We start from the raw sequence: 56,475 nt of genomic DNA on the forward strand, positions 1-56,475 counted from the left end.
TGCCTTCTCGCCGAAGAACTCGCGGGCGTAGGAAACGAAGGAACCGGACGAGGGCCGGTGCAGGACCAGTTCGCCCAGGGCGCGAAGGATCAGGAACGCGAAGAAACCACACACCGCGTAGGCGATGACCAGCGACGGGCCGGCCTCGGCCAGGCGGCCACCGGCGCCCAGGAACAGGCCGGTACCGATAGCACCGCCAATGGCGATCATCTGGATCTGCCGCGGCTTCAGGTTCTTGTGGTAACCCGTGTCCTCAGCGTGCAGGGACGACTCTGTCGCATGGGCATGGCCACCATCAATCAGGTGGTCGGGGACAGCGCTGCGCTCCTGAACAACCTCGTCTTTGGGGTTGATAGGCATGGGTGATCCTTTCGATGGGGTGATGGTGAAGCGTTGTGGGGGAAAGTAGTTGCGGGGCTGCGCAACTAGGCGTTTAGAACACGGACCAGCCCGTGCGGTCCGAAAGGTCGGCCAGGGCGGCGGTGCCGGCCAGCGAATTGCCCTTGGCGTCCAGCCGGGGGCTCCAGACGCAGATGGCACATTCGCCTGGCACAATCACCAGGATCCCGCCGCCCACGCCGCTTTTTCCGGGCAGGCCAACCCGGTAGGCGAACTCCCCGGCGGCGTCATACATGCCGCACGTGAGCATGATGGAGCCGATGCGTTTCGCTTCGCTGGGAGATACCACGGGTCCGTGTGCCCCATGTCCGTCGCGGGCCAGGAAAAGCCCCGCTTTGGCGAGTTCCACGCAGCTCATCATGATGGAGCATTGCCGGACGTAGTTTTCCACCACTGATTCCGCCGGCCGCGCCAGGTTGCCAAAATCCTTGAGGAAGTGTGCCAGGGCCAGGTTGCGGCTGCTGCTGGAGAGCTCGCTGGCAGCAGCGTCTTCGTCAATAAACGGGTGCTCGCTGCCCGCCTCTGCGGTGAGGAACCGCAACAGCCGGGTGGCGGCGTCGGGCGTTTCCTTCATCAGGTGGTCCGTCACCACCAGGGCGCCGGCGTTGATAAAAGGGTTCCGCGGGATGCCATGCTCCACTTCCAGCTGGACCAGGGAGTTGAACGGGGTACCGGACGGCTCCCGGAGCACGCGGGACCACAAGGTTCCCGGCCCGTCCCCCCGGAGGGCCATGGCCAGGGTGAACACCTTGGAGATGCTTTGGATGGAGAACGGAACGCAGGCATCGCCGGAACTGAACAGCTCACCGGACGTGGTGGCAACCGCGATCCCGAACCTGTTGAACGGCACCGCTGCCAGGTGCGGGATACTGGCCGGCACTGAACCGCTCTCCCGCTGCGGCGTGTGGCTGCGGACAATGTCGTCCAGTAACGGGCCCAACGGAGGTGCCTCGAGTGCGGTGGTCATTTCCTGCCTAAAAGTTCTTTGTGTGTGCCGGCCCATTCCTGGATGTGGAGCAGGGCCACCAACGCATCCCGGGGGTTGCCAAAATCCAGGCCGGTCAGGCGGGATGCCTTGCTGATCCGGTAATAGACGGTGTTTTTGTGGAGCTTCATCCTGGCGGCGCACGCTGCCACATCAAGGGCTGCCTCAAAATATGCGTGCAGGGTTTCGGCAAGTTCCCCGCCTTCGCGCAGCAATGCGGAAAGGCTGCGGTGCCGGAACGTTGAGGAGGTGAAATTGTGGACTGCTTCGCGGAAGAGTATCTCGGCTTCAAAGTCGTCCACAGTGGCTACGGACGCGTCCGGAGACGTGCCAACGCAGCCAAGCAGGGCCTCGGTGATACGCGTGGTTGTGTGCAGCGACAGCAGGTCCGGGACCACCGGACCCACGGCGGCGAACGGCCGGAGGCCAAGGTGCTTGCCCGCATCCCGGACGATCGATTCAGCCAGGCTGCGCAGCCCCGGTTCCGCGGCGGTGGACTGCAGGCCAGGGACAATCACCGCGGTGTCGCCCTTGAACTGGCCCACGATCGCGGAGGCTTTGTACGCGGCGGCATGAATGGAGGCCAGGTTGGCCAGCTCGCCGTGTTTCAGCGCCGCGTCGTCGGCCTGCGCCTCGGCATCCGAGATCCCCAACAGGATCAGGGCGGCCGGACGGTCAGCGGGAATCTTCTCACTGTGGGCGCTGGCCGCGGCTTCCGCCGGGCCGGAAAGGATCCGCGCCACCCGGTCTTCGCGCATGTGCACGGACTGCTGGTTGCGGTAGCGGATCAGCTCGGCCGAGGCCCTGGCGGCGGATCCGTTGAGGACATAGTCAACGTCCGTGCCGAACCCCGCCCCGGTTTCCTGCAGCCAGATGTACCCCATGATGCGGTCCCCGGCGAACAGCGTGATGGCCACGCGTTCCCGCAGGCCGTCCTGCGGCCGGGCCGGCACCCGCACCGGCAGCCGGGTCCGGTGCAGTTCCCGGTACGCGCCCAGGTCCTTGAGCAGCAGTTCATATTTCCGCGGACCGCGCCGGGTAAGGATGGAAGCCTTGCGCAGCTCATCGATGTCGTTGGAAACAGTGGAGTAGGCCAGCACCTTGTTGGCGGCGTCTTCGATGAGCACGTGGCTGGAGGTGAGCCGGGCCGTGGTCTGGGCGATCGCAAACAGATCCTCTTCCAGCAGGGTCAGCACTTCGCTCTGGTAGCTGCGGGGCTGGATCCGGTCCTTGGCGATGGACAGCAGGCGGTCCCAGTCAGCCGACGGATCCACCAGGAGCAGGCCTGTGCCCGCATCGCGGAGCAGCTCTTCGGCTTCGATCAGCTCGTCCCGGTTGCCCTTAACGGCAATCACCGGCGGAGGATTCTTCACCAGCCGCCGCAGCGCGGGCAGTGCCGACCGGCCGCGGACACCGATCAGCAGCACAAAGGCCGCGCCGCCGTCGGACGTCTCATCATCGGCGTCCACAATCAGGAACCGTTCAATGGCGGAGCCGGCCGGGACAGGCCTGAGGACCAGGGTGGCGAAACCCACGGGGAGATCCGAGAGGATGTCGTCCACCGTCACCGCTGCCATGGGTTTCCTTCTGCGTCGAACTGGCCGGACGGCTCTGTCCGGACACCTCATGCTACCGAGGCGGGCGCCCCCAAAATATGGGCGGGAGCCCAAAAGCGGTGGCAGCTTTTCGGTCTACGGACCAAGCTCGCAGGGTTCCCTGGGCGTCGGGTGCCTCGCACCGGGCCACAGCCAGCCAGGATCCGCCCGTGCCGGACATCGGCGCCGGGCTCAGACCGCCTCCTCCGCCGAGAGCTGGGAGGAAACAATCTCCCGGTACGTCTCCGAGGTCGCCAGCAGCTCACTGTGCGTTCCGCGCCCCACGATCGTGCCGTCGTCGAGCACTAGAATTTGGTCCGCGTCCACAATGCTGGAGACCCGCTGGGCGATGATCACCAGCGTGGCGCCGGCGGTGTTCCGGTGCAGCGCCTGCCGCAGCCGGGCGTCCGTGCCGGTGTCCAGCGAGGAAAACGAGTCATCAAAAATGAACAGCTCGGGCCGTTTCACCAGCGCCCGCGCAATGGCCAGCCGCTGCCGCTGCCCGCCGGAAACGTTGGTGCCGCCCTGGCTGATGGGCGCATCCAGCCCGCCCTCCATCCGTTCCACAAAGTCCCGCGCCTGCGCCGTTTCCAGCGCCGCCCAGCACTCCTCCTCGCTGGCGTCCGGCTTGCCGTACTGCAGGTTGCTGCGCACCGTGCCGCTGAACAGGTAGGGCCGCTGCGGCACCAGGCCGATGTGCCCCCACAACTGGTCCGGATGCAGTTCACGCACATCCACGCCGTCCATCCGCACGGACCCGGACGTGGCGTCAAAGAGCCGGGGCATCAGGTTCACCAGCGTGGTCTTCCCGGCCCCGGTGCTGCCGATGATCGCCGTGGTCTGCCCCGCCCGCGCGGTGAAGCTGATCCCGGACAGGACCGGCTGCTCGGCACCCGGGTAGGAGAAGCCGACGTCGGCCATTTCCAGTTCCGCGCCCCGCACACCATCCTGCCGTTCCCGGCGGTCCATGGGCCGGGCGGGCGGCCGGACGCTGGACGCGGTGCCCAGCACCTCGCCGATCCGGTCCGCGGACACCGCCGCCCGCGGAATCATCACGGCCATAAACGTGGCCATCATGACGGACATCAGGATCTGCATCAGGTAGCTCAGGAAGGCGATGAGGGTGCCCACCTGCATGGACCCGTCCTGGATCCGGAAGGACCCGAACCAGATCACCGCCACACTCGAGACGTTCAGCACCAGCATCACCACCGGGAATGCGAGCGCCATCAGCCGGCCGGCCCGCAACGCCGTGTCCGTCACGTCCTCGTTGGCGCGGGCAAACCGGGCCGTTTCAATGTCCTCCCGGACAAAGGAACGCACCACCCGGATGCCTGTGAGCTGCTCGCGGAGCACCCGGTTCACGGTGTCGATCCGCTTCTGCATCTGCCGGAACAGCGGCACCATCCGCACGGTGATCAGGCCCACGGCGATCAGCAGCACCGGGACACTGACGGCAATCAGCCAGGACAGCTGCACGTCCTGCCGGACCGCCATGACCACCCCGCCGATACTCAGCATGGGCGCCGTCACCAGCATGGTGGCGCTCATCAGCACCAGCTGCTGGACCTGCTGGACGTCGTTGGTGGACCGGGTGATCAGGCTGGCAGCCCCGAATCTGGTGACTTCCTGCTCGGAGAATTCCCCTACCCTGGTGAAGATGGCACCGCGGAGGTCACGGCCCACCCCCATGGCCGCTTTGGCCGCGAAGTACACGGCGACTATAGAGCAGGCAATCTGCGCCAGCGTGATCACCAGCATGACCGCGCCCAGTCCCAGGATGAACCCGGTATCGCCCTTCGCCACACCCTCATCGATGATGTCCGCGTTCAGGGTGGGCAGGTACAGCGACGCAATGGACTGCGCCAGCTGGAAAACGACGACGGCGGCCAGCAGCCTGCGGTGCGGCCGCAGGTATTCAACAAGCAGTTTCCACAGCATCCAACGGTCCTCAAAAAGACTCAGGCTCGCAATGAACCGAAGGTCAGTTTACGACCGCAGGCTGGGTGTTGAGGTGGCATGCGGGAGGAAAATTCGACCAGGTTCTTTCGCATGGTCCTTGCTGATGGACGTATCCACTGACCGGGTGGCGGCCAGCAGGCCGTGCAGAGCCGCAGCATCCGCGATGACGTTCTCCGGCGCATCCCCCGCCACAAACTCCAGCATGATCTCCAGGTCCCTGTTGGCTGACCTGAGGATGTCCACCGCGCCCTGCCACAGGTTGCTTCGCGCAACCAGCGAAAGCCGCTCGGTGGCGGGCCACCAGGAGAAAGCGTGAACCCCAACCACGTGGTCCAGGACCAGCCGGAGGGATGCCAGGGCCGCCTGGTCCGTCAGGCCGACCGCGGGCTGCCAGTAGGTACCCACGCCGGGCCGGTCCACGCGGTGGAGAAGGTCCAAGGTGGTTTCCGGGGAATCCGTCAGGGTGCCGCCGTGGTATTCGAAGGCCAGGCTGACGCCCCGCGCCGCAGCGAGCGCGGCGACACGACGGGTATCCTCGACGACGCCGTCCCACTGTGCAGCTGAGGCATCAGCAGAGCCTGCGTCCCCGGCCCAGATCCGGATCCTGGGTGCGCCGAGTTCCGTGGCGAGGGCCAGAACGTCCGCAAAATTGCCGAACGACCCGGCCCGGTAGTAGGACCCCAGGGACATAACGCGCAGCCCTGCGGCCAGCGTTGCACTGCGCGCACCGGCTGCCGAGCCGGCGTCGTGGACGTGGACATCCGATCCCCATTCAATCCCGGCCAGCCCGGCAGCGGCGGCGGTACGGGCCACGGCATCAATATCCACCGCGCGGAGGGTCACGGAACAGAGTCCCGGGCGCAGTAACGCCTCTGCCATGGTTCGTTCCTCCTGTTGAGCGGGCTGCTTGACTCCCCACCGTATGTTGGGTGTAGTTCATTGTGAACAATACGCACAGAAATAAACACAGAGGGATGTGCACGTGCTGACTGATGACAGGCAGAACCAGATCCTGCGTGAGCTGGCGCTCCGGGGGTCAATCAACGCGGCCGAGTTTGCGCGGCGGATGGGGATCTCCGGGATGACAGTGCGGCGGGATCTGGCGTTACTCGACGCCCAGGGCCTGCTGCAGCGGGTCCACGGCGGGGCTGTTGCCTTGGCCGGACCGGCCCGGAGCCCTGCCGGCCAGGGTCAGGGAAACAACGCCCCCTCAAACCGCGAGGGAAGAACCATGGCTCCGGCCGGCCGCAACGCGCCGATCCCGGCGAAACAGCGCCCGCTGGCCACCATCGGCATGATCGTACCCACCGCCCGGTATTACTTTCCGGGAATCATCAGAGGCGCCGAGGCCGCCGCCCAGGAGCTGGGCGTCCGGCTGGTTCTGGGCGTCTCAAACTACTCTGCCGCCGAGGAGCAGCGCCAAATCCAGCGGCTGCTCAAGAGCGGCGTGGACGGGCTCCTGGTGACCCCCAGCGGCGAGTCGCTGGCGGGCACCCCCACCCTGGACCTCCTGGCCTCAGCCGAAGTGCCCGTGGTGATCATCGAACGCTCCATTGACGGGGTGCTGGATGAGGGCCGGCTGGAGTCGGTCCGCAGCGACCACGCCCGCGGGGCCGAACTCGCCGTCAACCACCTGGTGTCGCTGGGGCATCGAAAAATAGCGCTCTGCGTCCGCGAAAGCAGCCCCACGTCCTCACCGGTCAGCGAAGGATACCGCAAGGCGATGCAGGCTGCGGGCCTGCCGCACGATCCTGCCATGACCCGCGCCATCACCCTCTCGGCCACCGATCCTGAGACGCTCCGCCACGAGCTGGACAGCATTGTTGGCAGTTTCACCGACGCCGGCGCCACGGCCGCGATCGTCCACAACGACGAAGACGCGCTGATGTTTGCTGACCTCTGCGAGGCACTGGGGCTCCACGTTCCGGGGGACCTGGCGCTGGTGGCGTACGACGACGAGATCGCCTCCTTCGGCAGCGTCCCCATGAGCGCGGTGGCCCCGCCAAAATTCGACGTCGGGTACCACGGGGTGCAGATGTGCCTGAACCGGCTGGGCCCGAGGCGGGTTTCGAGCCTGGCCCTGCAGCGCGTCATCCTCTCCCCCACCCTGGTGGTCAGGGACTCCACGGCCAGCTGATCAGGCCGCAGGATCCTGGTCGGCAAAAGAAGCGAACATCCACCGATGTTCACTACTGTTCAGTTCGTTGGCTTTGTTCAACTTTGCGTGTTTCATTGAAATACACCATGTGGCACCGGCCACATCCCACCTTCGCATCGTGGATTTCAAAGGAGAACAATGAAGCGTCGCAATCTTCTCGTCGGGACCGCCAGCCTGGCCAGCAGCGCACTGCTGCTGGCAGCCTGCGGAACCGGGCCCGGCACATCCACTGCCCCCACACCCGCTGCAGACCCGTCAGGCAGCATCACCTTCTGGTCATCACTGGCCGGCATGGACAAGGTGGCTGCAGCGTTCAACGCCAGCCAAAGCAAGATCAACGTCACGTTCGAAACGATCCCCAACGCCGACAGCGGCGGCTATGCCAAGCTGTCCACCGCCATCACGGCCGGGAACGGCCCCGATGTCTCCACCATCGAATACCCCCAGCTGCCGCAGTTCGTCAGCAACGGGCAGGTGCAGCCCCTGGACGGCCTGATCGATAAGTCAGCCACCGTGGACAAGCTCGCCGGCGAGATCCGGAGCATGGTCCAGTTCGGCGATAAGACCTACGGCCTGCCGTATGACGCGGCTCCGATGGTGATGTACTACCGCCAGGACATGCTGGCCAAAGCCGGGGTGGAGGTTCCCAGGACCTGGCAGGAATTCGAGGACGCAGCAAAGAAGCTGAAAGCCGTTGCCCCGGACTCCTACCTGGCAAGCTTCAACCCCAACCAGGTCCCGGCAACAGCCGGGCTGGCCTGGCAGGCAGGTGCGAAGTGGTTCGGCACCTCTGACGACAGCTGGGAGGTGGGGGTGAACGACGAGGCCACCCGGAAGGTGGCCGGCTACTGGCAGAAACTCATTGACAACAAACTGGTCAAGGTCAGCCAGGCCTTCAGCGACGAGTGGAGCCTGGACCTGGCCAACAGCACGGTTGTGGGCGTCATCGGTGCCAATTGGAGCGCCACCGGGATCCAGAAACGGACAGAGGCCAGCGGCCAAAAGGGGCAGTGGATCGCCGCCGAAATGCCCAACTGGGGCACCCCGGCAGGCGCCTTCTTTGGTGGATCCAGTTTCAATGTCACCAAAAGCAGCAAGAACCCGGCAGCTGCAGCCAAGTTCGTCGAGTTCCTCACCACCAACCAGGAAGCCATCAAGGCCCGGGGAAACACGGGGTCAGCCTTCCTGGCCTATCCCGGCCTGACGCCGGTTGCCCAGCAGGCCTACGATGCCAGCTACTTCGGTAACGACATCTACGACGTGTTCGAAAAGGCCTACTCCACCGTCAGCCCGGGCTGGCAGTGGGGCCCCAGCTGGGACCTCACCAACACCGCGCTTAAAGACGCCTACGGCAATCTCGGCACCGGCGGCACGGTCCCCACAGCGCTTGATACCGCCCAGAAGGCCACCGTGGCCGGGCTGGAACAGGCCGGACTTTCCGTCAAACAGTAGCTTCGCCCCTGGGCTGCCTCTCCGGAGGCAGCCCAGCCAGTTTAGGAGATCATCATGGCCACACAGGCCCCTACTGCTGTTCCGCAGCCCGCTGCACCGCAGCGCAGGCGCAGTACTGCCTCCGGCACGGGCGGGCGGACAGCAGCCCTCTTCCTCGTCCCGTTTTTTGCCGTCTTTGCAATCGCCATGGTGGCCCCGGTCATCTACGCCATCGTGCTCAGTTTCTACGCACAGCAGAAGTCCGGACTTGGCTTCGGGGAAGCCAAAACCTCTTTCGTTGGGTTCGAGAACTACCTGCAGGTCCTTGAATCCGAGTCCTTCGTCACCGGCATTGCCCGGCTTGGCCTGTACTGCGCGATCTACATTCCCTGCATGGTGGGCGGCGCCGTTGTGTTCGCGCTCCTCCTCGACGCCACCGTGGCGCGGGCACGGAAGCTGTTCCAGCTGCTCGTCTTCCTGCCCCACGCCGTACCCGGCGTAATCGCCGCCCTCATCTGGGCCTACCTGTACACGCCGGGTATCAGCCCTGTGGTCCAGGCGCTCCAGGGCGGCGGGATCCAGGTCAACTTCCTCGATGCCCACATGGTCCTGCCGGCGATCGTCAATATCGGTGTCTGGGAGTGGACGGGCTACAACGTCATCATCCTCTTCACCGCACTGCAGGCCGTCCCGCGGGAAATCCTGGAAGCCGCCCGGGTGGACGGGGCAGGGGAAATCCGGGCCGCCGTGAGCATCAAGTTCCCGCTCATCCTGCCCGCGCTGAGCGTCATTATGCTCTTCACCATCATCGGCACCCTGCAGCTCTTCACCGAACCCTCCATCATCGCCAAGGCCACCCCGTCCATCACCAGCACCTGGGTGCCCAACATGTGGGCCTACGACGCGGCCTTCATCCGGCACAACCTCAACCAGGCTGCGGCTGCCTCGATCATCATCGCCGCACTCGCTGCGTTCCTTTCCCTGGTGGTCACCCGCTTCAGTTCCAGGATGAACAAATCATGAGCACAAAGACCCTTCCCGCCCTCCGGACCAAGACGCCCAGGACCATGCCAAGGAAATCCGCCCAACGCCAGGACACCGTGGCAGGCCACGGAGGTTTTGCCAGCAAGCTGACGGTCAACGGGCTGCTGGTGGTGGGCTCCCTCTATATGGTGGTCCCGGTCCTCTGGCTCCTGTTCGCCTCCACCAAAAACGCTGCGGACCTGTACGGCACCAGCGCCTACGCCCTGGGCAACTTTGCCCTGTTCGAGAACATCGCCGCCGTGGCGGCCCAGGACGGCGGAGTGTTCTTCCGCTGGATGGCCAACTCCATCCTTTACGCCGGCGTCGGCGCCGTGCTGGGCAGCCTCATCTCCGTGATGGCCGGCTACGCGTTCGACAAGTTCAACTTCCGCTGGAAGGACTCGCTGTTCGGGTTTGTGCTGGTGGGTGTGCTGATCCCCAATACGGCGACAGTGCTCCCCATGTATCTGCTCGCCTCGGTGGTGGGCATGACCAACACCATCTGGGCGGTCCTGATCCCGGTCCTCTGCAACCCCTTCGGCGTGTACCTGGCCCGTGTCTACGCCGCGTCCTATGTTCCCTCGGAAACGCTGGAGGCAGCACGGGTGGACGGCGCCGGTCCCATCCGGTCCTTCTTCGCCCTGGGCCTGCCCATGATGATGCCGGGCTACATCACCATCGCCCTGTTCCAGTTCGTGGGCGTGTGGAACAACTTCATGCTTCCCCTGGTGATGCTGCAGGACCAGCAACTCCTCCCGGTCAGCGTGGGCATCTCCATCTGGCAGGGCTACGCCGTCCCCCAGCCCGAGTTTGTTCCCCTGGTGATCACCGGATCATTGCTCTCCATCATTCCGTTGCTGGTGGCTTTCATCATGCTGCAGCGTTTCTGGAAGTCCGGGCTAACCACAGGAGCCGTCAAATGAGCAGGGAAACACTGAACGTCGCCCTGGCCATGGGCCCCGGCGTCGCGTCCCGGATCTTCTCGGCCGGGCACCTGGAATCCCTGCCGGCAGGCCTGCGGCTCCTGAACCATGAACCCATGGAGGAATTCAGCTCCCGGCGTTCGCTGGCGTTATTGGCCGAGACGGACATCCTCCTCACCGGCTGGAACTGCGCAAGGGTGGATGCAACCGTTTTGGATGCCGCACCGCGCCTGCGCCACATCCTGCATGCCGGCGGCACGGTCAAAAACCATGTTGACGGTGCCTGTTGGGCCCGCGGTGTCCAGGTCAGCACGGCAGCAGAAGCCAACGCCATCCCCGTAGCGGAATACACGCTGGCCATGATCCTGCTCGCCAACAAACGGGTCCTGCAGATCGCCGGCACCTTGCACCGCGAGAAGGCACCGGTGGAACCGGATGGCCTGTTTCCGGACATGGGCAACTACGGCAAACGGGTGGGCATCATTGGCGCATCAAAAATCGGCAGGCATGTCATCCGTCTGCTTCAGCCGTTCGAACTGGACATTGTGGTGGCCGATCCGTTCCTGTCCGCTGATGAGGCCAAGGTCCTGGGCGTGAGGGCGGTAGGGCTCGAGGAACTGATGGAGACCAGCAATGTGGTGTCGCTGCATGCTCCCTCGCTGCCGTCCACGCTGAACCTGGTCAACGCCGGACTCATTGCGCGAATGCGCACCGGAACCACGTTCATTAACACCGCCCGCGGAGAGCTGGTGGACCAGGAAGCCCTTTTGGCACGGTTGGAACGGCACGAACTTTTTGCCGTCCTGGACGTCACCACACCCTGGGTCCTGCCCCCGGACTCGCGTTTCTACACCAACCCCAACGTCCTGCTCACCCCGCACCTCGCCGGGTCCCTCGGCACCGAGTTGGAACGGCTGGCGGCCACGGCCCTTGCCGAGGCCCACCGCATTTCCCAAGGTGAGCCGCTGCGCTTCCCCGTCCAGGACGAAGACCTGGCCTTCACCGCCTGACCCACCCCGCCGCCGTCGTCCGCATCATGGCCGGTACCACCGGCCCTGTTTCCGGCGCGCAAAAAAGTACGACGGCGGCCCCCGCCTCTGCCCTTCACCTCCCCTTCAAAACAAAGGAAGTTCAATGCAGATCTCCCATCCCAGCAGGCGTTCCGTCCTCCAGGCGGGCGGCGCAGCCGGCCTGGCCGCAGCGTTGGGCCTGACCGCATCCGGGCCCGCCACCGCAGCACCGGCAAAGGCCGGCAGCACCGAAATCACCGACCTCGGACCGGCAGTGGTCCAGTTCTCGCTGATGAGTTCCCTCCTGGTGGGCGACATCGCCTACATCGGGTCCCGCAATCTCGATCCCGTCCGGATCGTCGCCTTCCACGTGCCTACGGGCAAAGTAGTGGGTGAGACCGTGGTGGCCACGGGCTACAGCATCCAGACCCTGGCCGCCGATCCGGCCGGCCGCTACTTGTACGCCGGTGTCCTGCAGAAGTCCGGCGGCCCACAGCCGAACCTCTACCGCTGGGACCTGGCCACCCTGTCCGCGCCGGCAACACCGATCGGCCAGATCGGCGACCGCGACGTGCGCGACCTCAGCGTGTCACCCGACGGACGGCTCTACGCAGTGGGCGGCGGCAACCCGGGCGCGCCAGCGCTGTGGGAGTACAACCCCGCCACCGGCCAGGTCAGCAACCTGGGCATTCCCGACGCCGGCGCCACCCTGGCCCGCGCGGTTGCGGCAACGGACGCCACCGTGTTCTTCGGCGCCGGCAGTACCCTCAATGGCGGCGGCAGTGCGGGCCGCGCGTGCCTCTACGCCTACAGCCGCGCCACCCAAACCTTCGCGCAGGTCACCCCTGCGGAGATGCTGGCCGATCCCAGCATCCGTGAACTGGCCATCCTTGGAGACAAGCTCCTGGTCGGTTCCGCCGCGTCCACGCAGCAGTCCAAAATCGCGTTGCTGGACTTGGCCAACCCGTCCTCCTACTCGGTGGCCACGTCCATCGGCAAGACCGCCAAGAACTTCACCAGCATCGGCGACCAGGTGTACTTCGCCAACGAAACCGGCCTGTGCACCTTTTCACCCGCCACGAATTCGATCGCCCAGCTGACACTCAACGGCCCGTCCCTCGGCGAGATCTGGGGTGTGGACGCACGGAACAACAGGATCCTGGCCACCTCGGGTTACGGCTTCGTGGCCGAGATCGATCCCGGCACGGGAACCATGGTCGTCACCGACCTTGGCGAAGCCGGGGCCTCCGCCACTCCCCAGACGGTCATGGGCATTGCCGCAGGCGCGGGTTACGCCTACGTCGGGGGGAACGGAGTGATCGCCCGTCACTCGCTCGCCACCGGCGGGGTGGCCAACCTGAACGCCCCGGGTGAGGCCAAGGACGCCGTCATTGTGGGCGGTGTCCTCTACACGGGCCAGTACAGCTCGCAGGGCATCTGGACGTACGATCCGCTCAGTGGCCAGCCGATCCACCAGGCCGCCGATTTCCCGGGCGCGCAGAACCGGCCGCTTGACGTCTGCTGGGACGAGGTCAACCGGCTTGTGCTGGTGGCGGCGCAGTCCGATACGGAGGGCGGGGGGTCCTTCTGGACGTACAACCCCGCCACCGGGGCAAAGCAGTGCTTCATCAACCCGATCGACAACCGCCAGCTCCTGCGCGCCGTGGCCACCAGGGATGGTGTCGCGTTCCTGGGTGGCGGGCTGCCAACCCTGGACGGAGCCGGCACCGTTGTCGCCTTCGACCCGGCGGCCGGCCGCGAACTGTGGCGCCTCGATGCCGGGTCCGGCGCGGGGCTGGCCGCCCTCGCCGTGCAGGGCCGCAACCTGTACGGGCTCACGCGCAAGGGCGGCATCTTTGTCCTGGACATACCCACCCGGAAGGTGGTGCACCGGGCAGACATCAGCTCCCTGTCCTACGGTTTTGGGGCCCTGGTGGCCAACAGGGGCGTCATCTATGGGGTCTCGGATACCAACGTGTTCCGCTTCGACCCCAGGTCCTTCGAGGTGTCCACCGTCCTCGCCGATACCGACGGCGGGTGGTACAGCGGGTCCCACATCACCAACGATGAAAACGGGTACCTGTACACGATGCGTGGCCGCAACCTGGTCCGCATTGACGACCACCCCCGGAAGCCGTGATGCCCCGGGGAACCGGGGCGGTGCAGCCCGCTGCGGGGTCCATTCGGATCGGGGTGGACATCGGCGGGACCAAAACCGAAGCGGTGGCACTCGACGAACACAACACCGTCCTCTGCTCGCTGCGGCGGCCAACCGGCCAAGGCAACAGCGGTGTGCTTCGAACGCTCTTCGCGGCAGTTGCCGAACTCCGGGAGGCCGAAATCCTGGCCCCGTACCGGCTGGTCGGGCTGGGAATCGGGGTCCCGGGGGCCGTGGATCCGGCAACGGGGAAGGTATCAAACGCAGTGAACATCGGCGTGGCGGAACTGGAGCTGGGTGCATTGGCGGAAGCCGGGCTCGGGTTAAAGGTCCACGTGGAAAACGATGTGAATGCCGCTGCTCTGGGTGCCCACCACCTGCTCTCCGACCGGACCTGTGCGGACCAGGGGTCCAGCGCCTACCTGAACCTGGGGACGGGCCTTGCTGCAGGGTTGATCAGCAATGGTGGCCTGGTCCGGGGGGCGGCCGGGGCGGCCGGCGAGATTGGCCACCTCCCCCTGGGCATCACGCAGGAGCCCTGCCCCTGCGGCCAGACCGGTTGCCTGGAACTGATCGCTTCCGGCTCGGGCATCGCCCGCCAGTGGACCGGTGACGGCGAATTCCCCGCAGTGTCGCTCTTTGAGCACGCATTGCTTGGTGATCCGCTGGCGGTTGCGGTCCAGGACAGGTTTTTCCGGGGTGCAGCTGCTGCAATCCGTGTCCTGGGCCTCTCCGTCGATCCTGCCGTGATCTACATCGGCGGTGGTTTAAACGCGTTGGGCGAACCCCTGCTCGAGGGCATCCACAGGGAGTTGGCCCGCACTGCCGGCCTGTCCCCCTTTATCGCCGGCCTGGGCCTGGGCCGCCGCGTCCGGCTGGTCCCGCCCGGACTGCCTATCGGCTCGGCCGGAGCAGCGCTGGCAGCCACCGGTTAGGCACTGTCGCGCAGGGAAGTGGCCCTCACCGGCCACTTCCCTGCCGCCGCAGGCCCTGCACGGCTGCGCCGCCATCAATCCGGACGAGGTTGGGGCCACGGAGCGTGTAGAGCGCCCCCTGCTCGTCAGCTGTGATGTGCGGTCCGCTGTACCAGCCGCCGTTGATCCCCGCCACCACCACGGAGACGGCGAAAGTCGCCGGGTCGATCCGGAACACGGTGGTGTCGGAGACTCCGTAAACCATCCCCCTGCTGACCGTTAGGGCACCGAAATCGGTGCACACGCTGCGGAGGTCGCCGGTATGGACCAGCGCCCGGGTTTCCAGGTCGATGACAAACAAACCGGCTGCCCGGCGGGACATGCCGTAAAGGTAGCGGCCCTGGATCGCCAGGGCTGCCACCCCTGACGTCTGGCCCGGGTCCAGGCGCCACAGCTCCTGGTTGGTGGTTGGGTCCCACGCCACTACTGTGCTGCGGGGACCGGTGCCGTAGATGTTGTCACCGCCGAGGTAGGCAACACCGTCCTTCGTCGCAACAGCGCGCACCATCTGGAGGGTGTCAATGGGATTGACCTTGGTGGTCACCTGGCCAGTGGCAGGGTTGTAGGCGGCGAAGCAGCCGCCGCCGCCGGTATCGTTCTGGGCGCCTGCAAGAACCAAACCGTTCGTGGCGTCCCAGCAGATGTCGAGCGGCCGGTTCTGGCCTGCCGGCAGCGCGGCAACCTGGTGCGGAAGCTGCCCGGTGGCGGGATCGTAGGCGTAGATTCCCCGTGAGTTGTATTGCCCGGTGTAAAGGATGCCACCCACAACAACAGCGTCCTTGGCCTCGCCGGTGGCGCGGAGATAGGACACCGCCGCCGGGCCTGCCTGGTGCCGCGCGATGGTGCCGGTGCCGCCAACGTAGACGTCGCCCGCACCCGCGGCCAGTCCCATGCACAGCTGCGGACCGCCCGGGGCTCCTGCTCCGGCGAGGTCGTATTTCAGCGCGGTGGCTGTGGCCGGGTTGATGCTGATGACGTCGTAGGACGAAACAGCCACCGCTTGGGATCCGAAGACATCCAGTCCCCAGATGGCTCCCACGTCCTCGGTGAGGATCTGGGTGATCTTCTTGGTTCCGGTGTTGTAGGCCCAGACACCGGGCTCCTTGACGAAGAACACCTGGTTTCCGAGTTGCCGGAACATCACTCCGGTTTTGGGTATAACGGTGTAGTCGGTGTGGTCTGACAGATTGATCAGCACGGACTTTCCCGGTCCCTTGACGCCAACGCCGAGCTGTCCATCGAGAACGTTCAAGGAGGTTACGGACACGCCGGTGGCGACGTCCGCCGGCAGGATGTTCGCTGACATCCTTGTGGCCCGGTCAAAAGCGAACAGCCGGGCGGGGCTCGAACCACTTCCACCGCCCAGGGTGCTGCCGGTTCCGAAATAGACGGTGCTTGCCGTGGCAGCGATGGCTTGGGCAATAGTGGCTCCCGGGTCCGGAACACCCCAGCTGGTGGTGGCGCCGGTGCCGGGATCGTACTCCCACAAGGCCGGCGGATTGGTGGTCTGGCCGCCGCCTGCGGCGTAGACCCTGCCATCCGGAGCGACTGCAAGGGCACGGATATCACGGTCTCCGGTCTCGGCCACGCCTACCGCGGGCAGGTCCGGTGTGCCAAGGTCCCAGCGGTAGATGTTCGGTTTGCCGTCGATCCCATCACGGAGGACGCCCGCGTACAGGTACCGGCCTGTGGCGTCCGCCGCAAGCGCCTGGATGCTGTAACCCGAACCGAGGTCGGTCCGTGCGGTGATGGTCCCGGTGGGAAGGTGGAACCCTACGATCCGTGCCGGATTCAGGTTGCGGGAGCCGATGTAGACCGTGTCGCCTACCAGTAACGAACTCATCAGGGAGAACTGGACCACTGCGGGTCCCAGATCGGTGATGGCAGGGCTGTCCGCGGCCAGCCGGCCGGAGTCAGCCATGGCAGTGCCGTCGGCCAGCGCGGCGAAGACAGCGGCGAGGCTCCCGGCGCCTGATGCCTGCAGTAGCCGGCGGCGGTTGAACGTGGCGTTGGCCATGGGAATCTCCTCGTTGAGTTACCTGCGCTGGATGGTCCAGATAGGGAACACTAGCTGCGGCCAGGTTCCGGGACACCGGTCTGCACAGAACTGAACAGAGGTTGTTGTGGGGCCAGCTGCTGCACTGGCCACTCACTGGGACCTGGTTTCACCGTCCGGCCCGGAAAGGTGGTTCCGCAGTTTGCCGGTAATCCTGCCGAGGTCCGCCAGGTCGTCGGGGGTGAGGGCATCGACGAACAGCTGGCGGATCAGGCGCAGATGCGGGGCCGATGAGGCCCGGAAGAGGCGGGCACCCTCATCGGCAAGCTCCACCACGGCGCCGCGGCTGTCATTGCCGGATTTTTTGCGGTGGATGAGGCCGCGGCTTTCCATCCGGCCCAGGTGGTGGGACAGCCTGCTCCGCTCCCAGCCAATGGCCTCCGCCAGGACCGAGGACCGTAGCCTGCCCTCCTCCGCCTCGCTGAGAGCCAGCAGCACTCCGTAGTCGCCCGGGGAGATACCCGAAGTGGCCTGCAGCCCGGCCGCCATCATCTGGCGGACCACCTCACTGGTTTCCACGTACTCACGCCAAACTGCCAGCTCGCCTGCCGTGGGGCCCCGACGCCCCTGTATGCCGTTCTGATCCACGCGCCCTCCTCGTTGCTTGACATGTCAAGCATAGTGGGGTGATGATTGACGCGTCAATTAACTAATTGACGTATCAATTAAAAGGGCGCGTGACTTCATGATTTTTGGTTTGGACACCTTCGGCGACGTTCCCCTGGACGACGCCGGTAAGCCCGTCAGCCATGCCAGGTCCATCCGCCAGCTGGTGGATGAAGCGGTCCTCGCCGACCAGCTGGGCGTGGACGTTTTCACAGTGGGCGAGCACCACCGCCCGGAGTATTCGGTCTCGAGCCCGGAAACGGTCCTGGCCGGAATGGCCACCGTTACCAAGCGGATCCGTCTGGGCTCCGGGGTGACTGTGCTCAGCTCAGATGATCCGGTGCGCGTCTTCCAGCGTTTTGCCACCGTTGATGCGCTCTCCAACGGCCGTGCGGACGTGATTCTGGGCCGGGGTTCCTTCACCGAGTCCTTCCCGCTGTTTGGGTACGACCTGCAGGACTACAACGTCCTGTTTGAGGAGAAGATCGAGCTTTTCGCCCGGCTCCTCAAGGAAGCACCCGTCACCTGGAGCGGGAGCACGCGGGCCCCGCTGGTGGACGCCGATGTGTACCCCACGACCAAAGGTGGCCTTAAGACCTGGGTGGGGGTGGGCGGCACGCCGGCCTCCGTGGTGCGGACCGCAAAGTACGGCTTCCCGCTGATGCTGGCCATTATTGGCGGCCAGCCGGAGCGGTTCAGCCCGTTCATCGACCTCTACAAGCGGTCGGCGGGAGAGTTCGGCACCACCGCCTGGCCGGTGGGGATGCACTCCCCCGGCTTCATCGCCGATACCGACAATGAAGCGAAGGAGATCTTCTGGCCCCACTACAAAGTGGTCCGGGACCGCATCGGAGCGCTCCGGGGCTGGCCGCCGGTGCGCCGCGAAGAGTTCGACGCAGAGATCGAACACGGCTCCATGTACATCGGTTCCCCGGACACTGTGGCCAGGAAAATCGCCCGGACCGCGGCAGCCATGGATGTGGGCCGGTTTGACCTGATCTTCACAGCCGGGACCCAACCCATCAGCGCCAGGCTGAAAGCCGTGGAGCTTTACGGCAGCAAAGTAGTCCCCCTGGTCCGCGAGATGCTCGCCGAAAACCCCCGCCCAACGGGGTCCTAACTCCCGCTTTTCCCAGCCCCGCTCACTCCCCCGAAGGACAAACCATGAACATCACCCTCTGGATCATCACCGCACTGCTCGCCCTGGCCTTCCTGGCCGCCGGAGCCATGAAAATTGCGCAGCCCCAAGCAAAGCTGGCCGCCGGCGGACAAGGCTGGGTGGAGGGCTTCTCCGCCGGAGCCGTCAAAGGGATTGGCGGCTTGGAGGTCCTCGCGGCGCTGGGGCTGGTCCTGCCTGCGCTGCTCAACGTCGCCCCCGTCCTGGTTCCCCTGGCCGCAACGGGGTTGTTCCTGCTGATGGTGGGGGCGGCCATCACCCACGCCCGCCGCGGCGAAAAGCCCAACGTTATGGTCAACGCAGTCCTAGGTGTCCTGGCGCTCCTGGTGGCCATCTTCCGGTTCGGGCCCTACGCCTTCTAATACTCCAGACGTGCCCCCGGAGCTGGCCCCTGCGGTCCCGGCCCCGGGACGACGCGAAAAGCGGTCAGGGAATCAGCTTCGATCCAGGTCGGGTTCGCTCAGGTGGTGCCGGCCGGCCAGTTCCCGCCATTGGTCCTCCCGGCCGGGCATTGACTGTTCGAGGAGCCGGGTGAACGAGTCGACCACTGGTGGGCATTGTTATAGTTGCAATATAATAATAGAATGGGCGCATGCTGATCCGTTTGACGCCAGATAACGCGTCGCCCCTCCATGAGCAGATTGCCGGCGCGATCCGTCAAGGAATCCTGGAGGGCTCACTCGTCGATGGGGAACGGCTGCCGGCAGCAAAGGCGCTCGGTGAATCGCTAGGCGTAAGCCTGCATACCGTTCTACACGCCTACCAGGACCTGCGCGGGCAGGGCCTGATCGAGCTGCGCCGCGGACGGGGTGCTGTTGTGACCGCACCGGAAACGGCATCCCGCGAACACGCCACACGGATTCTCGACGAAGCAGCCCGACAACTCGCAGGCCTGGGTCTCTCGACCGAGACGACTCTTGCGCTGTTCCGCCAACGACTCGACAGGGGAAAAGCTTCATGACGACGGCTACAACACACCGCTCGGTGACCGAACCAGATCCACGGTTTTGGCTCGGCGCGTTCCTACCCACAGCGGCAGTGCTCCTCGGCGCCCTCGCCCTTACCTGCAGTTGGAGCGGTCGGCTGCCGTCGCCCGTCGCCCAAAAATGGGACTGGTCCACTCAGGACGTCATTACCGTCGCACCACTCTGGCAAGGAGTACTCTCCCTCGCTGTTCCGTCCGCGGGGGTGCTGATCTTCCTGGTGTTCTTGAAGTGGACAGGCAAACTCACCGGATGGGGGCGGCGCATCTCCATCGCCGCCCTCGCAGGAATCGCCGTCTTCACTGCCGCGTCGCTTCCGGTCATGCTCAATGGCCAGGTCGGGCTCACGGACCCACAGCTTGCCCCCGACCCACGCACCATCATGGGCGTCACCGCGGCGCTCAGCCTCGCCTACGGAATCCTCACAGCCCTCATCGCCGGCGGACGCCCGCTCGCGACCCCGGCCGCGGGCACCACACCCACTCCGGCCCTCGAGTTGGAACCCAACGAGCTCGCAGTGTGGACTACCACGACCACCGCCTGGGTGTGTCTGCTCGGCGGTGGCTTACCGGGGCTAACCCTGATCATCCTTGGCAGCACCACACCGGTCTGGGGCCTGGCCATCCCTGGCGGGATATTACTGGCGCTGGGGATTACCACCGGCCGATGGACCATCACCGTCGACCACAAGGGCCTGACCTGCACCACACTCCTCGGCTTAGGCCGCTTCGCAGTCCCGGCCAGCCCGGGAGCGGCCGCCGAGGTAGTCAACGTGCACGGATTGTCCGAGTTCCTCGGCTGGGGCATCCGCGTAGGAGGATCCAGCTCCATCGGCCTGATCTTCCGCAACGGGGAAGCTCTCCGCGTCCACGGACCCAACGGCTACAGCCTCACCGTCACCACCTATGACGCCACAACAGCAGCAGCCCTCTTCAACGCCCAAACAGCCCGTCCCCACACCACATAAACCGTTCTCTCGACGCAACCGGGAGCCCCCGGCCGGGGGCTACACCGCCCCTCCCGGCCTGGCTTCCGTCAACAGCCGGCTGACGCCGTCAGGATTTCTCTGTGGCTTCCGGGTCCTCTTCGGGCTCAAAGCTGTTGGGTTCCGTGTCCGCACCGATGCCTACGCCGTCGCTCCCGCCGGGGATCCCGCCGTCGTCCGCGTCCTTTTTGCCCGCGGAACGGTCCTTGTCCTTGTCCTTGTCCTTGTCCGGGTCCTGCGGCGGCAGCGATTCGGGTGAGTTGATGGACATGGCATCTCCTTTAATAGCCCGGGCTTTCACGCTAACAGCCCGGTGCGGCAAAAGAACCTGCTCCGCCGGGGAAATTCTGCCTACTGCGTCATTCGGTAGCCCACGCCGCGGACCGTCTCCAGCCACCGCGGCTGCCGCGAATCGTCACCCAGCCGCTGCCGCAGGGAGGCCACCTGCGCACCGAGGGACCGCTCCTCACCGGCGCTGACAAACGAGCGCGAATCGGCGCGTTCCTGCCGCAACTGCCGCACCAGCTGCGCCTTCGTGAGGACATTCCTGCCGTTTTCCATCAGGATCACCAGCAGGTCGAACTGGTTGGCGGACAGCTCCACCGGCTGTCCGTCCAACGCCGCCTGCCGCCCGGCAGGGTCCACGGTCAGTCCGCGGTGGGCAAGGTCCGCCGGGCCGTCCGGTGCGGGGGCATGCGGGGACGGGAAAGGCACGACGGCGGCAGGCACCCCAGGCGCGGCAGGCACCGATGGAACCGGCGCGGCCCCCTCGCCTGCAGCTTCCGCCGGAACGGCAGCGATGCTCCGGGGCCTGCGCAGCAAGGCCGCAATCCTGGCGCGCAGCTCCCTCGGGCTGAAGGGCTTCACCAGGTAGTCGTCAGCTCCGGTTTCGAAGCCCATCAGGGCGTCGGCCTCGTCCGCCTGCCCGGAGATGATGATGAGGTAGGCGTCGCTGAAGGAACGGATCCGGCGCACGGCCTCAAGCCCGTCAAAGTCGGGCAGCCCCACGTCCATGGTGACCACGTCAGGGTGGAACTCGCGGACGGCCGCCACAGCTTCCTGGCCGGTACCCACGGCATGGACGGTGAACCCGGCCTGCTGGAGCACTTTTTCCAGCAGCCCCCTGGTTTCCTCGTCGTCCTCCACCACTAACGCCATGCCGCGTTGGGCCATGCTTTTCACGTCCTTTTGCCTTGGGTCCGGCCGCGGTAGTCCGGTGGGCCTGCGGTCCGGAATCCGGCCCTGGGCGTCCCGTGACGTGCGGACGGCGGAAATTTCAGCACTTATGTGCCGCGGATTTCCCTCAGCTATTCGGAGCGCCCCGACAAAAAGATGGCTGTAATTTCCTTCATAACATGCAAATTTACCGCTATAGATCGGGATGCGGAAACCATAATGGGCGGAAAGCGTACCAGCTGAAAATTGCGCTGAAATTGCGTTTATCCTGAGCGGAATACCGCTGCTTCTTGAAGGACTTCCCCTATTGCAAACTTCCATTGTTGTGCCCCATGATCTAGCTACGCCAAAAAGCGGCGTACTTGCTCGCTGGGAGCAACTGACAAAGGGGCCTGCATGTCTCGTTCTTCTTCTCCGGTCTCATCACGGCTCCGCCGGACCCGGACGGCTGCCATGATCTTCACCGCGGCCCTGGCCATGATGGCCACCATCCCTCCCGCCAATGCTGCAGACACAACCCCTATGGACCCGAATCCGGGTCCGGCCGGGAGTTTCAGCTGGAAGGGTTTTAACTGGGAAAAGCGCTTCTGGGGCGGCTCACCCCAATTCAACGGGCAATTTGCCGCTGCGAATGTTGTTAACCCGGATGCCAACGGCTACATCTCCATGAAATTGACCAACCCCACCGGCACCGCACCCGTGGCCTCGGAATTCCAGTCGACCCGCAAGGGATTCGGCTACGGGACCTACAGCACCACCGTGGAGAAGGACCTCAGCATCCTGCAGAAGGAAGTGGTGTGGGGCTGCCTCTTCACGTACGACCCGGATGCGGAGCCCGGCTACAACGAGATCGACCTGTGCGAGGCCTCGGCGTGGGGCGGCGGCGCAAGCTACGGCGAATCATGGCCGGTGACCCAGGGCCACGGCTACTGGTTTGATGCCACCAAGCCGCCGGGACAGGGCAACAACACTGTCACGTTCGGCGTCACCTCAAGTTCCATCACCACCCACAGGATGGTGTGGGAACCCGGCAGGATCACCTTTGAGACCTTCGCGGGCACCGGCTACACCGGTGCCCTGTTGAAGCGGACGGTCCTGGAAGGATCCACGGTGCCGGTCCCAGCCCAGGAACAGGTGCACTTCAACCTGTGGGTCACCGGCGGCGGGGGCGGCAATCCGGCCGCTGTTAAGGCGGAGACCGTCAAGATCCGCGATTTTTCGTTTGTGGCAGCCCCGGCCCCTTCCATCAGCCTCCGGGCGGCCACCAGCACGTACACCGGCGGCTACACCACCAACAGCATGAAGTGGACGGGAGCCCAGGGAGACACCGTCACGCTTTGGATGAACAACATCCAGAAGGTGGTGCCCAACACCGGAAGCTTCCCCCACAGGTACAAGGGAACCGCCGACTACGCCTATAAGGTTTGCGACGCCAACGGCTGCTCCAACGTGGTCAACCCGTAGCCCGGCGTGCTGCGGGACTTACCCTGCCGGACAGGGCGAATCCGGTTTCCGGATGCGTGCCCTGCCCGGCAGGAGCTTCGTTAGGACTTCCTGGTGCGGACCGGGACGATCCGCTGGATGGCCAGTCCCAGGGCCAGGAGGGCGAAGGCCGCCAGCGCGAACCAGAAGATGTCCCCTGCGCCGGTCATGGCCAGGGTTCCGGAACCGGCGCCTGCGGCAGCGGGAAGTGCGGGGTTGTTGTACATGGTGTTACCAGGCTTTCTTTTTGTTGAATGCTGCGTCGGCATAGGCCTTCGCATGGACCGCCTGCAGGAACAGGTCAATCACGATTTCGTACATGGTGGCGGCGGCAAGCATGTAGCGCCAGCCGCGGAGCCGGACGGTGATCACGCGCTCGAGGATGAACACGCCGGTCACGGCCAGCCAGAAGGGCTGGATGTTCATTCCCGCGCCGCTGATCAGCGCAAACGCGATGGTGCTGAAGTAGGCGATGGTGACAACCACACCCACCATGGCCAGGATCTGGCGGCCCCAGTAGGGCTTGGTGACCCAGGTCCAGCCGTACTGCACGCAGTTCTCCACGGCGCCGCGCTTCCAGCGGAGCCGCTGGGCCCACAGTTCCCGCCACGTGGGCATCACTTCGGTGACCAGGGTGCAGTCTGCCGGCGAAAGGATCCGGTACTTGAGTGTCAGCAGGGCGAAGGAGAGTTCGTTGTCCTCGGTGAGCACCGACGTGTCGTAGACGCCGCCGCTGCCGTTTCCGGGAGGCAGGGCGCCGGAAAGCCGGCCCGCCACCACGTCGCGCAGGGTCCGGACCCGGAACAGTGCCGCGGTGCCGGTCACCACCAGGCATTTGCCGTTCAGCCGGCGGACGTCGCGGGCGTAGCGGGCGTATTCGTTGCGCTGCAGGTGGCCCACAAATCCGCCGCCGTGGCCGCCCTTGAAAACGCCGCCGACGGCGCCAAGCCGGGTATCGGAGAGCAGGTGGCCTACGGCGAGCTCAATGAAGTCGTGGGACAGCTGGGAGTCGGCGTCCTGGACCAGGATCATGTCTTCCGGTTTGCCGGTGGGCAGGAGCCCGGAGAGGACGTAGTTGAGGGCGCCGGCCTTCTTGTCGGTGTTGCCCACGGTCCGGACCACCTCTGCGCCCGCGGCCACGGCGATGGCTTCGGTGGCGTCGGTGCAGTTATCGGCCACAACGATGATGCGGTCCGGGACCAGCGTCTGGTTCTGGAGGGAGGTCAGGGTCTCAAGGATCCCGGCTTCTTCATTGTGCGCGGGAACCAGCACGGTGATCCGTGCCGGACCCCCCTGCGTGGTGGGTCCGGGGCGGAGTTCTTCGCCCTGCGGCCCCGTCTGTGTGTCTTCCATGATTCCCGTCGATCCTCCGCAGCAACATTTCCTTGCTGAGAGTGTTCCAACGGAAACGCAAGCATTTGGCACCGATCAGGCAGGAAAACCGCAAGCTTGGGTCAAGATCATGACGGGCCTAAAGGCGGCGGCGGCGTACACTTCTGAACCCCGCCGTCCCCGGGGTTTACGGGATTCAGCGGCGCGGCACTTGGCTGCAGCGCCGCCGTCATACGGTCCGTGGAAGCGTGCCGGCCGCCCGGGTTTACGAGCCGCCCAGGTGGTGGACCGTGAAGGCGGTGAGGAAGCCCAAGGAAGCCGTCAGGCCGGTGAGGTTGTGGTGCTCCTCGAACGCCTCGGGGATCATGGTGTCGGCCAGCATGGCCAGGATGCCGCCGGCGGCAACCGAGGTAATGAAGGCCACCAGCTCACCGGAAGCGTTCTCCAGCGCCACGTATCCCAGCAGCGACGCCAGCCCGGACAGCAGCGCGATGCCGCCCCACAGGCCAAAAACGTAGCCGGCGCTGCGGCCGGATTTTTTCATGCCGGCGGTCCCTGACAGCCCCTCGGGGACGTTGGAGATGAAAACGGCAGCCATCATGGCCGGGCTGACGGCGCCGCCCGCCAGCATGCCCACACCCAGGACCACGGACTCGGGCACGCCGTCCAGCAATGCGCCCACCGCGATGGCGGACCCGCTGCCGGGGCTGTCCTGCTCGGACGGCTGCTGGCCGCCGGAACGCTTGCGGTGTTTGGCGCCGGCCCGGGCCAGCAGCATGTTGGCGCCGACGTACACCACCGCGCCCGCCATGAACCCTGCCACCGTGGGCCACAGCCCGCCGCCGGCCACCGCTTCATCGACCAGTTCGAAGGCCAGGGCGGAGATCAGCACGCCCGCGCCGAACGCCATCACGGTGGAGACCACCTTGGGCGGCAGCTTCCAGCGCCAGGACACGGCCGCTCCCAGCACCAGCGCCGCCCCCGCGGCAGTACCCCACGCAAACGCCTGCAGCCACACCGGCATACGATCCCACTCTCCGGTTCCCGCAGGAACCACTCCGGCGGGGCTGTTCCCGTGGCGGGACGCCCCAAGGGCCACAGTAGTTCAGCGCACCCGCCGGGCAGAATTGATGGGATCTTGACCCAAACCTTGCAGGGCCCTGACATTGCGGGTTCACGCTGGTGCCATCAGACCAACCAGCTTATGGGGAGCAGGAAACGGCATGGCACAGAAGGCAGCTCTTGACGACGGCGTCATCGCAGTGGATGGCGTCCTCACGGACCAGCATCCGCTGGACTTCCACGCATTGGGGCTGGCCGGATGCATCGACCGCCTCACCGGGCCCCTGCGCCGGCGCGGCACCACCATCAACTGGGACACTCCGCACTGGGGCATCGAGATCCCGCCGGACTGCGCCACCCTTCTGTACCAGTCCGCCCGCGAAGCCCTCAGCAACGCGTTCAAGTACTCGGATGCGTCCCGGCTCACGGTGCAGCTTTCGGCGGTGCACCACGGTATCCGCCTGGTGGTGGCCGACGACGGCACAGGCTTTGACAGCCACAGCGCCACTTGCGGGCGGCACCACGGCTATGGGTTGCGTCTGATGGCAGTGGCAGTGCACGAGGCAGGCGGTTCCCTGGACATCAACTCAACCCCGGGCGCCGGCACCAGCGTGACCGTGACGCTGCCACTCGACTAGGCCACGGCCTGGCCGGCGCCGCGTGGTTCGTCAGCGGGAGAGTTTGCCCTCGTCAGGCTCTGCATCGCCGATATGGCCGGGCGCGTTGGCCGCCAGGACCCGTTCAACAAAAGCCCCGTATTCCTCCATATAGTGGCTCAGGAACTTGCGGGTGGCCTCGTCCTTGACCTCGCCGTCGTCGCCGAAGGCACCGGCGTCGTACTTTACGTAGGCCTCCGGGGCGTTGAGCTGCGGTGCGTCCAGGAAGCTAAGCACGCTGCGCATCGAGGACTGCATCACCGCGGTGCCGATGCTGCCCGGTGAAGTGCCGATGATGCCCGTGGGCTTCCGGGCAAATGAGTTGGTGCCCCACGGCCGGGAACCCCAGTCGATGGCGTTCTTCAGGGCACCGGGGATGGACCTGTTGTATTCGGGCGAGACGAACAGGATCCCGTCAGAGGCTTCGATGGCCTCCTTCAGCGCACGGCCGGCGGGTGGAAAGTCCGCGTCGTAGTCGTAGCTGTACAGCGGCAGGTCCTTGATGGGGATTTCCGTGAACTCCAGGTCGTCCGGGGCCACTGAGATCAGGGCCTTGGCCAGGATCCTGTTGATGGAGCCCGCTGCCAGGCTCCCCACGAAATAGCCGATCTTGTACTGTGCCATGCGCGTTCCTTCCGTGGCCGGCTCAGGCCGGCCGTGCTTGGATCCTGCCAACAAAGTCCGCCGCAATTCTTCCGGCGGCGTGCTGCCGCGGTGCTGGTTTCCGGAGTGCTGACTGCCGGACCCTGCCGGTAGCGGGCACCGATTATGGGAGACCGGCCGGATGAGCTGCGACGGTGCTGCTCACTGCATCATCAGCCAAGCACAGTTGCCCGGCCGCGGCCAGAGCGGAAAGCGATCCAGCCGGAAAGAAGACACCGGACTGCGGCGGGCCCTTGCCTTGGCCGTCGCAGCGGACTAAATTGAAACGAATCAGAAAGCGCTTTCCCGGACGATAGTGGTGTCTGCGGCGCACCACCTCCCTACGGATTTGGATCCCATGACGGTCAATACCCCCATCAGATGGCTCGACGGCGAAGCGCCGGCTGAGATCAGCGGCGGCACCACGTGGGGCATGCCCTTTGCCCGCGGTTCCGTGGCAGGCCCGGAACTCCTCAACGTGACGGACGATCTCGGCGCACCGGTGTCCAGCCAGGCCTGGACCCTCGCCACGTGGCCTGACGGATCCCTGAAATGGGCGGGCTTGGCCCTGCCGGCGAGCAGTACACCGGCGGCGGGGTACCGCGTCGGCGCGGGTGGAAGCGCCGCAGGCGCGGGTGGAAGCGCGGCAGGCACCGGTGGAAGCGCCGCAGGCACCGGCGGGGGCGCAGCAGGCACCGGCGAAGGTGTGCCAGGCGTCGGCGAGGGTGGGCCAGGCGTCGACACGAGCGGCCGTGATGCCGCTGCCGCCGCCCCTGCTCCCGGACCCGTCCTGCACATCACCGAAGCACCTGACGCCATCACCGTGGATACCGGAAAGCTCCGGATGGTCCTTCCGCGCAGCGGCACCACACTGTTCAACAGCCTCACCCGTGACGGCCGCGCCGTGGCACGGGACGCCCGCCTGGTCAGCCTGCTGCAGGACGAAATCCCCGAGGGCGCCGGAACGGCCAGCCGGGAAGCCTTCACCGGCGAGGTCACGGCCGTCGTGCTGGAACAGGACGGCCCGGTCCGGGCGGTGGTCCGCGTTGAAGGCCGGCACCGTCCGGATGCCTCGGACAGCGGACGCAGCCACTGGCTGCCGTTTGTGGTGCGGTTCTACTTTTCAGCCAACGCGCGCAGCGTGCGGGTGGTGCACTCCTTTATCTGGGACGGCGATGCGGACCGGGACTTCCTGGCCGGGCTGGGGATCCGGTTCACGGTGCCGCTGGAGGCGGAACTGCACAACCGCCACATCAGGATCGCCGGAGCTGACGGCGGTTTCCTGGCCGAGGCCGTCCGCGGCCTGACGGGCCTTCGCCGGGATCCCGGCGAAGAAACCAGGGCTGCGCAGATTGCCGGCCGGCCCACCCCGCCCGCGGAGAGCTGGAACCCGGAGGTTTCCGGACGCCTGCACCTGATCCCGGCCTGGAACGACTACACCCTGACCCAGCTCAGCGCTGACGGTTTCGAACTCCGGAAACGCACGGCCGCCGGGCATGCCTGGGTGGGCATCTCCGGGGGAACCCGGTCCGCAGGGTTCTGCTCGCTGACGGACACCCGGGGCGGGCTGGGCGTGGGCATCAAGGATTTCTGGCAGTCCCACCCGGGCCAGCTGGACATCCGGGGCGCGGCAACCGGGGAAGCCTCGCTGACCGCCTGGCTCTACTCCCCCGAAGCCCAGCCCATGGACCTGCGGTTCTATCACGACGGGTTGGGGCAGGACACATTCGCCGAACAGCTCGAAGGCCTTGAAATCACCTACGAGGACTACGAGCCCGGTTTCGGCAACCCCACCGGCATTGCCCGCACCCATGAGTTAACTCTCTTCGCCTACGATGCCACCCCGGAAACCGAAAGCCTCGCCGCGGACGCCGCGATGGCTGCCGCACCGGCACTGCTGCAGGCCGGCCCGGACTACCTGCATTCGGCGGGGGTTTTCGGCGACTGGGATCCCGTGGACCGCAGCACCGCAGCGCGCGCCAAGCTTGAGGACAGCCTGGACTTCCTGTTCGACTTCTACCAGGGCCAGGTGGAGCAGCGCCGCTGGTACGGCTTCTGGAACTACGGCGACGTGATGCACACCTACGACTTCGACCGGCACGTATGGCGGTACGACGTGGGCGGCTATGCGTGGGACAACTCCGAGCTCTCCCCGGACCTGTGGCTCTGGTATTCGTACCTGCGCTCGGGCCGGGCGGACATCTTCCGGTTCGCCGAAGCCATGACCCGGCACACCGGCGAGGTAGATGTCTACCACCTGGGTCCGTGGCGCGGCCTGGGGTCCCGGCACAACGTCCAGCACTGGGGCTGCAGCGCCAAGCAGCTGCGCATCAGCACCCCTGCCTACCGCCGGTTCTACTACTACCTCACGGCCGACGAACGCACCGGCGATTTGCTCACGGAGCTGGTGGACAGCGACACGAACTTCCTGGGGCTTGATCCCGTCCGCAAGGTCCGGCCCGACGCCGACACGTACCGCCCGGACCGCGCGGCGCTGGGCGTGGGCCTTGGCACGGACTGGGGCTCGTTGGCCGCCACCTGGCTCACCGACTGGGAGCGCACCGGCAACCCGCGGTCCCGCGACCGGCTGCTGGGCACCATGGCGGACATCGGCAAACTCAAGCACGGCTTCCTCACCGGCGAAGCGCTGTACAACCTGGACACCGGCCGGTTCGACACCAGCCGGGACCTGATCCAGGTGTCCCACCTCAGCGCGGTCTTCGGCCTGGTGGAAATCTGCAGCGAACTGGTGGACCTGGTGCAGGACCCGGACTTCGAACGGGCCTGGCTGCAGTACTGCCGGCTCTTCCTCGCCACGCCTGCGGAGCAGGAGGAAGCCGTTGGCCTGCCGCTGCCCGGGATCTACCTCACCCAGGCGCACAGCCGGCTGACTGCCTGGGCCGCCGCCCGGCTGGACGATCCGGACCTGGCCGCCCGCGCATGGGAAAGCTTCGCCGAGGGCGGCGAGCACCTCAACCACGAATCGGCGTTTACGCTGCGGAGCATTGAACCCCCGTACGTCCTGCTGCCGGTGGACGAGGCGCCAACGGTGTCCACCAACGACACCGCCCAGTTCGGCCTCGCCGTCATCCAGAACCTGGCACTGATAGGCAAGCACCTGCGCTGAACCACAAAGACGGACGACGCCGGCACTCGGCCGGGCCGGCAACGGAACCCGGGTGCCGCCGTCGTCCGCCCTGCAGAACCGCCGTGCCGAACCGCCGTGCCGAACCGCGGCCACCGGTACGCCCAAAGGGGCCCTTCGGGCGTTGGCGGAAGCGTCCCGAAGCCCATGATCATGGGCTCTGGTCCGGCCTATCCAGCGGCGGTATGGTGTGCCTGGCGGAGGGATGGGCATATCTGAACGCCGCCACGGCGCGCCTGTCATTTCGGGGATTGCATGCGTCGAAACGGGTCCCGTACAACTCTCCATTGTCACGGGTTCCGTGCCGGAGCAAACTTGAATGGACGGCACTATCCCGTGCCGCCCGCGGGGCCACCCGGCTGCGGGGCCTCACAGTTTCCTGTAGCGGCCTGGTGGATCGATGCGCCCCGTGACGCCCCCCGGAAGGACTGCCAGGCGTTTCCGTCATCTCGTGCCCTTGGTGGCAATCGCCCTGGTCGGATGTCTCGGCGCCTGCGAGTATGAGTCCAAGGACGCCTCCCGCCTGCCCTCCCCTGCTCCGGCCACCGAGGCTGGCGCGGTTCCGCCGGGGCCGGACGGCGGCGGCACCGCCACGATCCCGCCACTGCCTGACGGCGGCGAAATTGACGCCGGCACCTACCTCGTCCTCGCCCCCGGCTACCCGGTGCCTTTTGAGATCACCGTCCCAGCCGGCTGGTCCAGTGAAGACGGCGATGGCCTGCGCAAAGACGACCCGGATCACCCGGATGACATGGCAGTCTTCGTGGGTTGGTGGTCCGCCGGCTATGTGCCGACGGACGCTTGCGCGTGGGAGGGCGCTCTCGTCCGGATCGATCCGTCGGCCAAGGCCTTCGTCGACGCGGTCACGGCGCAGGCGTCAACGGCGAGCACCCCTCCCGTGGAGGTCAAGGTTGGCAACTATTCCGGCTTCGAGTTCGACCACGCCATCGAGGGCAACGTGGACGTCACAGCCTGCGACCGCGGCAAGTTCTGCATCCACTCAGAACTCTCCAACGAGTGCACACGCTGGTACTCAACCCGGGAAGAGCATGAAGCGTACCGGGTGGTCGACCTCTACGGGCAGCGCGCCGTGAGCTGGGTGGTCCAATTCCACGAAGCGATTAATCCGGAGCTGACCAACGAGGCGCGCACCGTCTTCGACTCGATCGTGTACAGGTCCGGCCAGTGACCGGCTCTGCCGGAGAAATCAGGCCCCGCCTTCACACCCAACCGGGACTGTCGCCAAACCTGATCCCCTCCGGCCCCTCTGGAATCCGGGTCTTCGACACTATATGGTAAGCATACTGATGAATGTTCGAATGTTCCTCAGGTTCGTGTAGACAGCAAAGGAGTAGCGATGAGCACCAAGGTGGAAAAACGCATTCTGGTCAACGTTCCGGTCAGCACTGCTTACAACCAGTGGACCCAGTTCGAAGAGTTCCCGCACTTCATGGGCGGAGTCAAGAGTGTCCGGCAGCTCAGCGACGACCGGCTGGAATGGGTGGCCGAGATCGGTGGCATCCGCCGCCAGTGGGAGGCCCGCATCCTGGAGCAGGTGGTGGACCGCAGGGTTGCCTGGGCGGCAACCGAGGGTGCCACCAATGCTGGCGCCGTGGAGTTCGAGGATGTGGGCGGCGGTCAGACGTCCCTGCAGTTGACCCTCGACTACGAACCGGAAGGCCTGATCGAAAAAGTCGGTGACAAACTCAATGTCGTGGACCGCCAGGCCGAGGCCGACCTGCAGCGCTTCAAGGAGTTCATCGAGGACGAAGGCTACGCCAGCGGAGCCTGGCGCGGGACCGTGGACCAGGGCGGGACCGTGGGCACGCCCGGCGTCGAGGACGCCGCCGGTTCGCGTGGGGATTCCGGCAAGGCAGGCATCTCAGGAGCCGTAGCCGCAGGCTTGGGCGTCGCAGCCGCCGCCGGCGCCGTTGCCGCCGTGGGCGCCGCCACTTCAAAGCAGGACGACACAACACGGGGAACCGTTCCTCCCGTCACAGTGGAACCTGTGCCGGCCGCTGGGGCCGGCAGTCCGGCCGCCACCCCCGTGGTGGACGTTCCGGTGGAAAGCACAACGCCGGGCACTGGCTCGGCGGGTTCCGTCGCCGACCTGGGGGATGACAGGATCGGCCACACCTTTGACCAGACGAACGGTTTGGTGGACACGTCCGGAGAATCCGACGGTACGGCTGAGGGAGACCTTGCGAGCAAGGGCGAGCGCGAAGACGGCGGATTGCCGGCGGTCCCGTTGCCGCCCATCAACAACAACCTGCGCCAGCCCTGACCCTGCGCCGCGATCCCGCCTCCGGGTTGCCGGGGGCGGGTCCGGCGTCGGCCGTTCCCTAACAGCGGTTGTCGAACCGCCCCTTCCCTAACCTGCCGTTCCAAAACCGCCCGCACCTAACCGGCCGTCAGTGCCAGGGCTGCGACGGCCGCCAAGACGGTCAGCGGGCCCACCAGCAGGCCGAAGACGGCGAACCCCTTCCAGGAAATCAACACGTTCATTTTTTGCAACCGGTCGTGCCACAACAGCGTGGCCAGCGAGGCCCAGGGCGTGATCAGCGGGCCTGCATTAACGCCGATCAGCAGCGCCGCGAGCCGGAGCGGGGACCCTGCAACTGCTTCAAGGGCCAGGTAGGCCGGCAGGTTGTTCAGCAGGTTGGCGCCCACCATGCCGGTGGCGGCCAAGCGGAGCAGCTCCCCGGCGTCGTCCCCCTGGCCGGACAGGGCGGACAGCAGCGCGGGCGCCCCCAGGTGCTGGGCTGTTTCCATGACCAGGAACAGGCCTGAGGCGAACAACAGCAGCGACCACGGCACCAGCAACGGCGAGAGCACTGCCCGCCTCCGGACCGCGAAGATCACGGCGAGCATGAGGGCCGCGCCCGTCGAGGGAATCCACACCGGCACCCCGGAAACAAGCATGACCAGCAGGACGGCCAAAACGCCCGCACTGCCGTACAGCAGGACCCGGTCCGGCACGTTTTGCGGAGCGGCGTCCAGTGGTGGCTGGTACTTCCGGGCCAGGTCCTTGCGGAAAACAACTGCGATGAACGCCAGCGGAATGATGATGGCCACCAACGCCGGCGCAAGCATGAGCCGGGCAAACTGCAGCGGCGTGATCCCTCCCATCGCGTGCTGGGCCAGGAGGTTGGTCAGATTGGAGATGGGCAGCAGGAGGCTGGCCGTATTGGCCAGCCACACGGTGGTGAGGACAAAGGGCAGCGGCGGGAGCTTTGCCTGGCGTGCCAGGGTCACCACAACGGGTGTCAGCAGGACTGCCGTGGTGTCCAGGGACAGAAAGATGGTGGTCACACAGGCGGCAGCTGACACCAGCAGCCACAGCAGGACGCTGCTTCCCCGGCCCCACTTCCGCAGACGCCGGGCCAGGAGCTGGAACAGGCCGGCCTCGCTGACCAGCTCGGTCACCACCGTCATGGCCGCCACAAACACCAGGATGGGGGCGACGCGCTCAACGAGTGCCCCGAAATCAGCGGCCGGAACCACACCAAAAAGGGCTGCTGCGCCGCCGGCGGCCAGCAGGACGGCACCGATGATCGCCAGACGCATGACGGGAGCATATCCGACGAACCCGGGAATACCGGCGCCGGCCGCCCCTTTGGGGACGACCGGCGCCATGAGGTAAAAGCCGGTGCGGTTGGCCCGCAGGTTTCTGCTTGCTGCTACTCGCCGCTGCCGGAATAGGTCACGGCCGGCATGGCCGGGGTGGCCATGCCCTCGCCCAGGTAGAAGCTGGGGTGAGGGGGCTGGTTGTAGCCCACGGTCTCCCGCGCAACGCCGGTACGGTACATGGGATCGTGCATCAGGGTGCGGAGCCGGATTTCGGTGGGTGAAGTGCTGGTGTAGATCCGCAGTTCGGTGCTGTCCGTCGACGGGAAGACCAGTTCCTCCCGCCAGTCGCCCAGGAGGTCAGCCTGGAGCGACGGGTTGCCCTTGGTGTGGTTGTTGGTGCGGGCGCCGGTGGCGGTCAGCAGGTTATCGCTGGTTTCGGTTTCCCAGTTCCATTTGGAGATGGTGGGAACGCCCACGCCCGCTACGGCATCAAAGTTGTGGTCGACAATTTCGCGGAGCAGGTCGCCGTCCCACCAGGCCATGAAGTTGGCGGCCGGAATTTTGTCGGAGATCCGTTCCCCCTTGGCTGACATCAGGAACCCCACGGGTGAGTTCCAGGCGGCGTCGCCACCCACGGCCCAGCTCTCGGAGCCGGGGAATCGCGGGTCGATATCGCCGGTGGCGCCGCGGCCGGTGTCCTTGATGGCGGGGATGCTCCACAGCACCTCACCGGTGGCGGCATCGCGGAAGGTGGCGCCCCGGTTGCCGCTCTGGCTCATGCTTTCGTGGACCGCGAACGTTTCCAGGCCGGGCCGGGCCGGGTCCAGGTCTCCGGTGTGGATGGCGTCGCCGTGGCCCAGCTTGGTGTTGTACAGCGGGGTTCCGTCGTCGTCGATGGTCATGGAGCCAAAGACAAACTCGTCCTTGCCGTCCTGGTCAACGTCGGCCACGGACAAGTTATGGTTGCCCTGGCCCTTGTACTGGTCGCCGGCGACGTCGGAATCGAAAGTCCAGCGCTTCACCAGCTTGCCGTCCACCAGGTCATAGGTGACCAGGACCGCCCGGGTGTAATAGCCGCGGCTGAACATCATGGATGGCTTCTCGCCGTCGAGGTAAGCGACGCCGGCCAGGAACCTGTCCACCCGGTTGCCGTAGTTGTCCCCCCAGGAGGCCACGGATCCGCGCGGCGGATCGTACGGAACGGTGTCCATGATGGTGCCGTCGGCCCCCTTGAAGACCGTGAGGAATTCCGGGCCGGACAGCACGTAGCCGGCGCTTGTTCGGTAATCGACCGCGGCGTCCCCGATGACGGTGCCTGCCGCGTCCGTGGTACCGTCCGCCGTCTTGAAGGCCACTTCCGCCTTGCCATCGCCGTCAAAATCGTAGGCAAGCATCTGCGTATAGTGTGCCCCGGCCCGGATGTTCCGGCCCAGGTCGATCCGCCACAGCTTGGTGCCGTCCATCTTGTAGGCATCGACAAACACGTTGCCGGTGTACCCGGCCTTGGAATTGTCCTGGGCGTTGGACGGGTTCCAGAGCTGGATGATCTCGTAGCTGCCGTCGCCGTCCAGGTCCGCCACACTGGAGTCGTTGGCGGAGTAGGTGTACGCCTTGCCGTCAGGGGCGATGCCGTCCGCCGGTTTGTCCAGCGGGACGGCCAGGTAGTCCTGGGCCAGCGGGGTGAATTCCGCACTGAGTTTGTCCTGGCCGTTGCCGTTGCCCACGGTTTTGATGACATATTTCGAGTCGGCCGTACCGGCGGGATCAACGAAGGTGGTGGTGTCCCGGATGGGCTGCTTGGTGATTTGCTTGCCGTCCCGGAGAACCTGGAAGCCGATGCTGTCCTTGTCCAGGCCCAGCATCCGCCAGCCCAAGGTGACACCCTGGTCTGTCAGCACCGCAACGGGCGCCCGGTCCAGGTTTTCAACCTGCCGCTTGAGCGCGGTGGCGCCGGCTGCCGGCTGGCCCGGATTTCCCGGGGCGGCCTGGGCCAGGGACACACCCGTGAAGGCCAGTGCTGCTGCCGTTATCGACGCGGCGGCCGCAAGCGGGACGGTTTTCCAGCCGCGACTGCGGCAGCCGGGGTCCTGCGGGGATTTGTTGTGCGAGGGATAGGTCAAAAGAACATCTCCTTTGATGCTGCGGCACCTGAGGTGGCGCGCTAACGAGCTTGGAACGTTTCATTTCTCGGCCGAAAGGCGCCTGTCACTACTTTTGACAGGGGCTTTACAGCAGCAGTAAACGCTTTCTGCCTTTTTGTTTTATCAGGTGCTGCTTGACGAGGTCAATGGTTTGCCGTGAGGAAATGGGAGAAATTGTTCCGTTACGTACAGTTCCCACCCTGGCGCCCGGCAGGTCAAAGGCAACTGTCGCGACGACGACGCGCTCACTGATGGCCACCTTCTCGCACAAACTTGAATGGGTAATAGTTTACCCATAAGTGTGCTTTAGGGGTAAACTATTACCCATGGGACGTCGAGAACTTGGTCTAACCCGCACTGCCGAGGACGCGGTTGCCGTGCTCGGGCAGCAAATTCGGATGGCGCGCGTTGCGCGAGGGATGACCGCCGAGCACCTCGCTGGCACAGCTGGCATTACGCGGAAAACCCTTGCGGCCATCGAGCACGGAAGCGCCGCGGGCAGTATCGGCAACGTGTTCAATGTTGCGTCGATCGTTGGCGTCCCCCTGTTCGGGGTCGACGACCCCAGTGAACTCATCGCGCTCCGCCGACGAGGCGAGGAACGACTCGCACTGCTTCCCACACGCGTCGACAAGAAGCGGGACAAAGACGATGGCCTCGACTTCTGACATATATGTTTGGGCGTGGCTGCCCGAGGCCACCGCACCGGTGCCCGCTGGCCGTCTTCGAGAGGGTGCGCCCGGCCAGTTCTCCTTCGACTACGGTCGGCGGTACCTGGAGCGCCGAAACGCCATCTCCCTGGCTCCAACCCTCCCGCTGTCCGAGCGAACGTTCGGGCCCACCGGGTCACTGGGGTTACCTGGGGCCCTGCGCGACGCTTCGCCAGATGCCTGGGGGCGGCGCGTCGTTCAGTACCAAGTCACCGGTGACCGCGGTGACGACGCCGACACCGGTGACCTTGATGAACGCACATATCTCTTGAACTCCGGCTCCAACCGCTTCGGCGCCATCGATTTCCAGAGGTCAGTCATCGACTACGTCCCGCGTGCCGCGGCCCCCGCCCCGCTGGAAACTCTCCTGGACGCCGCAGACCTCATTGAAGCCGGCGGCGATCTGCCGTTCGAACTCGAGCGGGCCCTCCTGAGCGGTACAGCGATGGGTGGGGCGCGCCCGAAGTCCGTCATCCACGACTCTGGTCGCGAGTACATAGCGAAGTTCACCGCGTCCAACGACCACTTCCCGGTGGTCGGGGCAGAGGCAGCGAGCATGTTTCTCGCCGGGAAGGCGGGGCTCAACGTCGCTCGAACCCGCGTCGAGAGCGTCCTCGGCCGGGTTGTCTTGCTGGTTGAGCGATTCGACCGAACGAACGACGGCGGGCGCATCCTTGCGACGAGCGCCCTGACCCTGACCGGCTTGGACGAGTTGCAGGCGCGCAGCGGCAGTTATGTCGAGTTTCTGGACGCTCTTCGCAGCAACGGTGCGCCCGAGGGTACTGCCGCCGAACTCTTCGGACGCATCGCGTTCAGCATGGCAATCTCCAACTCCGACGACCACCTTCGGAACCACGCGGCGCTCTGGGACGGATCCGTAGCCATACTCAGCCCCGCCTATGACCTTTCGCCCATGCGGCGTAGCGGAGAGACGGCTTCGCAGGCCATCGCATATGACCGGAAAGGGACAAGGCGGAACAACGTATCTGACCTCATCGCCGTCCGTAGTCTCTATGACCTGACCAGGGATGAGGCCAACACCATCGTTGCCCGAATCGAGGACGCTATTCGTGAGCACTGGGCGGAGGCTGCGGACTTTGGAATGCTGACCAGCGCCGACCGGCGCCTCCTGTGGGGGCGGCAGTTTCTCAACCCCGGAAGCCTCTACGGTTTCCGCGATCGGTGAGTCTCAGGGGTCTCCTACCCCCTGAGGCAGAAATACGCCATCCCGAGTACGCCCCGGTAGCCCTCTTCGTAGGCAGCGCGCTGTTCCTCGTATCGCCGACGGACCTGCTCCGCGGCGGGATGGTCCGCATCATGTGCTTCCAGCCAACGGGTAAACCTGTCGCGGAAGCCGGCCTCGAACACGTCCCACTCCTGAACGCTTGCCTGGTCGTTGTCCACCACCTCGAAACCAGCGGCGCAGATCTGCTGGCGCAACGCATCTGCTGACAGGTACTCGTCGTCACGTCCAGCCAGAGGGGCGGTGGCCGCCGGATGAGGTGTTGCTGACCAGATCGCCTCGCCGTAGACGAGCCGGCCGCCCGGAAGCACCAAAGCCCGAAGGGCGCGCAGGGCCGCGGCGTAGTCGAGCGGCTGGGCGTCCTCGACCGGCGGCCCCCAGATCTGGCTCGCGCCGATGCAAATGACAGCGTCTGCGGGGCGAACCTGGGCTTCCCGCCCAGGCATCGAATCAAACACCGCCCTGTCGAGCAGCCCGCGGGTCAACGCCTGTTCCCTCGCCCGGTCGATGGATGCGGAAGCACTGTCCACCCCGCGTCCCCGTGCCTGCGGGGCCGACGTCAAAACCCGAAGCAGCAGTTCACCCCATCCGCACCCCATGTCCAGCACCTCAGCCGGTGCCGGGTTGGACAAAAACGCCACAAGGCGTGCAGCGCGTTCCTCCGAGAGCGGGGTCAGCCAGGTCAGGGATTCGTAGAGGGGCGGCAGTTCAAGCGAAGTGTCGTCGGTCACTCAATGATGCTCTCACGATTCACGGCTGCGGCTGCTTGTCCATAACCCCGTGGCACTGCGGACAGCCCGGCCCCGGCACGCCTACTGGCGCAGGCGTGCTGCGTCGGGCCGTCCCGCCTCAGCGGATCCCGCGGAGCTTCACGCCGGAGGCCAACGCCACAAGGCTGATGACTGCCACCACTGCAAGGTAGTAGCCGGGGGCCACAGCCTGCCCGGTCTGCTGCACCAGGAACGCCGCAATCATCGGCGTGAACCCGCCGAAGGCCACCACTGCCGTGTTGTAACTGAAGGACAGGCCGGTGGCCCGGGTCCGCGGATCGAACGCATCGGACATCACTGACGGCAGCGCCCCGAAGTAGGCAGCCTTGAGCAGGCCGAGGATGGTCATCACCAGCGCCAGGACCAGGAACGAGCGGGCCGTGATCACCCAGAGGAAGAGCGGCACCACGCCGATCATCAGCACAATCACCGTGGGAACCATGATGTTCAGGCGCCCGTACCGGTCCGACAGGTGGCCCACCAGCGGGGTCCCGAAGGTGAGGATCACGCCGGTGATGATCAGGGAGGTGAACGCGATGCCCGGCTCCATATCCAGTTCCTTGATGGCAAACGTGGGCATGTACTGCAGGATGAAGTTCAGGGCCGTGGAGACTGCCAGCGCACCACCGGCCAGCAGGATGCCGGTTTTCTGGGTGGCGAAGACTTCCTTGACCGGCGAGTGCTCACGCCCGTCCTTGGCGGGGTCCACGGCCACAGGAACCTCCCGCATGTTCCTGCGGATCAGGAAGCCCGCCGGTCCCACCAGCAGGCCAAACAGGAACGGGATCCGCCAGCCCCACGCCGTCATGTCCGCATCGGAAAGGACGGTTGTCAGCACGGCCACGAAGATGGCCGCCAGCAGGCTGCCCAACCCCTGGCTGGCGAACTGGAAACTGCCCAGGAAACCCTTGCGCTTGCCGTTTTGCGCGATCAGGTACGCCGTTGCGGCACCGAACTCGCCACCGGCGGAGAACCCCTGGATCAGCCGCGCCAGGACAATTCCGACCGGCGCCAGGATGCCGATGCTCTGGTAGTTCGGCATAAAGGCGATCAGGGCGGTGCCCACCACCATCAGCCGGATGGTGACCGTGAGGCCTTTTTTCAGTCCGTGCTTGTCGGCAAACGCGCCCAGCACCAAGCCACCCACGGGTCGGATCAGGTACGAGACGCCGAACACCGCGAAGGCCTGGATCAGTTCCACCCCTGGATCGTCGCTGGGGAAGAAGTTCCGGCCGATGTAGATGGCCAGGAGGGCGTAGATGGCAATGTCGAACCATTCCAGGGCGTTGCCGATGGTGGCCGCGACGATGCCCCGGGTGGCTGACGGTCCGGAGTCGGCGGTTTCCTGGGGACCGGCCGGACGGGGCTGGTTCTTTTGCTGCGGGATGCTCATGGGGACTCCAGTGGTTTCAGGGTGCGGAGCGGGCGGATTCGGTGGCAGCCATCCCCAGCGGGGTGGCCGCGGCAGCAAGGTCGTGGAACAAGCCGCAGGCCAGCTGCAGGCCCTCACGCGCGACGGCGGCGAGCAGGTGTTCGTCCGGGGCGTGCTGTTGGCAGCCTGGATGGGAATGCGGGATCCAGATGGTGGGCAGGCCCAGGACGTCCGCAAAAACAAAGCTGGGCAGGGAACCGCCGATGTTCGGCAGCACCACCGGCCGGGACCCGGTGGTGGCCGCCAGGGAACCGGCCGCCCAGGCAACCCAGGGATTGTCCGGGTCCAGCCGGCTGGCTGGGAAGGACATGCCCATGGACACGTCCACCATGGTGAAGCCGGCGGCATCCAGGTGCCGCCGGACCGCCGCTTCAAGGCCCGCGGTGTCCGTCCCGGGAACAAAGCGGAGCTGCAGGGATGCCCGTGCGGAGCCCGGAATGGCGTTGACCGGTTTGTCCGGGTTGCCGGCGCCGAGGGCCAGCACCTCCAGCGTGTTCCAGGCGTACAGGCGCTCGGCCGGGCTCAGGCTGCCGTCCCCCCAACCGGGATCGGTGGCGGGATCGCCAGGGTTGGGGACCAGGTCAATCAATTCCAGGGCCCCGGCCACGGATTCCGGAATGCCGGTGGGCAGCAGCTCGGGCAACCTGATGATCCCGTGGCCGTCCACCAGCGATGCCACTGCGGCGGAGATGGTGGTGGCCGGGTTCCGGAGCAGACCGCCCCAGTTACCGGAGTGGTAGGAGCCGGCCCGCAGGTCCGCCACCAGATCGAAGCTGACGCCACCCCGGGCGCCCAGGAAAACCGTGGGGCTGCCGGCGGCCAGCCGTGGCCCGTCCGAGCCGATGAAGACATCCGCCTGCAGGTCGCTGCGGTGTTCGGCAGCAAACTCGGCAAGGTCCGGGGAGCCGATTTCCTCGGCGCCCTCCAGCAGGAAGACCAGGTTGAAACCGAGGCTGCCCCGGCGTTCCAGCAGAAGCCGCAGGGCCACGATATTGATCCAGTGCTGGCCCTTGTTGTCCGCCGAACCGCGGCCGTACCAGCGGTCCCCTTCGGCACTGAGTGTCCAGGGGCTGCGGCCCCCGGTCCAGCCGGCGTCCTGCCCGTCCACCACGTCCGCGTGGCCGTAGCAAAGGACGGTAGGGAGGTCGGCGCCCTCGTGCCGGGTGGCCACGAGGAAGGAGTTCAGCCCGCCGCGCCAGGAGTCATGACGGGCCACCGTGCACCCCAGGGCCAGGAATGCGGGTTCAATAATGTCGTCCAGGTATGACTTCAGCGCAACCCTGCCTTCCGGCGTGGAGCTTTCCGTGGGGTAAGCCACCAGCCGCGCCAGATCCGCCTCAAACGTGCCGGAATCCACGAAGTCGGCCGCTGCTGCCAAGAGATCATTGCGTTGCTGCATCATTTTCCGTTCATCGATTACGTTCCCGGGTCCAAAGCTAAATGGCCCCACGGCAAACAACCAGTATCATTTTGTCGACCAGCTTTGACTTCAACGCAAACCTCACGGTGAAAGAGCCGCCGCATGAACATGCTGACGCCAGGCCTGCTGTATTTCGATGCGGTGGCGCAGGAAGGCACGCTGACGCAAGCGGCGGAAAAACTGCACGTCTCCGCGTCCGCCATCAGCCGCCAGATCAACAAGCTGGAATCGTCCCTGGGCACCCCGCTGTTCACGCGGCACGCCCGCGGCGTGGAGCTCACGGAGGCCGGCCGGCTGCTTCAGGCCTACGTCCGGCGGGCAGAGGCCGAGGGCGCCGCAGTCCGCGAGGAGCTCCTGGTTTCCGTGCAGCGGAAAACCCGCACCCTGCGGGTGGTCTGTGCCGAAGGGTTCGCCAGGGTGTGGGTGCCGTCCGCGATTGCCCGCTTCAGCCGCCAGCACAACGACATCGAGTTCCATCTGGATGTGGTGGCCTCCTCGGAGGGCACGCGCCGGGTGGCCGAAGGCGAGGCGGACGTGGCGGCTGTTTTTTCGCTGGGCCCGCAGCCGCGCGTGACGGTGGAGCATTCCACCCCCATGCCGGTGGCTTATGCCCTGGTGGCCCCGGACCATCCGCTGGCCACCCAGCCCAGCGCCAGCATGAAGGACCTGTGCCGGTACAAACTGGCGGTGACAGCGCCCGGCTCCAGCCAGCGGGAGCTGTTTGACCTGGCCATGCAGATCGAGGGGCTGGTCCCGGCCATCACCCTGCAGAGCGACCACATCAACCCGGTGATCGAGTTTGCCCGCGCAGGGGTGGGGGTGTCGCTGGTGGCCGGCCTGTCGCTGGACCGTCGGGACCGCGAGGACCTGGTGACCGTGCGGCTGGACCATCCGGTGCTGCGGCAGCGGCAGGGGCAGATCCAGACCATGACCGGACGCGCCCAGCCGGCCATCCTGACGGCGTTTGTGGATGCGCTGATCGATGCCTTGGATGACCTGGTGTGAGGTTTCCCCTGCAGTGCCGGCCGGCCAGCGCCGTTCCGGTCAGGCCCCGCCGGCCACCGCTTCCAGCAACGGCAGCGTCCGGACGGGCATGACCTCCACCAGCGACATGGCCGTGCTGGTGCGGACGACGCCGTCGATCGCCAGCATCCTGTTGGTGATCCGGTGCAGCCCGGCCGGGTCCGCCGCTGCCACTTTGGCGAGGAGGTCGGCATCGCCGGTGGTGGCGTGCATCTCGATAATCTCGGGGATGGTCTGCAGCGCCGCAACCGCAGCGTCGCTGGAGGACTGACTGATGGAGATCGAGATGAACCCGATCAGCGGCAGGCCCAGCGCTTCGGTGCGGACCCGCTGGCTGAAGGGGGCCAGGCTGCCATCGCCCAGCAGCCTCCGGAGCCTGGCATGCACGGTGTTCCGGGCAACGCCCAGCGTGCGGGAGAGGGACAGGACGGTGGCCTGCGGGTCGGCGTCGAGCGACAGCAGGATTTTTGCGTCCAGCGGGTCAAGAAGGTGCATACTGAGCATTTTGCCACAGGAGAACCAACAAAGAATTTGATCTGTCCTGCGGATTTGCCCTGTGTTGTGCACATCCGGCGGAATGCCAGACGATACTTGCATGACCAGCATCCTTCCCGAAGCTTCCGCACCCAAGGTGCGTCCCGACGTCGCACAGTTGCCCGCCTATGTTGCCGGCAGGAGCGCCCTCACTGACCTGACCGCGGCGCTGGCCTCGAATGAGAGCCACTTCGCGCCCCTGCCGTCCGTGCTGGACGTGTTGGGCGCGGAAGCAGGCAGGATCCACCGTTATCCCAGCATGGGGGCGGTGGAGGCCCGCGAAGCGATTGCCCAACACCACGGCGTCACACCGGACGAGGTGGCGGCCGGTCCGGGAAGCTCAGGGGTGCTGCAGCAGATCCTGTCCGCAATGTGCGGGCACGGCGACGAGGTAATCTTCGCGTGGCGGTCCTTTGAGGCCTATCCCATCCTGGTGACGGTGGCCGGCGCGGTATCGGTCCCGGTCCTGCTGCGGGCGGACGAGCACCACGACCTGCCCGCCATGGCAGCGGCCATCACGGAGCGCACCCGCGTGGTACTGCTTTGCTCCCCCAACAACCCCACTGGCGTTTCCATCGGCGCGGCGGACCTTGACGACTTCCTCGCCGCCGTTCCCCCGCATGTGCTGGTGGTACTGGATGAGGCCTACATCGAGTTCCAGCGCGGGCCGGGCGTGGATTCACTGGACTTCTACCGCCGGCACCCGAACCTGTGCATCCTGCGCACCTTCTCCAAGGCGTACGGGCTGGCCGGCCTGCGGATTGGTTACGCGATCGCCCGGCCGGAGATTGCGGACGGACTGCGCCGCACCGCCGTGCCCTTCGGCGTGAACCGGATGGCCCAGGCGGCCGCGGTGGCGTCCCTCGCCGCCGACGCCGAAATCACCGAACGCACCGGGGCCGTGGCCGCGGAACGCAGCCGCGTGACGGCCGCCCTGCGGCTGGCAGGCTGGGACCTGCCGGACAGCCAGGCCAACTTCTTCTGGATCCGGGCCTCGGACGCGCTCCGGGAGGACATCGTTGCAGCGCTGGGCGCAGCGGACATCCTGGTGCGGGGATACGCGGGCGACGGCGTCCGCATCACTTTGGCGGACACCGCCACCAACAACCGGGTGCTGGCAGTCCTGGGCCACCGCGCGGGGTTCGCCGCCGCATGAGCACTCCCGCTGCCACACTTTCCGCTGCCGAGAAACCTGCCCCTGCGCAGGGCGGGCCTGCCACCTTCCGCCATACTGCCGCGGAAGACATCCTTGGCATCCTCACCGGGACCTTCTCCGCATCCCTGGGCCTTTACCTGCTCAAATCCAGCGAGGCGGTAACCGGTGGAACGGCCGGCCTGGCCCTGCTGTTCAGCTACTCCGTGACGGTACCCTTCGGCGTCATTTTTGTGGCCGTGAACCTGCCGTTCTTTATCCTGGCCGTGTGGAAGAAGGGCTGGGACTTCGCGATGCGGACCGGTGCGGCCATCGCCCTGGTGTCTGTCATGTCCAGCCTGCACCCGCTGTTCCTGGGCGCCCTGGACATCCAGCCCGCCTACGGCGTGGTGGCCGGGAACCTGCTGGCCGGGGTTGGCCTGCTGATCCTGTTCCGGCACAGGTCGAGCCTTGGGGGCTTCAACATCCTGGCGCTGATTCTGCAGGATCGCCTGGGCTGGCGGGCGGGCTATGTGCAGATGGTCCTGGACGTGGCCATTGTGCTGGCGTCGCTGGCGCTGGTTCCGGTGCCCATGGTGTTGCTGTCGGCGGCTGGTGCGACACTCCTGAACCTCATCCTGGCGCTCAACCACCGGCCAGGCCGCTATCTGGGACAGTAGCCGCCGGGGCGCTGGTTTATTCCCCGGGCCGGACTGAAATATCTGCGCCCGGTCCGCCGTTGGCCCCCATATGACGACTATTGGAATCATCGGAGCAGGACACATCGGCAGCCAGGTAGCCCGGAAGGCGGTGGCCACCGGTTATGACGTGGTCATCAGCAACTCCCGCGGGCCGGAAACCCTGGCGGACCTCGTGGCGGAACTCGGCCCCAGGGCGCGGGCGGCAACCGCGGCCGAGGCGGCAGAGGCGGGCGACTTCGCCGTGGTGACGGTGCCGCTGAAGAACTACCGGGACATTCCGGTGGCGCCGCTGGCCGGCAAGATCGTGATCGACACCAACAACTATTACTGGGAGCGGGACGGCCGCGTCCCCGCCCTCGACAACGGCGAAGCCACCACTGCGGGGATGCTCCAGGAGCACCTGCCGGAGTCCAAGGTGGCCAAAGGCTTCAACCACATCATGGCCAAGGACATCTCCGGGGGCACCCCTGCAGGAACCGAAAACCGGCGGGCGCTGGCCACGGCCAGCGACTTTCCGGAGGGCTCGGACCTGGTGGCAAAGCTGTATGACGAGTTCGGTTTCGACACGGTCAATATCGGCCCGCTGTCCGAATCCTGGCGCGTGGAGCGCGACCGCCCGGCCTACGTGGTCCGGCAGAACGCCGCCGAGCTTGAGGCGAACCTCGCCAAGGCACCCCGCACCGTTTAGCGGCGCACCAAGCGGGCAACCTTGAGCGGCGGCGGGCCGGGACTATCGTGCCTGCCGCCGCTTTGTTGCGCCGCCGCGACCTGCCCGGCAAGGCGCATCAGGCGCTGTTCTGCTTACAATCGAAACCTCAATCAACTACTGAGGGATCCATGAAGAAATTCACCATTGCCCTGTTTGCCGCCGGACTGGCCGTCTCAGCCACGGCCTGCACCGCTTCGAACCAGCTCACCACCCAGGAAACCTGCGAGCGGATCCAGGCAGTGGTGTCCAGCCCGGCCAACAACGCCGGCAAGACGGGCATGAACCGCCTGGCCAACCAGATCCGGCCCATCCACGCCGTTGCGTCCGACGACCTGAAGCCGGCACTGGAATCCATCCTCGAATTCACTGATGAGCAGGCCAAGGAGACCCCCGACGAGGACAAGCTCGCTGACTTGTCAGCTGATTACCAGGAAGCCGGCACCACGTTCAGCTCGCTCTGCGGCGGCCAGCAGTAGCTTCCGGACCGCACCCGGCAGCCCTACAAGGTTGCCGGGTCCGTGTTTGAGCCGCAGAGAATAACGGCCACCTTCTCGCCGGGCTGCGGCGCGTAGGAGCCGGCCGCCAGCGCCGCGTAAGCCGCGGCGGCACCGTGTTCCACCACCATCCGGTATCCGTTCCACAGGGCCGACCGGGCGGCGATGATGTCCGCATCCGTCACCAGGACGCTTTCGACGCCGGTGCGGACCGCCACGGAGTAGCCGATCTCCCCTATGCGGCGGGCGCCCAGCGAGTCGGCCGCAACGCCGGAGACGGCCACGTCCACGGGTCTTCCGGCCGCGAGCGCGGCGTGGAGGGTGGGCGCGGTCGCCGGTTCCACTGCCACCACTTTGGCCGAACCTTCCACGGCTGCCGCGATGCCGGCCATCAGCCCGCCGCCGCCCACGGCCACCAGGATGGTGTCCACGCCCGGCAGCTGTGCCAGCAGTTCAGACCCCACGGTTCCGGCCCCGGCGGCAATTTCCGGCTGGTCGTACGCGTGGCAGTACACGGCGCCGGTTTCAGCCGCGTACGCCACCGCCGCCTGGTACGCCACGGCATATTCCGCCCCGGCCTGAACCACCGTGGCGCCGATGGCCTTCAGTTTCTGCACCTTCACGGCGGGCGCCGTCTCCGGGACAAACACGGTTGCCGGCACCCCCACCTGGGCGGCGGCGTAGGCGTTGGCCAGCCCGGCGTTCCCGCCGGAGGCCACCACCACGCCCACGTCCGGCCGCAGTTCCCCGCGTTCCCGGCTCGCCAGGATCCGGTTCAGCGCGCCCCTCGCCTTGAAGGTCCCGGTGTGCTGCATAAACTCGCACTTGAACCAGACCTGCCCGGCAACTGTTCCTGGGTCCCCGGCCAGGATGGGGGTGGTCCGGGTGAGGCCCTTGGTTCGAGCGGCCGCCTGGGCAACGTCAACGCTGGTGATCACGGGCGGCTCAGACCTCGTCATCCCAGGTGCCCGGCTCTTCCAGGGCATCCTCGGGTTTGTCCTCCTGGCCAGGTTCGCCCTTGCCAACGAACGATGCGGGGACGGTTCCGGCAGCCTGCGTCTGCTGTTCCTCGCGGATGTTGGCGGCCTGCCCGGTGGGCTGCTCTTCGTTGGACGTGCTCATGATCATTCCTCTCGCTGGGAGTGGCGGTAGTTCCTGCCGGGTCCGGCCCGGCATGCCTCCAGCCTAGAGGTTCCGGCTGCTCCGCTGCGGACCCCGCCTGGTCGGTTGAGTCCGGCGACTCCGCCGGAAACTGCCCCTTGCGCCATCACTACCTAGTGCTACTATGTAGTGGTAGTCAGCAGTACTAAGTAGTGACGGGAGGACCTGATGGGCAAGCAAATGACGGAGATGCTCAAAGGCACCCTCGAAGGCATCGTCCTGGCCATCCTGGCGGGCAGCCCCGCCTATGGCTACGACATCACGGCCCGCCTGCGGGACAAGGGGCTCACGGACATCGCCGAGGGAACGGTATACGCGCTCCTGGTGCGGATCGAGCAGCGCGGCCTGGTGGACGTTGAGAAGCGCCCCTCCGAAAAAGGGCCGCCGCGCAAGGTGTACTCGCTCAACGCCCAGGGCGGGGAATACCTCGAGGAATTCTGGAAAACATGGAGCTTCCTGTCCGGGCGGCTCGAACAGCTCCGCAACGAAGGGAGATGACGTTGTTCATCACAGACATGATCGACCAGAAGAGGCGGTTCCGCCGGTACAAGGCCCGCAAGGAGCAGCTCCCGGCGAACTACCGCAAGGTGCTGGACGCTGTGGAGCGCTACTTCTGGCACTTCGCCTCGGGCAAGGGCGAGAGCATCCTGCAGCTCCTGGACGACGTGGCGGACCTCTTTGAGCAGGCCGCCGCTGACGCCACCCCGGTCCGGGACATTGTGGGCGCGGACCCGGTGGAGTTTGCCGAGGAACTGATGCGCAACTATCCGGAGAGCCTGTGGATCAACAAGGAGCGCGAGCGGCTCGCCCAAACCATCAACAGCATTGCCGGGGACCACGGAACCTCCGGCGACGGGCGAAGCTAACCACCCGCCGTCGGCCGTTCCCCGGCGCAAGCCAGGAAGGAACTGCAACGACATGGCAACACAACAGGAACCGGCGCCGGCAATCCGGGTGCGCGGCATGGAGAAGTCCTTCAAGGACCTGCATGTCCTGCGCGGCGTGGACTTTGACGTGGCCCAGGGCTCCATTTACGCATTGCTCGGCTCCAACGGCGCGGGCAAAACCACCATCATCCGGATCCTGTCCACGCTGCTGCGGCAGGACGCCGGCACCGCCTCGGTCAACGGGTTCGACGTCGGCACCCATCCTTTGGCGGTCCGGCAATCCATCAGCCTGACGGGCCAGTTTGCCGCCGTGGACGAGATCCTCACCGGCCGGGAGAACCTGGTGCTGGTGGCACGGCTGCGGCACCTTGCCGGCCCGGGCGGGATCGCGGACGACGCCCTTGCGCAGTTCAACCTGGCCGACGCCGGGACCCGCAAGGTGGCCACCTACTCCGGCGGCATGCGGCGGCGCCTCGACATCGCCATGAGCCTGGTGGGTAATCCGCCGGTGATTTTCCTGGACGAGCCCACCACCGGACTGGACCCCGAAGCGCGCAAGGACGTGTGGCAGGTGGTCAGGACACTGGCGGGGCAGGGCACCACCGTGGTGCTCACCACGCAGTACCTGGACGAAGCCGAACAGCTGGCAGACCGGATCGGCATCCTCCATCAGGGCCGCATCATTGCGGACGCTACCCTGGCCGGGCTGAAGCAGCTCCTCCCCCCGGCCAGGACCGAGTATGTGGAGAAGCAGCCAAGCCTTGAGGATATTTTCCTCGCCATCATCGGCAACAACGCACCGGGCAGGTAGGACACCATGGCCACACATTTTTTCAGCGACACCAAGGTCCTGCTGGGACGGTCCCTGCGCCACATCGCCCGCAGTCCGGACACCATCATCACTGTCACCATCACCCCGATCGCACTGATGCTGCTGTTTGTCTACGTCTTCGGCGGCGCCATCAGCACCGGGACCGGCAACTACGTCAACTATCTGCTGCCGGGCATCCTGCTGATCGCCATCGCTTCGGGCATCGCCTACACCGCATTCCGGTTGTTCACGGACCTGCAGGGCGGCATTTTCGATCGTTTCCACTCCATGCCCATCGCGCGGTCCTCTGTTCTTTGGGCGCACGTCATCACGTCCCTGGTGGCCAACGGCCTGTCGCTGGTGATCATTGTGCTGGTGGCGCTGCTGATGGGTTTCCGCACCCCGGCCGGGCCGCTGGCGTGGATGGGCGTTGCCGGCATCCTCGCCCTGTTCACGCTGGCACTCACGTGGGTGGCCGTGATCGCCGGGCTGTCCGCCAAGTCCGTTGACGGCGCAGGCGGCTTTTCCTACCCGCTGATCTTCCTGCCGTTCATCAGCTCCGCCTTCGTTCCCACGGACACCATGCCCGGGCCAGTGCGCGCCTTCGCGGAAAACCAGCCGGTCACCGCGATCGTCAACACCATCCAGGACCTGTTTGCCGAACGGCCCGTGGGTTCCGGGATCTGGGTGGCCCTCGCCTGGTGCGTGAGCGCCCTGGTCGTGGCCTACGTGCTGGCCATGGCGGCCTACCGCAAGCGGTTTCCTTGACCGGCACCGCCTTCGCGGGCGTCCCAACGACTGTGAGTTGGGACTCAGCCGGGACACACGGCCGCCCTCCGGCGTTAAGCAGACGGCGGAAGGAGGCCACATGATCATTGTCCTGACCGGAATCGACGGTTCGGGTAAGTCCACGGCCGCCCGCGCCCTGGTAGCAGCCGTGAAAGCAGACGGCGGAGAGGCGCTGCTGCTCAACAACCACGCGGGCCGCCGCAGCATGTCAGTGCTGGGCGACCGGCTGGGGGTCCGGCTCCCGCCCCGGCTGGCCGACGCCATCGAAACAACGGTGCGCGTGTGGAACGTCCTGGTCTCGCACCTCCGGGCCAGCCGTCACCCGGGCCTGGTGGTGATGGACAGGCACCTGCACTGCCAGTTGGCGCTCCGGGACACCAAGGGGATCCCCCAGGGCCGACTCCTGCCCTGGCTCCTGGCGGCACTTCCCCAGCCGGCCGCCGTCGTCCATCTCGAGGTGGATCCCGCCACCGCCCACCAGCGCATCCTTGCGAGGGGCGCCGATAACGAGACCCTGGAGGACCTGGCCGCCTTCCACGAGGCCTACCGCAGGCTTCCGGGGTACGGCACGTTCGTGAAGCTGGATGCCGCAGTGACGCCGCAGGAACTGGCGCAGCAGCTGCTGGCCGTGGTGAACCGGCCCCTCCCTGCCACCGGCACCCTTAGCCCGGACCGGACCTAGCTGTATTGGCCTGGCAGCTGCTGCTGCCTGCAGCGGTCCCGCGGGCCGCCAAAAGGGCTCCGCCTGGAGCGGGCCCGACTAAAGCCGCCGCCGCCGGCATAACAAACCCGGAAAATCCTGCAACCAACAGGCTTTTACCTTCCTGAAACACAAAACACTGTTCGCAAACGCAATTGCAGGCTACATTTGATGCAATTGCACTTGCAGAGTGATCTGCGTTACAGAATGGTCCCGCCTTGAACCCCAGCGCTTCCCCCGAGCACCTTTCCGAAGAGAACGAGTTCGGTTCCGGCATCGACTCCAGCTCCGGCATCAGCTCGCACGAATGGCTGGGGGACGCACTGCCGGACGTTGCGCTGACCAAGGCGCAGAGCCGCGTGGTGGAAGTCATCCGCCGCAACCCGCAGCTGTCGTCGTACGCGGAACTGGCCGAAATCGCCCAGCGCGCCGACGTCAACAACTCCTCGGTGGTGCGCACAGCGCAGCACCTGGGCTACCGGGGCTGGCCGGACCTGCAACGCGAGCTCCGCTCCAGGTACCTGGTGATGATCTCCACCGAGGAAACCCTCACCGAACACGGCGTCACCCGCAGCCCGCTGTACGAAGCCATCACCCACGACATCGAAAACCTCCGCCTGACGCTGGACTCCAACACCCCGGAGGAAGCCGAGGCGGCCATTGCGGCAATGGCCGCGGCCAGGTCAATCACCGTTGTTGGCATTGGCTCGTTCGCCGGTCCCGCCGGCGTGATGGCCCACCTGGGCTCCACCATGGGCTACCCCATCACGCTGGAAAACCGCGCCGGTGTCCACCTGGCGTCGAGCACCAACAGCCTTGGCCCCGGGGACGTCCTGGTGGTCATCAACATGTGGCGCTCGGTAAAGCACATCATCATCGCCGCCGAAGCCGCCAAAGAGGCGGGCGCCACCGTCGTGGCCATCAGCGACCTGCGCCGCGGCCGCCTGGCCACCGCCGCCGACCACCTCCTGGTGGTGGCCTCGGAGGGCATCTCGTTCTTCCAATCCGTTACCGCCGCGAACTCCCTGGTCTACGGCCTGCTCGCCGGCATGGAGGCTGCGCATCCGGAACGCAGCCGGGCCACCATCCGGCGCACCCAGCAGCTCTGGAAAGACCTTGACGTCTACCTCGACTGACTGCGCCGAACAGCCAAACCACCACCATCTCCTGAGGAGTACCCCCTGTGAACCAGCCAACAAGCCGCCGCATCGCCGTGATCGGCCTCGGCGCCATGGGCGGAGCCATGGCCGCCACCCTGCACAAGGCAGGGTGGGACGTCACCGGTTTCGACCCGTCCGAAGCCGCCCGGAAATCCGCCGCAGATGCCGGCATCAGCACCACTGACAGCCTGCCCGGCATCGCCGGCACACCGTATGCAGTCCTGTCCCTGCCCGCGGCCAGCATCGTGGAAACCACCGTTCCCCAGCTGCTGGCAGCACCGGGCACCGTGGCCATCATCGACACCACCACGTCCGAACCCGCCACCAGCAAGCACATGGCCCAGCTTGCGGCGGCACAGGGTGCGGCCTTCATCGATGCCCCCGTCTCCGGCGGCAGGGACGGCGCCGCAACCGGCACCCTCAGCGCCTTCGTGGGCGCCACGGATGCCGCACTGGAGGCCGCCGGGCCGGTGCTGCAGGCCCTCACCGGCGGAAACTTCAGCCACATCGGCGGACCGGGTTCGGGCAACGTGGTCAAGTTGCTCAACAACGTCCTGGCCGCCGCGAACCTCGCGTCAGTGGGAGAGGCCCTCGGCGTCGCCAAGGCCTACGGCATCGATCCCGCCACAGCCGCGGCCAGCATCAGCGGAGCCTCCGGCGGCAGCAAAGTCTCCGCCAACATGTACCCCACCTGGGTCCTCACCGGCACCCACAACTCCGGCTTCTCCCTCGGCCTGATGGCACGCGACGCGGCCCTCGCCGTGGAGATCGCCACCCGGATCGGCGAAAGCCCCACCCTGCTCACCGCCGTCGCCAACCAGTGGCAGGACGCCTTGGCCCTCCTCGGCCCGCGGGCCGATTTCACCGAAATCGCACGGACCGTCGCCCCGGCCATCACGCCCGCGGGCGCACCCACCACCACACCCACCGCCTGATTCCCAGCCCTTAAGGACCATTACCTTGCCTATCACCACAGCACCCACCTCCTCCTCGGCGGCCACCGCCCGGGCCGTCCTGGACGCCGCCTTCCCGGCCGGCCTCGGGGCCTTTGTTGACGGCAGGGTTGCCACCGGCAGCGGCGACAGCATCACGCTCACCGCAGCAGCCACCGGCGAACCCTTCGCCACCTACGCCGACCCGGGCCCCGACGGCGCCAACGCCATCCTTGAAAGCTCGACGGCGGGCGCGGCCGCCTGGGGAGCGCTCAACGGTTTCGAGCGGGCAGCCATCCTCCGCAACGTCAGCCGCGTTGTCGAGGCGCACGGCGAGGAACTGGCCATCCTCGAATCCGCCACCACCGGCAAACCCATCCGCGATGCCCGCGTCGAAGCCGCCAAAGTCGCCGAAATGTTCGGCTACTACGCCGGCTGGGCGGATAAACTGACCGGCCACACCATCCCGGTCCCGGGCAACTGGCACACCTACACCGAGCGCGTCCCGTGGGGCGTTGTTGTCGCCATCACGCCCTGGAACGCTCCGCTGTTCACGGCCGGCTGGAATTCCGCAGCACCCCTGGCCGCCGGCAACGCCGTGATCATCAAACCCAGCGAATTCACTCCTGCGTCCTCGGTCCGGCTGGCCCAGTTGGCCCACGAGGCGGGACTTCCGGCCGGCGTCTTCAACGTGGCGGCAGGACTCGGCCGGACCGTCGGCGCCGCCCTCACCACCGACCGGCGCGTGGGGAAGGTCAGCTTCATCGGCTCCGTCCCCACCGGCCGCCGGGTGGCCGTCGCTGCAGCTCAAGCCGGCATCCCGGCGCTGCTGGAACTCGGCGGCAAAAGCGCCAACATCGTGTTTGCCGACGCCGACCTGGACCGCGCCGCGGACGGCGCCATCTCCGCGATCTTCTCCGGCGCCGGCCAGTCCTGCGTGGCAGGATCCCGGCTCCTGGTGGAGCGCAGCGTGCACGCGCAGTTCATCGAGATGGTCGCTGCCAAAGCCGCCCGGCTCCGCGTCGGCGACCCGCTCAGCGCAGACACCGAGGTGGGGCCCATCATCACCGCCCAGCAGTTCGCCACGGTCACCACACTCATCGAGGAGGGAATGCACGACGGCGGCCGCCGGGTCACGGAGGCGGCGCTTCCGGAGGCACTGGCCGGGTCCGCCCTGGCCGGCGGGCACTGGGTGATGCCCACACTGCTGGACGGTGTGACGCCGGCCAACCGGCTCGAAACCACAGAGGTCTTCGGCCCTGTGGTGGGTGCCGACGCGTTCGATACCGAGGCAGAGGCCATCGCCCGGGCCAACAACACCAGCTTCGGCCTGGCCGGAGCGGTGTGGACCTCCGACGTCTCCCGCGCCCACCACGTGGCCCGCGAGGTAAAGGCAGGCACGTTCTGGATCAACTCCTACAAAACCATCCACGTGGCAGTCCCGTTCGGCGGATTCGGCGACTCCGGCCATGGCCGCTCCTCCGGCCCGGGCGTCCTGGACGAGTACACCCAGACAAAAGCCATCTGGGTGCCCACCCGTGCCGCCGGGTCCCCCTTTCCTTCCCTGTCCTACTAGACCGGCCCACCCAGAACAGGCAGCTACCCATGGAACAGACAGAGCCAACCCCCGCGGCGCCGGACCTCCGCGCCGAACTCGCTGCCGGCGTCGAACGCTGGCGTCCGCAGGTGCAGGAACTGGCCCGCGACATCCACGCCCACCAGGAGGTTTCCTTCGAGGAGGTCCGCTCGGCGGAGGCCATCGCCGAGCTCCTGGAAGCGGGCGGCTTTTCGGTGGAACGCGGCACAGCCGGCCTGCCCACGGCCTTCACCGCCACCGCCGGCACGGGTGAACTGACCGTTGCCCTGTGCGTGGAATACGACGCGCTTCCGGACATCGGCCACGCCTGCGGGCACAACCTGATCGCCGGCGCTTCGGTGGCGGCGGCCCTGGCCCTCCAGCCGCTGGTGGACCAGCTGGGCATCACATTGAAGGCCATCGGCACCCCGGCCGAGGAGCACGGCGGCGGCAAGGTACTGATGCTCAAAGCCGGGGCGTTCGACGGCGTCGGGCTGGCACTGATGGTCCATCCGGTCCAGGACGGGGTGACCTACAACCCGGCGGGGACCAGCGCCCAGGCGGTGGGCAGGTACCAGGCAACGTTCACCGGCAAGGCCGCGCACGCCGCAGCGGCCCCGCACCTGGCCGTGAACGCAGCCGACGCCGCCGTGTTGAGCCAGGTTGCCGTTGGCCTGCTGCGCCAGCAGATCCCCGGCGACCACCGCATCGCGTTGTATGTGGCTGAGGCCGGGCATGTCACCAACATCATCCCGGAGAAGGCAGTGGTCCAGTTTGAATGCCGGGCCTTCACCCTGCCGGAGTACGAGGCCCTCCTGGAACGCGTCCGCCGCTGCTTTGAGGGGGCCGCCCTGGCCACCGGAACAACGCTGGCCATCGAACCGACCGAACCGTTGTATGAACCGCTGCGCCAGGACGACGAACTTGCCGCACACTGGACCGCAGCCATGGACACGTTCGGCAAGGACACCTCACCGTCGGCCGGCCTCAGCGGCGGTTCAACCGACATGGGCAACATCTCCCAGGTCATCCCGTCCCTTCATCCCTGGCTCAGCATCCCCGGAGCCAACGTCCCCATCCACTCGCACGCGTTCGCAGCGCTTGCCGACACCCCCGGGGCCTACGGCGTGATGTTCGAGGCAGCCACAGCGCTGGCCTGGACCGTCTCCGCCGCTGCCTCAACCCCCACCCAACGGGAACGCTTCACCAAAGCGGCATACCGCCGTCGTACTTTCACCCAGGAAGGCACCTCATGAGTACCAGCACCACAACCCCGCGGAAAGACACAGCTGGTGCCCGGCTGACGCTTCCGGTCGCCGCGCTGGCGTTTGTCATTGCGCTGGCCGTGCAGTTCATTGGCCAGGCCAAAATCGACCTCGGAATCGGCGCAATCGTCATCTTCCCCATGGTCTGGGGGCTGATCCTCGGGCTGCTTGTATCCATCCAGAAGTTCAAGCCCATGGGCATCGACCTGCAACGGGTCGCGGCAGCCCTGGTGGGGGTGGCCGTCCTGCTGCTGGTGGCCCGGCTGGCCTTCAACATCGGCCCCAGCCTGCCCACGCTGCTCCGGGCCGGACCCGCCCTGCTCCTCCAGGAGGTGGGGCACCTGCTGGGCACCATCATGCTGGCCCTCCCGCTGGCTGTCCTGCTCCGGATGGGCAAGGCAACGGTTGGCGCCACGTTCTCGCTGGACCGCGAACCGTCGTTCGCCATGGTCTCCGAAAAGTACGGTCCGGACTCGGACCAGTACCGCGGTGTGCTGGCCATGTACGTCTTCGGCACCCTGTTCGGCGCCGTGTTCATTACGCTGCTCACCTCGCTGGTTGCCAACTGGAAGATCTTCGATCCGCTGGCTCTCGCGATGGGCGCCGGCGTGGGCTCAGGCTCCATGATGGCGGCTTCCTCGGCCAGCATCATCGCCGCTTACCCGGCGGACCAGGAAGCCATCCTGGGCATGGCAGCGGTATCCAACCTGATCACCACCATCCTGGGCGTCTACGTGGGCATCTACATCGCACTGCCCCTGGCGGACAAGTTCTACAAGTTCCTCACCCGCAAGCAGACAGCCCGCGAAACAGCCGCGGTGGCCGCCGGCGGGGGTGCCGCCCGCAGCCAGGCCGACGTTGACCGCGAGGCGGCCCAGGCCGAGGAGAACCGGGCGTTCCGCGAAAAGGTTGCGGAGTCCTCCGCCGCCATCAAGCTCCCGTTGTGGCTGTCCCTGTCGGTCCTGACGGTCCTCGGCATCGGCACCGCGTCGGTGGCTGCCAAGGGGTTCAGCCTGTCCATCGTGGGCGGCTACGGCATCATGCTGGCCCTGGTCCTGGTCAGCCTGGCACTGGCGAAGGCCACCCGGAAGATCTCGGCGATTGTCTACGTCACCACCATCGGCGCGTACATCTCCAGCCCCTGGTTCTTCGGGGCGGAGGCCCTGAATTCGGTGATGAAAACGGTCGACTTCCTGTCCATCGCCACCGTGATGCTCACCCTGGCCGGCCTCTCGCTGGGCAAGGACATTCCGTTGCTGAAGAACATCGGCTGGAAGATCATCCCGGTGGGCCTGGTGGCCATCACAGCATCGTTCCTGCTGTCCACGGTCATCGCGGAGTTCGCCCTCGGGTTCTGGCACTGAGCCGGCAGGGGCCGCCGCGCCGGCGGCCCCT

Annotated in this window: 53 protein-coding genes and 1 pseudogene; 33 read left to right on the forward strand and 21 right to left on the reverse strand. The window is 66.3% G+C overall.

All coding sequences use genetic code 11. The features are described 5' to 3' along the window. The 5 genes and pseudogenes from ASF72_RS21000 to ASF72_RS09835 form a co-directional block, all read right to left on the reverse strand. Nucleotides 1-360: pseudogene (locus ASF72_RS21000) on the reverse strand (amino acid permease); the annotation flags it as partial. Between the two features lie 73 nt (nt 361-433). Then, complete coding sequence (locus ASF72_RS09820) at nt 434-1,366, reverse strand: glutaminase (protein ID WP_056598420.1); 933 nt, start codon at nt 1,364-1,366, stop codon at nt 434-436. Continuing rightward, nucleotides 1,363-2,961 carry a PucR family transcriptional regulator gene (locus ASF72_RS09825; protein ID WP_056598423.1) on the reverse strand — a complete coding sequence of 533 codons (1,599 nt, stop codon included), beginning with the start codon at nt 2,959-2,961 and terminating at the stop codon, nt 1,363-1,365. Before ASF72_RS09825 ends, ASF72_RS09820 begins: the two co-directional genes overlap by 4 nt. 210 nt (nt 2,962-3,171) lie before the next feature. Then, a complete protein-coding gene (locus ASF72_RS09830) occupies nt 3,172-4,920 on the reverse strand; it encodes an ABC transporter ATP-binding protein (RefSeq protein WP_056598426.1) in 1,749 nt (582 codons plus the stop codon). Nucleotides 4,921-4,968: 48 nt separating this feature from the next. Beyond that, nucleotides 4,969-5,820, reverse strand: a complete 852-nt coding sequence (locus ASF72_RS09835; RefSeq protein ID WP_082484198.1) for a sugar phosphate isomerase/epimerase family protein — start codon at nt 5,818-5,820, stop codon at nt 4,969-4,971. A 103-nt stretch (nt 5,821-5,923) separates the two neighbouring features. On the opposite strand from ASF72_RS09835, the gene ASF72_RS09840 reads away from it, so the two are divergent. The 7 genes from ASF72_RS09840 (at nt 5,924) to ASF72_RS09870 (ending at nt 14,579) form a co-directional block, all read left to right on the forward strand. After that, nucleotides 5,924-7,078, forward strand: a complete 1,155-nt coding sequence (locus ASF72_RS09840) for a substrate-binding domain-containing protein (protein ID WP_056598599.1) — start codon at nt 5,924-5,926, stop codon at nt 7,076-7,078. Between the two features lie 159 nt (nt 7,079-7,237). Next, complete coding sequence (locus ASF72_RS09845) at nt 7,238-8,551, forward strand: ABC transporter substrate-binding protein (RefSeq protein ID WP_056598428.1); 1,314 nt, start codon at nt 7,238-7,240, stop codon at nt 8,549-8,551. Between the two features lie 54 nt (nt 8,552-8,605). Beyond that, complete coding sequence (locus ASF72_RS09850; protein ID WP_056598431.1) at nt 8,606-9,553, forward strand: carbohydrate ABC transporter permease; 948 nt, start codon at nt 8,606-8,608, stop codon at nt 9,551-9,553. After that, nucleotides 9,550-10,476: a carbohydrate ABC transporter permease gene (locus ASF72_RS09855; RefSeq protein WP_056598433.1), complete on the forward strand. Its 927-nt coding sequence runs from the start codon at nt 9,550-9,552 to the stop codon at nt 10,474-10,476. The genes ASF72_RS09850 and ASF72_RS09855 overlap by 4 nt, the downstream gene beginning before the upstream one ends. Then, complete coding sequence (locus tag ASF72_RS09860; RefSeq protein WP_056598436.1) at nt 10,473-11,486, forward strand: hydroxyacid dehydrogenase; 1,014 nt, start codon at nt 10,473-10,475, stop codon at nt 11,484-11,486. The genes ASF72_RS09855 and ASF72_RS09860 overlap by 4 nt, the downstream gene beginning before the upstream one ends. Before the next feature lie 124 nt (nt 11,487-11,610). Further along, nucleotides 11,611-13,626, forward strand: a complete 2,016-nt coding sequence (locus ASF72_RS09865; RefSeq protein WP_056598439.1) for an outer membrane protein assembly factor BamB family protein — start codon at nt 11,611-11,613, stop codon at nt 13,624-13,626. After that, a complete protein-coding gene (locus ASF72_RS09870; RefSeq protein ID WP_056598441.1) occupies nt 13,626-14,579 on the forward strand; it encodes an ROK family protein in 954 nt (317 codons plus the stop codon). Before ASF72_RS09865 ends, ASF72_RS09870 begins: the two co-directional genes overlap by 1 nt. 25 nt (nt 14,580-14,604) lie before the next feature. On the opposite strand, the gene ASF72_RS09875 is transcribed toward ASF72_RS09870, so the two are convergent. Together ASF72_RS09875 and ASF72_RS09880 are read right to left on the reverse strand one after the other, a co-directional pair. Then, nucleotides 14,605-16,635: an outer membrane protein assembly factor BamB family protein gene (locus ASF72_RS09875; RefSeq protein ID WP_056598443.1), complete on the reverse strand. Its 2,031-nt coding sequence runs from the start codon at nt 16,633-16,635 to the stop codon at nt 14,605-14,607. A gap of 132 nt (nt 16,636-16,767) precedes the next feature. After that, nucleotides 16,768-17,262, reverse strand: coding sequence for a MarR family winged helix-turn-helix transcriptional regulator (locus ASF72_RS09880; RefSeq protein WP_235504692.1), 495 nt, complete (start codon nt 17,260-17,262; stop codon nt 16,768-16,770). A gap of 97 nt (nt 17,263-17,359) precedes the next feature. Here ASF72_RS09880 and ASF72_RS09885 point away from each other — a divergent pair, with 97 nt between their 5' ends. The 4 genes from ASF72_RS09885 (at nt 17,360) to ASF72_RS09900 (ending at nt 20,407) form a co-directional block, all read left to right on the forward strand. Beyond that, nucleotides 17,360-18,400 carry an LLM class flavin-dependent oxidoreductase gene (locus tag ASF72_RS09885; protein ID WP_056598446.1) on the forward strand — a complete coding sequence of 347 codons (1,041 nt, stop codon included), beginning with the start codon at nt 17,360-17,362 and terminating at the stop codon, nt 18,398-18,400. Between the two features lie 44 nt (nt 18,401-18,444). Next, complete coding sequence (locus tag ASF72_RS09890; RefSeq protein ID WP_050685009.1) at nt 18,445-18,819, forward strand: DoxX family protein; 375 nt, start codon at nt 18,445-18,447, stop codon at nt 18,817-18,819. Between the two features lie 230 nt (nt 18,820-19,049). Continuing rightward, on the forward strand, nt 19,050-19,418 hold the full coding sequence (locus tag ASF72_RS09895; RefSeq protein ID WP_050685010.1) for a GntR family transcriptional regulator: 369 nt from the start codon (nt 19,050-19,052) through the stop codon (nt 19,416-19,418). Between the two features lie 23 nt (nt 19,419-19,441). Next, complete coding sequence (locus tag ASF72_RS09900) at nt 19,442-20,407, forward strand: hypothetical protein (RefSeq protein WP_235504693.1); 966 nt, start codon at nt 19,442-19,444, stop codon at nt 20,405-20,407. Nucleotides 20,408-20,495: 88 nt separating this feature from the next. On the opposite strand, the gene ASF72_RS09905 is transcribed toward ASF72_RS09900, so the two are convergent. Further along, the gene (locus ASF72_RS09905; protein WP_056598450.1) at nt 20,496-20,696 is read right to left on the reverse strand and encodes a hypothetical protein; all 201 of its coding nucleotides are present in this window, start codon (nt 20,694-20,696) and stop codon (nt 20,496-20,498) included. An 80-nt stretch (nt 20,697-20,776) separates the two neighbouring features. Further along, entirely contained in the window at nt 20,777-21,598 is an 822-nt protein-coding gene (locus ASF72_RS09910; RefSeq protein WP_056598455.1) for a response regulator transcription factor, read from the reverse strand. A 399-nt stretch (nt 21,599-21,997) separates the two neighbouring features. Here ASF72_RS09910 and ASF72_RS09915 point away from each other — a divergent pair, with 399 nt between their 5' ends. Beyond that, complete coding sequence (locus ASF72_RS09915; protein WP_235504694.1) at nt 21,998-23,065, forward strand: glycoside hydrolase family 16 protein; 1,068 nt, start codon at nt 21,998-22,000, stop codon at nt 23,063-23,065. Between the two features lie 80 nt (nt 23,066-23,145). On the opposite strand, the gene ASF72_RS20700 is transcribed toward ASF72_RS09915, so the two are convergent. The 3 genes from ASF72_RS20700 to ASF72_RS09925 all read right to left on the reverse strand — a co-directional run bounded on the left by ASF72_RS20700 (nt 23,146) and on the right by ASF72_RS09925 (nt 25,439). Next, entirely contained in the window at nt 23,146-23,310 is a 165-nt protein-coding gene (locus ASF72_RS20700; RefSeq protein ID WP_164468848.1) for a hypothetical protein, read from the reverse strand. Between the two features lie 4 nt (nt 23,311-23,314). Next, nucleotides 23,315-24,436 (reverse strand): glycosyltransferase, encoded by a 1,122-nt coding sequence (locus ASF72_RS09920; RefSeq protein ID WP_082178239.1) that lies wholly within the window; start codon nt 24,434-24,436, stop codon nt 23,315-23,317. A gap of 244 nt (nt 24,437-24,680) precedes the next feature. Beyond that, complete coding sequence (locus ASF72_RS09925; RefSeq protein ID WP_050685014.1) at nt 24,681-25,439, reverse strand: ZIP family metal transporter; 759 nt, start codon at nt 25,437-25,439, stop codon at nt 24,681-24,683. A 199-nt stretch (nt 25,440-25,638) separates the two neighbouring features. On the opposite strand from ASF72_RS09925, the gene ASF72_RS09930 reads away from it, so the two are divergent. Continuing rightward, nucleotides 25,639-26,115: a sensor histidine kinase gene (locus ASF72_RS09930; RefSeq protein WP_056598458.1), complete on the forward strand. Its 477-nt coding sequence runs from the start codon at nt 25,639-25,641 to the stop codon at nt 26,113-26,115. A gap of 30 nt (nt 26,116-26,145) precedes the next feature. Here the strand turns inward: ASF72_RS09930 and ASF72_RS09935 are convergent, their stop codons facing one another. After that, the gene (locus ASF72_RS09935) at nt 26,146-26,757 is read right to left on the reverse strand and encodes an NADPH-dependent FMN reductase (protein WP_056598461.1); all 612 of its coding nucleotides are present in this window, start codon (nt 26,755-26,757) and stop codon (nt 26,146-26,148) included. Nucleotides 26,758-27,133: 376 nt separating this feature from the next. Between ASF72_RS09935 and ASF72_RS09940 the strand changes: the two genes are divergently transcribed. The 3 genes from ASF72_RS09940 to ASF72_RS09950 all read left to right on the forward strand — a co-directional run bounded on the left by ASF72_RS09940 (nt 27,134) and on the right by ASF72_RS09950 (nt 32,204). Beyond that, complete coding sequence (locus ASF72_RS09940) at nt 27,134-29,902, forward strand: exo-rhamnogalacturonan lyase family protein (RefSeq protein WP_056598464.1); 2,769 nt, start codon at nt 27,134-27,136, stop codon at nt 29,900-29,902. Between the two features lie 478 nt (nt 29,903-30,380). Continuing rightward, nucleotides 30,381-31,109, forward strand: coding sequence for a hypothetical protein (locus ASF72_RS09945; protein ID WP_327019593.1), 729 nt, complete (start codon nt 30,381-30,383; stop codon nt 31,107-31,109). A 168-nt stretch (nt 31,110-31,277) separates the two neighbouring features. Continuing rightward, nucleotides 31,278-32,204, forward strand: a complete 927-nt coding sequence (locus tag ASF72_RS09950) for an SRPBCC family protein (RefSeq protein WP_056598470.1) — start codon at nt 31,278-31,280, stop codon at nt 32,202-32,204. Nucleotides 32,205-32,320: 116 nt separating this feature from the next. On the opposite strand, the gene ASF72_RS09955 is transcribed toward ASF72_RS09950, so the two are convergent. After that, the gene (locus ASF72_RS09955) at nt 32,321-33,487 is read right to left on the reverse strand and encodes an SLC13 family permease (RefSeq protein WP_050685047.1); all 1,167 of its coding nucleotides are present in this window, start codon (nt 33,485-33,487) and stop codon (nt 32,321-32,323) included. Between the two features lie 113 nt (nt 33,488-33,600). Continuing rightward, nucleotides 33,601-35,610 carry a rhamnogalacturonan lyase gene (locus ASF72_RS09960; protein ID WP_056598472.1) on the reverse strand — a complete coding sequence of 670 codons (2,010 nt, stop codon included), beginning with the start codon at nt 35,608-35,610 and terminating at the stop codon, nt 33,601-33,603. A 440-nt stretch (nt 35,611-36,050) separates the two neighbouring features. On the opposite strand from ASF72_RS09960, the gene ASF72_RS21260 reads away from it, so the two are divergent. Together ASF72_RS21260 and ASF72_RS09970 are read left to right on the forward strand one after the other, a co-directional pair. Further along, nucleotides 36,051-36,299 carry a hypothetical protein gene (locus ASF72_RS21260; RefSeq protein ID WP_442854159.1) on the forward strand — a complete coding sequence of 83 codons (249 nt, stop codon included), beginning with the start codon at nt 36,051-36,053 and terminating at the stop codon, nt 36,297-36,299. 40 nt (nt 36,300-36,339) lie between these two features. Next, nucleotides 36,340-37,527, forward strand: a complete 1,188-nt coding sequence (locus tag ASF72_RS09970) for a type II toxin-antitoxin system HipA family toxin (protein WP_235504696.1) — start codon at nt 36,340-36,342, stop codon at nt 37,525-37,527. Nucleotides 37,528-37,541: 14 nt separating this feature from the next. Here ASF72_RS09970 and ASF72_RS09975 read toward each other — a convergent pair whose 3' ends face one another. The 3 genes from ASF72_RS09975 to ASF72_RS09985 form a co-directional block, all read right to left on the reverse strand. Beyond that, on the reverse strand, nt 37,542-38,315 hold the full coding sequence (locus ASF72_RS09975) for an SAM-dependent methyltransferase (RefSeq protein WP_056598480.1): 774 nt from the start codon (nt 38,313-38,315) through the stop codon (nt 37,542-37,544). 118 nt (nt 38,316-38,433) lie between these two features. After that, the gene (locus tag ASF72_RS09980) at nt 38,434-39,747 is read right to left on the reverse strand and encodes an MFS transporter (protein ID WP_056598482.1); all 1,314 of its coding nucleotides are present in this window, start codon (nt 39,745-39,747) and stop codon (nt 38,434-38,436) included. 16 nt (nt 39,748-39,763) lie between these two features. Further along, nucleotides 39,764-41,188, reverse strand: a complete 1,425-nt coding sequence (locus ASF72_RS09985) for a M20 family metallopeptidase (protein WP_050685025.1) — start codon at nt 41,186-41,188, stop codon at nt 39,764-39,766. 120 nt (nt 41,189-41,308) lie between these two features. Here ASF72_RS09985 and ASF72_RS09990 point away from each other — a divergent pair, with 120 nt between their 5' ends. Beyond that, on the forward strand, nt 41,309-42,211 hold the full coding sequence (locus tag ASF72_RS09990) for a LysR family transcriptional regulator (protein WP_056598484.1): 903 nt from the start codon (nt 41,309-41,311) through the stop codon (nt 42,209-42,211). 39 nt (nt 42,212-42,250) lie between these two features. Here the strand turns inward: ASF72_RS09990 and ASF72_RS09995 are convergent, their stop codons facing one another. Continuing rightward, the gene (locus ASF72_RS09995) at nt 42,251-42,733 is read right to left on the reverse strand and encodes an Lrp/AsnC family transcriptional regulator (RefSeq protein WP_050685027.1); all 483 of its coding nucleotides are present in this window, start codon (nt 42,731-42,733) and stop codon (nt 42,251-42,253) included. A gap of 91 nt (nt 42,734-42,824) precedes the next feature. Between ASF72_RS09995 and ASF72_RS10000 the strand changes: the two genes are divergently transcribed. From ASF72_RS10000 to ASF72_RS10015, 4 genes are all read left to right on the forward strand, one after another. Next, the gene (locus ASF72_RS10000) at nt 42,825-43,919 is read left to right on the forward strand and encodes a histidinol-phosphate transaminase (RefSeq protein WP_056598487.1); all 1,095 of its coding nucleotides are present in this window, start codon (nt 42,825-42,827) and stop codon (nt 43,917-43,919) included. Further along, nucleotides 43,916-44,575 (forward strand): YitT family protein, encoded by a 660-nt coding sequence (locus ASF72_RS10005; RefSeq protein ID WP_056598490.1) that lies wholly within the window; start codon nt 43,916-43,918, stop codon nt 44,573-44,575. Before ASF72_RS10000 ends, ASF72_RS10005 begins: the two co-directional genes overlap by 4 nt. A 70-nt stretch (nt 44,576-44,645) precedes the next feature. Beyond that, complete coding sequence (locus ASF72_RS10010; protein ID WP_050685030.1) at nt 44,646-45,284, forward strand: NADPH-dependent F420 reductase; 639 nt, start codon at nt 44,646-44,648, stop codon at nt 45,282-45,284. Nucleotides 45,285-45,433: 149 nt separating this feature from the next. Further along, the gene (locus ASF72_RS10015; protein WP_050685031.1) at nt 45,434-45,781 is read left to right on the forward strand and encodes a hypothetical protein; all 348 of its coding nucleotides are present in this window, start codon (nt 45,434-45,436) and stop codon (nt 45,779-45,781) included. A 23-nt stretch (nt 45,782-45,804) separates the two neighbouring features. Here ASF72_RS10015 and ASF72_RS10020 read toward each other — a convergent pair whose 3' ends face one another. After that, nucleotides 45,805-46,737, reverse strand: a complete 933-nt coding sequence (locus ASF72_RS10020; RefSeq protein ID WP_056598493.1) for a threonine/serine dehydratase — start codon at nt 46,735-46,737, stop codon at nt 45,805-45,807. Nucleotides 46,738-46,744: 7 nt separating this feature from the next. Beyond that, nucleotides 46,745-46,921: a hypothetical protein gene (locus ASF72_RS10025; RefSeq protein ID WP_157370959.1), complete on the reverse strand. Its 177-nt coding sequence runs from the start codon at nt 46,919-46,921 to the stop codon at nt 46,745-46,747. 207 nt (nt 46,922-47,128) lie between these two features. Between ASF72_RS10025 and ASF72_RS10030 the strand changes: the two genes are divergently transcribed. The 10 genes from ASF72_RS10030 (at nt 47,129) to ASF72_RS10075 (ending at nt 56,444) form a co-directional block, all read left to right on the forward strand. Continuing rightward, nucleotides 47,129-47,458 (forward strand): PadR family transcriptional regulator, encoded by a 330-nt coding sequence (locus tag ASF72_RS10030; RefSeq protein WP_050685034.1) that lies wholly within the window; start codon nt 47,129-47,131, stop codon nt 47,456-47,458. Next, complete coding sequence (locus ASF72_RS10035) at nt 47,455-47,826, forward strand: DUF1048 domain-containing protein (protein WP_050685035.1); 372 nt, start codon at nt 47,455-47,457, stop codon at nt 47,824-47,826. The genes ASF72_RS10030 and ASF72_RS10035 overlap by 4 nt, the downstream gene beginning before the upstream one ends. Before the next feature lie 52 nt (nt 47,827-47,878). Next, on the forward strand, nt 47,879-48,658 hold the full coding sequence (locus ASF72_RS10040) for an ABC transporter ATP-binding protein (protein WP_056598495.1): 780 nt from the start codon (nt 47,879-47,881) through the stop codon (nt 48,656-48,658). A 6-nt stretch (nt 48,659-48,664) separates the two neighbouring features. Continuing rightward, nucleotides 48,665-49,426: an ABC transporter permease gene (locus tag ASF72_RS10045; RefSeq protein ID WP_056598499.1), complete on the forward strand. Its 762-nt coding sequence runs from the start codon at nt 48,665-48,667 to the stop codon at nt 49,424-49,426. Between the two features lie 100 nt (nt 49,427-49,526). Beyond that, nucleotides 49,527-50,129, forward strand: coding sequence for an AAA family ATPase (locus tag ASF72_RS10050; RefSeq protein WP_056598502.1), 603 nt, complete (start codon nt 49,527-49,529; stop codon nt 50,127-50,129). A 293-nt stretch (nt 50,130-50,422) separates the two neighbouring features. Then, nucleotides 50,423-51,283 (forward strand): MurR/RpiR family transcriptional regulator, encoded by an 861-nt coding sequence (locus ASF72_RS10055; protein WP_050685048.1) that lies wholly within the window; start codon nt 50,423-50,425, stop codon nt 51,281-51,283. Between the two features lie 47 nt (nt 51,284-51,330). Beyond that, on the forward strand, nt 51,331-52,242 hold the full coding sequence (locus tag ASF72_RS10060; protein ID WP_056598505.1) for an NAD(P)-dependent oxidoreductase: 912 nt from the start codon (nt 51,331-51,333) through the stop codon (nt 52,240-52,242). 25 nt (nt 52,243-52,267) lie between these two features. Next, a complete protein-coding gene (locus tag ASF72_RS10065; protein WP_056598508.1) occupies nt 52,268-53,815 on the forward strand; it encodes an aldehyde dehydrogenase family protein in 1,548 nt (515 codons plus the stop codon). Between the two features lie 29 nt (nt 53,816-53,844). Then, nucleotides 53,845-55,071: an amidohydrolase gene (locus ASF72_RS10070; RefSeq protein WP_056598511.1), complete on the forward strand. Its 1,227-nt coding sequence runs from the start codon at nt 53,845-53,847 to the stop codon at nt 55,069-55,071. Continuing rightward, entirely contained in the window at nt 55,068-56,444 is a 1,377-nt protein-coding gene (locus tag ASF72_RS10075; protein WP_056598513.1) for a DUF3100 domain-containing protein, read from the forward strand. Before ASF72_RS10070 ends, ASF72_RS10075 begins: the two co-directional genes overlap by 4 nt. The last annotated feature ends 31 nt before the right edge of the window (nt 56,445-56,475 follow it).

The organism is Arthrobacter sp. Leaf141, assembly GCF_001424565.1.
GTDB lineage: Bacteria > Actinomycetota > Actinomycetes > Actinomycetales > Micrococcaceae > Arthrobacter.

Bases quoted from the DNA above. Each gene is read 5' to 3' on its own strand.
- ASF72_RS09820 (WP_056598420.1), bottom strand. From the start codon at position 1,366: ATGACCACCGCACTCGAGGCACCTCCGTTGGGCCCGTTACTGGACGAC.
- ASF72_RS09825 (WP_056598423.1), bottom strand. From the start codon at position 2,961: ATGGCAGCGGTGACGGTGGACGACATCCTCTCGGATCTCCCCGTGGGT.
- ASF72_RS09830 (WP_056598426.1), bottom strand. From the start codon at position 4,920: ATGCTGTGGAAACTGCTTGTTGAATACCTGCGGCCGCACCGCAGGCTG.
- ASF72_RS09835 (WP_082484198.1), bottom strand. From the start codon at position 5,820: ATGGCAGAGGCGTTACTGCGCCCGGGACTCTGTTCCGTGACCCTCCGC.
- ASF72_RS09845 (WP_056598428.1), top strand. From the start codon at position 7,238: ATGAAGCGTCGCAATCTTCTCGTCGGGACCGCCAGCCTGGCCAGCAGC.
- ASF72_RS09850 (WP_056598431.1), top strand. From the start codon at position 8,606: ATGGCCACACAGGCCCCTACTGCTGTTCCGCAGCCCGCTGCACCGCAG.
- ASF72_RS09855 (WP_056598433.1), top strand. From the start codon at position 9,550: ATGAGCACAAAGACCCTTCCCGCCCTCCGGACCAAGACGCCCAGGACC.
- ASF72_RS09860 (WP_056598436.1), top strand. From the start codon at position 10,473: ATGAGCAGGGAAACACTGAACGTCGCCCTGGCCATGGGCCCCGGCGTC.
- ASF72_RS09865 (WP_056598439.1), top strand. From the start codon at position 11,611: ATGCAGATCTCCCATCCCAGCAGGCGTTCCGTCCTCCAGGCGGGCGGC.
- ASF72_RS09870 (WP_056598441.1), top strand. From the start codon at position 13,626: ATGCCCCGGGGAACCGGGGCGGTGCAGCCCGCTGCGGGGTCCATTCGG.
- ASF72_RS09875 (WP_056598443.1), bottom strand. From the start codon at position 16,635: ATGGCCAACGCCACGTTCAACCGCCGCCGGCTACTGCAGGCATCAGGC.
- ASF72_RS09885 (WP_056598446.1), top strand. From the start codon at position 17,360: ATGATTTTTGGTTTGGACACCTTCGGCGACGTTCCCCTGGACGACGCC.
- ASF72_RS09890 (WP_050685009.1), top strand. From the start codon at position 18,445: ATGAACATCACCCTCTGGATCATCACCGCACTGCTCGCCCTGGCCTTC.
- ASF72_RS09895 (WP_050685010.1), top strand. From the start codon at position 19,050: ATGCTGATCCGTTTGACGCCAGATAACGCGTCGCCCCTCCATGAGCAG.
- ASF72_RS09905 (WP_056598450.1), bottom strand. From the start codon at position 20,696: ATGTCCATCAACTCACCCGAATCGCTGCCGCCGCAGGACCCGGACAAG.
- ASF72_RS09910 (WP_056598455.1), bottom strand. From the start codon at position 21,598: ATGGCCCAACGCGGCATGGCGTTAGTGGTGGAGGACGACGAGGAAACC.
- ASF72_RS09915 (WP_235504694.1), top strand. From the start codon at position 21,998: ATGTCTCGTTCTTCTTCTCCGGTCTCATCACGGCTCCGCCGGACCCGG.
- ASF72_RS20700 (WP_164468848.1), bottom strand. From the start codon at position 23,310: ATGTACAACAACCCCGCACTTCCCGCTGCCGCAGGCGCCGGTTCCGGA.
- ASF72_RS09920 (WP_082178239.1), bottom strand. From the start codon at position 24,436: ATGGAAGACACACAGACGGGGCCGCAGGGCGAAGAACTCCGCCCCGGA.
- ASF72_RS09925 (WP_050685014.1), bottom strand. From the start codon at position 25,439: ATGCCGGTGTGGCTGCAGGCGTTTGCGTGGGGTACTGCCGCGGGGGCG.
- ASF72_RS09930 (WP_056598458.1), top strand. From the start codon at position 25,639: ATGGCACAGAAGGCAGCTCTTGACGACGGCGTCATCGCAGTGGATGGC.
- ASF72_RS09935 (WP_056598461.1), bottom strand. From the start codon at position 26,757: ATGGCACAGTACAAGATCGGCTATTTCGTGGGGAGCCTGGCAGCGGGC.
- ASF72_RS09940 (WP_056598464.1), top strand. From the start codon at position 27,134: ATGACGGTCAATACCCCCATCAGATGGCTCGACGGCGAAGCGCCGGCT.
- ASF72_RS09950 (WP_056598470.1), top strand. From the start codon at position 31,278: ATGAGCACCAAGGTGGAAAAACGCATTCTGGTCAACGTTCCGGTCAGC.
- ASF72_RS09955 (WP_050685047.1), bottom strand. From the start codon at position 33,487: ATGCGTCTGGCGATCATCGGTGCCGTCCTGCTGGCCGCCGGCGGCGCA.
- ASF72_RS21260 (WP_442854159.1), top strand. From the start codon at position 36,051: ATGACCGCCGAGCACCTCGCTGGCACAGCTGGCATTACGCGGAAAACC.
- ASF72_RS09980 (WP_056598482.1), bottom strand. From the start codon at position 39,747: ATGAGCATCCCGCAGCAAAAGAACCAGCCCCGTCCGGCCGGTCCCCAG.
- ASF72_RS09985 (WP_050685025.1), bottom strand. From the start codon at position 41,188: ATGATGCAGCAACGCAATGATCTCTTGGCAGCAGCGGCCGACTTCGTG.
- ASF72_RS09990 (WP_056598484.1), top strand. From the start codon at position 41,309: ATGAACATGCTGACGCCAGGCCTGCTGTATTTCGATGCGGTGGCGCAG.
- ASF72_RS09995 (WP_050685027.1), bottom strand. From the start codon at position 42,733: ATGCTCAGTATGCACCTTCTTGACCCGCTGGACGCAAAAATCCTGCTG.
- ASF72_RS10000 (WP_056598487.1), top strand. From the start codon at position 42,825: ATGACCAGCATCCTTCCCGAAGCTTCCGCACCCAAGGTGCGTCCCGAC.
- ASF72_RS10005 (WP_056598490.1), top strand. From the start codon at position 43,916: ATGAGCACTCCCGCTGCCACACTTTCCGCTGCCGAGAAACCTGCCCCT.
- ASF72_RS10010 (WP_050685030.1), top strand. From the start codon at position 44,646: ATGACGACTATTGGAATCATCGGAGCAGGACACATCGGCAGCCAGGTA.
- ASF72_RS10015 (WP_050685031.1), top strand. From the start codon at position 45,434: ATGAAGAAATTCACCATTGCCCTGTTTGCCGCCGGACTGGCCGTCTCA.
- ASF72_RS10025 (WP_157370959.1), bottom strand. From the start codon at position 46,921: ATGAGCACGTCCAACGAAGAGCAGCCCACCGGGCAGGCCGCCAACATC.
- ASF72_RS10030 (WP_050685034.1), top strand. From the start codon at position 47,129: ATGGGCAAGCAAATGACGGAGATGCTCAAAGGCACCCTCGAAGGCATC.
- ASF72_RS10035 (WP_050685035.1), top strand. From the start codon at position 47,455: ATGACGTTGTTCATCACAGACATGATCGACCAGAAGAGGCGGTTCCGC.
- ASF72_RS10040 (WP_056598495.1), top strand. From the start codon at position 47,879: ATGGCAACACAACAGGAACCGGCGCCGGCAATCCGGGTGCGCGGCATG.
- ASF72_RS10045 (WP_056598499.1), top strand. From the start codon at position 48,665: ATGGCCACACATTTTTTCAGCGACACCAAGGTCCTGCTGGGACGGTCC.
- ASF72_RS10050 (WP_056598502.1), top strand. From the start codon at position 49,527: ATGATCATTGTCCTGACCGGAATCGACGGTTCGGGTAAGTCCACGGCC.
- ASF72_RS10070 (WP_056598511.1), top strand. From the start codon at position 53,845: ATGGAACAGACAGAGCCAACCCCCGCGGCGCCGGACCTCCGCGCCGAA.
- ASF72_RS10075 (WP_056598513.1), top strand. From the start codon at position 55,068: ATGAGTACCAGCACCACAACCCCGCGGAAAGACACAGCTGGTGCCCGG.